General features: G+C 60.5%; 61 protein-coding genes (1 of these 61 cut by a window edge). 28 read left to right on the plus strand and 33 right to left on the minus strand.

Annotation, left to right across the window (positions count from 1 at the left end; all coding sequences use genetic code 11):
• Nucleotides 1-752 precede the first annotated feature (752 nt).
• Nucleotides 753-1,364 (plus strand): hypothetical protein, encoded by a 612-nt coding sequence (locus EWE75_RS15625; RefSeq protein WP_130159044.1) that lies wholly within the window; start codon nt 753-755, stop codon nt 1,362-1,364.
• 16 nt (nt 1,365-1,380) lie between these two features.
• Here EWE75_RS15625 and EWE75_RS15630 read toward each other — a convergent pair whose 3' ends face one another.
• From EWE75_RS15630 to EWE75_RS15645, 4 genes are all read right to left on the minus strand, one after another.
• Nucleotides 1,381-1,878 carry a hypothetical protein gene (locus tag EWE75_RS15630; protein WP_130159045.1) on the minus strand — a complete coding sequence of 166 codons (498 nt, stop codon included), beginning with the start codon at nt 1,876-1,878 and terminating at the stop codon, nt 1,381-1,383.
• 5 nt (nt 1,879-1,883) lie between these two features.
• Nucleotides 1,884-2,243: a hypothetical protein gene (locus EWE75_RS15635; RefSeq protein ID WP_130159046.1), complete on the minus strand. Its 360-nt coding sequence runs from the start codon at nt 2,241-2,243 to the stop codon at nt 1,884-1,886.
• Between the two features lie 216 nt (nt 2,244-2,459).
• The gene (locus tag EWE75_RS15640) at nt 2,460-2,744 is read right to left on the minus strand and encodes a hypothetical protein (RefSeq protein ID WP_130159047.1); all 285 of its coding nucleotides are present in this window, start codon (nt 2,742-2,744) and stop codon (nt 2,460-2,462) included.
• Nucleotides 2,744-3,433: a ParA family protein gene (locus EWE75_RS15645; protein ID WP_130159048.1), complete on the minus strand. Its 690-nt coding sequence runs from the start codon at nt 3,431-3,433 to the stop codon at nt 2,744-2,746. Before EWE75_RS15645 ends, EWE75_RS15640 begins: the two co-directional genes overlap by 1 nt.
• Before the next feature lie 323 nt (nt 3,434-3,756).
• Between EWE75_RS15645 and EWE75_RS15650 the strand changes: the two genes are divergently transcribed.
• On the plus strand, nt 3,757-4,002 hold the full coding sequence (locus tag EWE75_RS15650; RefSeq protein ID WP_231708377.1) for a hypothetical protein: 246 nt from the start codon (nt 3,757-3,759) through the stop codon (nt 4,000-4,002).
• Between the two features lie 359 nt (nt 4,003-4,361).
• Here EWE75_RS15650 and EWE75_RS15655 read toward each other — a convergent pair whose 3' ends face one another.
• Nucleotides 4,362-4,652, minus strand: coding sequence for a HigA family addiction module antitoxin (locus tag EWE75_RS15655; protein ID WP_206364783.1), 291 nt, complete (start codon nt 4,650-4,652; stop codon nt 4,362-4,364).
• A gap of 4 nt (nt 4,653-4,656) precedes the next feature.
• Nucleotides 4,657-5,064, minus strand: a complete 408-nt coding sequence (locus tag EWE75_RS15660; RefSeq protein WP_345789390.1) for a type II toxin-antitoxin system RelE/ParE family toxin — start codon at nt 5,062-5,064, stop codon at nt 4,657-4,659.
• On the opposite strand from EWE75_RS15660, the gene EWE75_RS25095 reads away from it, so the two are divergent.
• Entirely contained in the window at nt 5,024-5,161 is a 138-nt protein-coding gene (locus EWE75_RS25095; RefSeq protein ID WP_165388410.1) for a hypothetical protein, read from the plus strand. The genes EWE75_RS15660 and EWE75_RS25095 overlap by 41 nt on opposite strands.
• Before the next feature lie 11 nt (nt 5,162-5,172).
• Nucleotides 5,173-5,805, plus strand: coding sequence for an SOS response-associated peptidase family protein (locus tag EWE75_RS15665; RefSeq protein ID WP_130159051.1), 633 nt, complete (start codon nt 5,173-5,175; stop codon nt 5,803-5,805).
• Between the two features lie 869 nt (nt 5,806-6,674).
• Here EWE75_RS15665 and EWE75_RS15675 read toward each other — a convergent pair.
• The 3 genes from EWE75_RS15675 to EWE75_RS15685 form a co-directional block, all read right to left on the minus strand.
• Nucleotides 6,675-7,121, minus strand: coding sequence for a hypothetical protein (locus tag EWE75_RS15675; protein WP_130159053.1), 447 nt, complete (start codon nt 7,119-7,121; stop codon nt 6,675-6,677).
• Nucleotides 7,122-7,260: 139 nt separating this feature from the next.
• Nucleotides 7,261-7,494 carry a hypothetical protein gene (locus tag EWE75_RS15680; protein ID WP_130159054.1) on the minus strand — a complete coding sequence of 78 codons (234 nt, stop codon included), beginning with the start codon at nt 7,492-7,494 and terminating at the stop codon, nt 7,261-7,263.
• Nucleotides 7,495-8,180: 686 nt separating this feature from the next.
• Nucleotides 8,181-8,675, minus strand: a complete 495-nt coding sequence (locus tag EWE75_RS15685) for a hypothetical protein (RefSeq protein ID WP_130159055.1) — start codon at nt 8,673-8,675, stop codon at nt 8,181-8,183.
• A gap of 303 nt (nt 8,676-8,978) precedes the next feature.
• On the opposite strand from EWE75_RS15685, the gene EWE75_RS25595 reads away from it, so the two are divergent.
• Complete coding sequence (locus EWE75_RS25595; RefSeq protein ID WP_231708378.1) at nt 8,979-9,833, plus strand: lytic transglycosylase domain-containing protein; 855 nt, start codon at nt 8,979-8,981, stop codon at nt 9,831-9,833.
• Nucleotides 9,834-9,882: 49 nt separating this feature from the next.
• Nucleotides 9,883-10,314, plus strand: a complete 432-nt coding sequence (locus EWE75_RS15695) for a hypothetical protein (RefSeq protein ID WP_130159056.1) — start codon at nt 9,883-9,885, stop codon at nt 10,312-10,314.
• Between the two features lie 84 nt (nt 10,315-10,398).
• Here the strand turns inward: EWE75_RS15695 and EWE75_RS15700 are convergent, their stop codons facing one another.
• From EWE75_RS15700 to EWE75_RS15710, 3 genes are all read right to left on the minus strand, one after another.
• Nucleotides 10,399-11,478, minus strand: coding sequence for an IS1595 family transposase (locus EWE75_RS15700; RefSeq protein ID WP_130159057.1), 1,080 nt, complete (start codon nt 11,476-11,478; stop codon nt 10,399-10,401).
• A 545-nt stretch (nt 11,479-12,023) separates the two neighbouring features.
• Nucleotides 12,024-12,359, minus strand: a complete 336-nt coding sequence (locus EWE75_RS15705) for a hypothetical protein (protein ID WP_206364784.1) — start codon at nt 12,357-12,359, stop codon at nt 12,024-12,026.
• 100 nt (nt 12,360-12,459) lie between these two features.
• On the minus strand, nt 12,460-12,723 hold the full coding sequence (locus tag EWE75_RS15710; RefSeq protein WP_130159058.1) for a type II toxin-antitoxin system Phd/YefM family antitoxin: 264 nt from the start codon (nt 12,721-12,723) through the stop codon (nt 12,460-12,462).
• 944 nt (nt 12,724-13,667) lie between these two features.
• Here EWE75_RS15710 and EWE75_RS15715 point away from each other — a divergent pair.
• The 3 genes from EWE75_RS15715 (at nt 13,668) to EWE75_RS15725 (ending at nt 17,247) form a co-directional block, all read left to right on the plus strand.
• The gene (locus EWE75_RS15715) at nt 13,668-14,747 is read left to right on the plus strand and encodes a replication initiation protein (RefSeq protein WP_130159099.1); all 1,080 of its coding nucleotides are present in this window, start codon (nt 13,668-13,670) and stop codon (nt 14,745-14,747) included.
• 168 nt (nt 14,748-14,915) lie between these two features.
• Nucleotides 14,916-16,118: an AAA family ATPase gene (locus tag EWE75_RS15720; protein ID WP_130159059.1), complete on the plus strand. Its 1,203-nt coding sequence runs from the start codon at nt 14,916-14,918 to the stop codon at nt 16,116-16,118.
• Nucleotides 16,119-16,233: 115 nt separating this feature from the next.
• Nucleotides 16,234-17,247 (plus strand): ParB/RepB/Spo0J family partition protein, encoded by a 1,014-nt coding sequence (locus EWE75_RS15725; protein WP_130159060.1) that lies wholly within the window; start codon nt 16,234-16,236, stop codon nt 17,245-17,247.
• Nucleotides 17,248-17,432: 185 nt separating this feature from the next.
• Here EWE75_RS15725 and EWE75_RS15730 read toward each other — a convergent pair whose 3' ends face one another.
• On the minus strand, nt 17,433-18,476 hold the full coding sequence (locus EWE75_RS15730; RefSeq protein WP_231708379.1) for a hypothetical protein: 1,044 nt from the start codon (nt 18,474-18,476) through the stop codon (nt 17,433-17,435).
• A gap of 363 nt (nt 18,477-18,839) precedes the next feature.
• Between EWE75_RS15730 and EWE75_RS15735 the strand changes: the two genes are divergently transcribed.
• Nucleotides 18,840-19,730 (plus strand): recombinase family protein, encoded by an 891-nt coding sequence (locus tag EWE75_RS15735; RefSeq protein WP_130159061.1) that lies wholly within the window; start codon nt 18,840-18,842, stop codon nt 19,728-19,730.
• A gap of 84 nt (nt 19,731-19,814) precedes the next feature.
• On the opposite strand, the gene EWE75_RS15740 is transcribed toward EWE75_RS15735, so the two are convergent.
• The 3 genes from EWE75_RS15740 to EWE75_RS15750 form a co-directional block, all read right to left on the minus strand.
• On the minus strand, nt 19,815-20,618 hold the full coding sequence (locus EWE75_RS15740; RefSeq protein ID WP_165388411.1) for a TniQ family protein: 804 nt from the start codon (nt 20,616-20,618) through the stop codon (nt 19,815-19,817).
• 308 nt (nt 20,619-20,926) lie between these two features.
• Nucleotides 20,927-21,613 (minus strand): TniB family NTP-binding protein, encoded by a 687-nt coding sequence (locus EWE75_RS15745; protein WP_282432710.1) that lies wholly within the window; start codon nt 21,611-21,613, stop codon nt 20,927-20,929.
• Between the two features lie 31 nt (nt 21,614-21,644).
• Nucleotides 21,645-24,596 carry a Tn3 family transposase gene (locus tag EWE75_RS15750; RefSeq protein WP_231708381.1) on the minus strand — a complete coding sequence of 984 codons (2,952 nt, stop codon included), beginning with the start codon at nt 24,594-24,596 and terminating at the stop codon, nt 21,645-21,647.
• Between the two features lie 128 nt (nt 24,597-24,724).
• Here EWE75_RS15750 and EWE75_RS15755 point away from each other — a divergent pair, with 128 nt between their 5' ends.
• Nucleotides 24,725-25,321 (plus strand): recombinase family protein, encoded by a 597-nt coding sequence (locus tag EWE75_RS15755; protein WP_130159063.1) that lies wholly within the window; start codon nt 24,725-24,727, stop codon nt 25,319-25,321.
• Nucleotides 25,322-26,448: 1,127 nt separating this feature from the next.
• Complete coding sequence (locus tag EWE75_RS25600; protein WP_231708382.1) at nt 26,449-27,123, plus strand: magnesium transporter CorA family protein; 675 nt, start codon at nt 26,449-26,451, stop codon at nt 27,121-27,123.
• A gap of 122 nt (nt 27,124-27,245) precedes the next feature.
• Here EWE75_RS25600 and EWE75_RS15765 read toward each other — a convergent pair whose 3' ends face one another.
• The 4 genes from EWE75_RS15765 to EWE75_RS15780 form a co-directional block, all read right to left on the minus strand.
• The gene (locus tag EWE75_RS15765) at nt 27,246-27,638 is read right to left on the minus strand and encodes a hypothetical protein (protein ID WP_130159064.1); all 393 of its coding nucleotides are present in this window, start codon (nt 27,636-27,638) and stop codon (nt 27,246-27,248) included.
• 67 nt (nt 27,639-27,705) lie between these two features.
• On the minus strand, nt 27,706-27,894 hold the full coding sequence (locus EWE75_RS15770; protein WP_130159065.1) for a hypothetical protein: 189 nt from the start codon (nt 27,892-27,894) through the stop codon (nt 27,706-27,708).
• Nucleotides 27,895-27,986: 92 nt separating this feature from the next.
• Nucleotides 27,987-28,262: a TniB family NTP-binding protein gene (locus EWE75_RS15775; protein ID WP_231708383.1), complete on the minus strand. Its 276-nt coding sequence runs from the start codon at nt 28,260-28,262 to the stop codon at nt 27,987-27,989.
• Complete coding sequence (locus tag EWE75_RS15780; RefSeq protein ID WP_130159066.1) at nt 28,259-29,914, minus strand: Mu transposase C-terminal domain-containing protein; 1,656 nt, start codon at nt 29,912-29,914, stop codon at nt 28,259-28,261. Before EWE75_RS15780 ends, EWE75_RS15775 begins: the two co-directional genes overlap by 4 nt.
• Before the next feature lie 107 nt (nt 29,915-30,021).
• Between EWE75_RS15780 and EWE75_RS15785 the strand changes: the two genes are divergently transcribed.
• The 4 genes from EWE75_RS15785 to EWE75_RS15800 all read left to right on the plus strand — a co-directional run bounded on the left by EWE75_RS15785 (nt 30,022) and on the right by EWE75_RS15800 (nt 32,891).
• The gene (locus EWE75_RS15785; RefSeq protein WP_165388412.1) at nt 30,022-30,660 is read left to right on the plus strand and encodes a hypothetical protein; all 639 of its coding nucleotides are present in this window, start codon (nt 30,022-30,024) and stop codon (nt 30,658-30,660) included.
• A complete protein-coding gene (locus EWE75_RS15790) occupies nt 30,660-31,865 on the plus strand; it encodes an integrase (RefSeq protein ID WP_231708384.1) in 1,206 nt (401 codons plus the stop codon). The genes EWE75_RS15785 and EWE75_RS15790 overlap by 1 nt, the downstream gene beginning before the upstream one ends.
• Before the next feature lie 122 nt (nt 31,866-31,987).
• Nucleotides 31,988-32,620: a TrbI/VirB10 family protein gene (locus EWE75_RS25605; RefSeq protein WP_231708385.1), complete on the plus strand. Its 633-nt coding sequence runs from the start codon at nt 31,988-31,990 to the stop codon at nt 32,618-32,620.
• A 4-nt stretch (nt 32,621-32,624) separates the two neighbouring features.
• On the plus strand, nt 32,625-32,891 hold the full coding sequence (locus EWE75_RS15800; RefSeq protein WP_231708386.1) for a hypothetical protein: 267 nt from the start codon (nt 32,625-32,627) through the stop codon (nt 32,889-32,891).
• A 15-nt stretch (nt 32,892-32,906) separates the two neighbouring features.
• Here EWE75_RS15800 and EWE75_RS26270 read toward each other — a convergent pair whose 3' ends face one another.
• Entirely contained in the window at nt 32,907-33,053 is a 147-nt protein-coding gene (locus EWE75_RS26270) for a phosphoenolpyruvate carboxykinase domain-containing protein (protein WP_427915790.1), read from the minus strand.
• A 96-nt stretch (nt 33,054-33,149) separates the two neighbouring features.
• Nucleotides 33,150-34,058 (minus strand): LysR substrate-binding domain-containing protein, encoded by a 909-nt coding sequence (locus EWE75_RS15810; RefSeq protein ID WP_130159068.1) that lies wholly within the window; start codon nt 34,056-34,058, stop codon nt 33,150-33,152.
• 85 nt (nt 34,059-34,143) lie between these two features.
• Here EWE75_RS15810 and EWE75_RS15815 point away from each other — a divergent pair, with 85 nt between their 5' ends.
• The 10 genes from EWE75_RS15815 (at nt 34,144) to EWE75_RS15860 (ending at nt 42,912) form a co-directional block, all read left to right on the plus strand.
• On the plus strand, nt 34,144-35,649 hold the full coding sequence (locus tag EWE75_RS15815; RefSeq protein ID WP_130159069.1) for a 2-hydroxymuconic semialdehyde dehydrogenase: 1,506 nt from the start codon (nt 34,144-34,146) through the stop codon (nt 35,647-35,649).
• A gap of 49 nt (nt 35,650-35,698) precedes the next feature.
• Nucleotides 35,699-36,244 (plus strand): 3-hydroxyanthranilate 3,4-dioxygenase, encoded by a 546-nt coding sequence (locus EWE75_RS15820; RefSeq protein ID WP_231708387.1) that lies wholly within the window; start codon nt 35,699-35,701, stop codon nt 36,242-36,244.
• Nucleotides 36,241-37,272 (plus strand): amidohydrolase family protein, encoded by a 1,032-nt coding sequence (locus tag EWE75_RS15825; RefSeq protein ID WP_130159071.1) that lies wholly within the window; start codon nt 36,241-36,243, stop codon nt 37,270-37,272. Before EWE75_RS15820 ends, EWE75_RS15825 begins: the two co-directional genes overlap by 4 nt.
• 52 nt (nt 37,273-37,324) lie before the next feature.
• Nucleotides 37,325-38,116, plus strand: coding sequence for a 2-keto-4-pentenoate hydratase (locus EWE75_RS15830; protein WP_130159072.1), 792 nt, complete (start codon nt 37,325-37,327; stop codon nt 38,114-38,116).
• Nucleotides 38,113-39,063, plus strand: coding sequence for an acetaldehyde dehydrogenase (acetylating) (locus tag EWE75_RS15835; RefSeq protein ID WP_130159073.1), 951 nt, complete (start codon nt 38,113-38,115; stop codon nt 39,061-39,063). Before EWE75_RS15830 ends, EWE75_RS15835 begins: the two co-directional genes overlap by 4 nt.
• Nucleotides 39,060-40,094, plus strand: a complete 1,035-nt coding sequence (gene dmpG, locus EWE75_RS15840) for a 4-hydroxy-2-oxovalerate aldolase (RefSeq protein WP_130159074.1) — start codon at nt 39,060-39,062, stop codon at nt 40,092-40,094. Before EWE75_RS15835 ends, dmpG begins: the two co-directional genes overlap by 4 nt.
• Nucleotides 40,091-40,867, plus strand: a complete 777-nt coding sequence (locus tag EWE75_RS15845) for a 2-keto-4-pentenoate hydratase (protein WP_130159075.1) — start codon at nt 40,091-40,093, stop codon at nt 40,865-40,867. The genes dmpG and EWE75_RS15845 overlap by 4 nt, the downstream gene beginning before the upstream one ends.
• Nucleotides 40,864-41,286, plus strand: coding sequence for a RidA family protein (locus tag EWE75_RS15850; RefSeq protein WP_130159076.1), 423 nt, complete (start codon nt 40,864-40,866; stop codon nt 41,284-41,286). Before EWE75_RS15845 ends, EWE75_RS15850 begins: the two co-directional genes overlap by 4 nt.
• A gap of 7 nt (nt 41,287-41,293) precedes the next feature.
• Nucleotides 41,294-41,650, plus strand: a complete 357-nt coding sequence (locus EWE75_RS15855) for a nuclear transport factor 2 family protein (RefSeq protein WP_130159077.1) — start codon at nt 41,294-41,296, stop codon at nt 41,648-41,650.
• Nucleotides 41,651-41,782: 132 nt separating this feature from the next.
• A protein-coding gene (locus tag EWE75_RS15860; protein WP_130159078.1) for an IS3 family transposase occupies nt 41,783-42,912 on the plus strand; the annotation gives its coding sequence in 2 pieces (ribosomal slippage) (nt 41,783-42,044 and nt 42,044-42,912; 1,131 coding nt in all).
• Between the two features lie 295 nt (nt 42,913-43,207).
• On the opposite strand, the gene EWE75_RS15865 is transcribed toward EWE75_RS15860, so the two are convergent.
• The 4 genes from EWE75_RS15865 to EWE75_RS15880 all read right to left on the minus strand — a co-directional run bounded on the left by EWE75_RS15865 (nt 43,208) and on the right by EWE75_RS15880 (nt 46,404).
• Complete coding sequence (locus EWE75_RS15865) at nt 43,208-44,110, minus strand: AraC family transcriptional regulator (protein ID WP_130159079.1); 903 nt, start codon at nt 44,108-44,110, stop codon at nt 43,208-43,210.
• Between the two features lie 269 nt (nt 44,111-44,379).
• Nucleotides 44,380-45,549 carry an LLM class flavin-dependent oxidoreductase gene (locus tag EWE75_RS15870; RefSeq protein WP_231708388.1) on the minus strand — a complete coding sequence of 390 codons (1,170 nt, stop codon included), beginning with the start codon at nt 45,547-45,549 and terminating at the stop codon, nt 44,380-44,382.
• Between the two features lie 136 nt (nt 45,550-45,685).
• Nucleotides 45,686-46,018, minus strand: a complete 333-nt coding sequence (locus EWE75_RS15875) for a DoxX family protein (protein ID WP_130159080.1) — start codon at nt 46,016-46,018, stop codon at nt 45,686-45,688.
• 38 nt (nt 46,019-46,056) lie between these two features.
• Nucleotides 46,057-46,404 carry a putative quinol monooxygenase gene (locus EWE75_RS15880; RefSeq protein ID WP_130159081.1) on the minus strand — a complete coding sequence of 116 codons (348 nt, stop codon included), beginning with the start codon at nt 46,402-46,404 and terminating at the stop codon, nt 46,057-46,059.
• A gap of 603 nt (nt 46,405-47,007) precedes the next feature.
• Between EWE75_RS15880 and EWE75_RS15885 the strand changes: the two genes are divergently transcribed.
• Together EWE75_RS15885 and EWE75_RS15890 are read left to right on the plus strand one after the other, a co-directional pair.
• Nucleotides 47,008-48,120 (plus strand): aromatic ring-hydroxylating dioxygenase subunit alpha, encoded by a 1,113-nt coding sequence (locus EWE75_RS15885; protein WP_165388413.1) that lies wholly within the window; start codon nt 47,008-47,010, stop codon nt 48,118-48,120.
• A gap of 164 nt (nt 48,121-48,284) precedes the next feature.
• Nucleotides 48,285-48,851 (plus strand): GNAT family N-acetyltransferase, encoded by a 567-nt coding sequence (locus tag EWE75_RS15890; RefSeq protein ID WP_206364786.1) that lies wholly within the window; start codon nt 48,285-48,287, stop codon nt 48,849-48,851.
• A gap of 16 nt (nt 48,852-48,867) precedes the next feature.
• Here EWE75_RS15890 and EWE75_RS15895 read toward each other — a convergent pair whose 3' ends face one another.
• The 7 genes from EWE75_RS15895 to EWE75_RS15925 form a co-directional block, all read right to left on the minus strand.
• The gene (locus EWE75_RS15895; protein WP_231708389.1) at nt 48,868-50,346 is read right to left on the minus strand and encodes an amidohydrolase family protein; all 1,479 of its coding nucleotides are present in this window, start codon (nt 50,344-50,346) and stop codon (nt 48,868-48,870) included.
• On the minus strand, nt 50,300-50,776 hold the full coding sequence (locus tag EWE75_RS15900) for a flavin reductase family protein (protein ID WP_130159083.1): 477 nt from the start codon (nt 50,774-50,776) through the stop codon (nt 50,300-50,302). Before EWE75_RS15900 ends, EWE75_RS15895 begins: the two co-directional genes overlap by 47 nt.
• Nucleotide 50,777: 1 nt before the next feature.
• On the minus strand, nt 50,778-51,950 hold the full coding sequence (gene ribB, locus EWE75_RS15905; protein ID WP_206364789.1) for a 3,4-dihydroxy-2-butanone-4-phosphate synthase: 1,173 nt from the start codon (nt 51,948-51,950) through the stop codon (nt 50,778-50,780).
• Nucleotides 51,947-52,558, minus strand: coding sequence for a malonic semialdehyde reductase (locus EWE75_RS15910; protein WP_130159084.1), 612 nt, complete (start codon nt 52,556-52,558; stop codon nt 51,947-51,949). The genes ribB and EWE75_RS15910 overlap by 4 nt, the downstream gene beginning before the upstream one ends.
• A gap of 254 nt (nt 52,559-52,812) precedes the next feature.
• A complete protein-coding gene (locus tag EWE75_RS15915) occupies nt 52,813-53,454 on the minus strand; it encodes a flavin reductase family protein (RefSeq protein ID WP_130159085.1) in 642 nt (213 codons plus the stop codon).
• A gap of 32 nt (nt 53,455-53,486) precedes the next feature.
• Nucleotides 53,487-54,242: a maleate cis-trans isomerase family protein gene (locus tag EWE75_RS15920; protein ID WP_130159086.1), complete on the minus strand. Its 756-nt coding sequence runs from the start codon at nt 54,240-54,242 to the stop codon at nt 53,487-53,489.
• Between the two features lie 49 nt (nt 54,243-54,291).
• Nucleotides 54,292-55,111, minus strand: partial view of a carbon-nitrogen hydrolase family protein gene (locus EWE75_RS15925; protein WP_130159087.1) — the 3' portion only. The gene runs 212 nt beyond the window's last position; the window shows 820 of its 1,032 coding nt (coding positions 213-1,032); its start codon lies off the right edge, out of view; the stop codon is at nt 54,292-54,294.

Below are 55,111 nucleotides of genomic sequence, written 5' to 3' on the forward strand. Positions count from 1 at the left end.
AGCAAGGACGGGCCGGCCGCAGCCGGAGGACGACTGTGGCAAGGCCATAAACGTTACTCGCCATGTTAGTTTCCAGCCGCTTTGCCAGTTTGCTTTGGCATCCCGGCCGCTTCTCAAAATTCAATCCCTCGCGAGAAAGCCGGATCGGACACGAACGCCCATACCCGGACGTTCAGGCGGGCGATCCGTCCAAGCGGATAATCCCAATTATGCAGGCGGCGCAAATCGAGAAAGCCTCAACGAGGCCCGATCGCGAATACGCCGATAGCGTCCGCTTTCCTTCCCAACCCGGACATTCCTGGAACTCGATCCTCAGTGAGAATGGCGGCGCTGGCGCGACGACAATTAGCGCGATGGGAAGGCCGCCACATACCGTGCGCGTTTACAGACGGATTTCTGCGGGTTTTTTGGGGGTCGGTTGACAGTGAAGAATACGGTCGGTTTGTTGTCAGGCAAGAATGTGGAATTTAGCAGTTCGCCTTAAATGGGTCGCCGGAATACGAACTGAGCAATCTGAATAACCAGCGGTGCAAGTTTCGTCCCCGCTCCCCCGTCTGTCTCGGTTGCCGCCATTTAGCCCTTCCGCTTATAGGCGATGAAGTGGGAGTGCCCGGGCGCACTCAGCATAGGGCATTTGGGGGGATATGATCCGATATTTAATCGCGGCGCTACAGGTCGCAACAGTTCATCCGGCTCCGGAAGCCGCACAAAGTCTACAACAGCCAGTAATCTGGCGTGACTTTCGAGCGGGCATGACCCCCGAGCAATTCGCAGAAGGCTTGCGGAAGGTTGATGGCGTCAAAGCCGTCGATGTGACTCGGAAAGGAAAGAAGCCTGCAAAGGTCAGGATCACCTATTCCCTTGGAGTGGGTATGCCGATCGGAGACTTAAACGTCGCGGTTACACCATCGTTCGTCAACGATGGACTTGACTCGGTAACGTTATCGGAAAAAGGCTGCCTTTCCACGATAGCCGCCAAGATTGAGAAGCTAAGGACAGCGTTAGCTGACAAGTATCCCCACCAGCAGGGGGTAAAAGTCGTTAATCCCGATGGCGTCTCAATCGACACGCAACGAGCGTTTTATAATCAGGAAACACGAGTGACCGTTTCCGTCTCAACGGAAGAGAACCCCTACCCTCAGCACCTCTATGGCGGGAGCGGATTCGTCGCCGCAGCGAACAAGCTCGCAAACAGTATGGCCGACAGCAACTACAACTCTGCGAATGAAGCATGTCCGCTCGATCGAGGGCAAAAGGCGACGCTTCAGCTAGAATATGTTTCGCAAGAGAAGTTCTCGCAGGAGCACAATAAGGAAAGCGCCGACCGTGCGGCGAAAGCCAAGGCGACCGCAGACGGTTTGTGAATCAGGCCCAGCTTATTTAAGCTAATATCATCAGGTCGATGAAGTCGCCATAGAGTTTGATTATGTCGTCCACATATGCCTTCAATGAATCACCGAAGGAGTGAAGAGCCTCAGCGTACACCCCGACGCTCAGCGTCACCGTGTAGCCAAGGCCGACTTCATCGACCGTAGCCTTCGAGGCGAATTGCTTCGAACTCGCCTCGAAACATGCCCAGCGGGCTTTGACAATGTCACCCTCAGCGTTGTTGAATATCATCATGAGCTTGATGCGGCGTGGGTCCAGCCGATCGACCTGAACGACCATCATGTGTTCCCCGGTATGGAAGTTTACCGCGAGGCCCTTGGGATCGGGCTGGATCGCACAACCCGATGCACGCAGAAGTTTGCCGAGTTCTTCAAATCGATGTTGAGCGAGGATCGCGCGATCATGCTCGTTTAGAGACATGATGCGCGGCCGTTGGTCCGCTACGCTTCCCGCCGTAGCGGGGCTTTCTTCGTTCTTACGGCCAAACATTGTTCTCAGAGCCCTTTCATATCGGGCGCGGCCTTGGCGCTTTCGCTGACTGATTTGAGCGCTGTTTTGTGTTCGTCGTAGAACTTCATTTCGTCCCGCATCGCCGACATGCGGCCGAGTACGCCGCCAAAGTTGATATCGTTCAGCGATCGGCCCTGCCTCACGGCGGTTTCAGCATAGGCAGCATAGAACCGCGTCGCCGCATCAAACGGCGTCCCACCATCTGCCATTGTCGCGTTGACGGCCCCGCGCAACAGTCGCGCCTCGAACGCCGGCAGCGGGTTTTTGAGCGGTTGACGGTAATAGGTTTGCAGAACGCCAAGTGATCGAGCCTGAAACCACGGCCGCGTCAGCCACCTAATCATCCGTATCCCCTCATATTCCATCGATCGACGGAGCATTGTCGAGTTCGCAACGTCTGTCACTATGCGGAAGCAGCCGATCGGGCTTCCCACGAACGACTCGTTCCGTGGAGGATCATTTGAGCAACGGTCGGATCGGAACGCTTTTTGGGATAGACCACGAGCATCCGCTGCCCTGCCCTTCGTCCGGGTCGCGGCTACATCCTCAGGCGTGGGCCATCATCCTCCGTTCCGCTGCTCGTAAACGTCCATCATAATTTCGAGGAATGCACCGAGTTTGTAGCGCTCTTTTTTCGCCATTTCGCGGAAGCGGTTCAAAACTTGCTCCTGCGCGCGGATATTGATCTGGCCTTCGTCGCTTCTCTCCCGGCTGGGGAAACCTGCCATCTGATCGACGGCCTTCCGCTCGGCCACTTTGGTTTCTGGGGTTTGAGGTGTCGCCTTCGGACGGGTGTCGAAGTCGTCGAGACCGCCAAAGTCGATGGGCTTCCGTTCGGTGTTCATTAAGCGACATCCTTTCGTTCGGCTTTCGTACTCCGCAAAATATCGATCACCTCGGCCGCGAAGTTGTTGACGTTCGCCAGAGCGGCTTCGAGGTTGTTCACCTCCTTCGGGTTGAGCGTCCCGACCGCGCCACCTACCGCGAATATGGCCGCGAAGGCATCGCGTTCATTGATCTCAGTGTTCAGCGTCAAGAACTTCTGATTGTCGCGGAATTGCTTTGAGACGAAACGTGCCGTGCGCGATTTTACCGCGGCCTTCGTCTGTGTGAATAGTATCGCGAATGGAATTTCGCGCCTCACCGCTTTCATGTCGCGATGGATTTCCTTAACCACCTCAATCGCCGCTAGGGCGTCCTGCTGCTGCTCCTTCATCGGGATCAGGACCAGATCTGACTGGCTGATCGCATAGCTCGTCAAGCGCGAGGCGGTGCCTTCGAGATCGACGATGACGAAAGGATCGCGTGCCGCTGCTGCCTCGATTTCGTCGAGAATCGTCTTCTCAGATTCGTTGGTGATGACGGTCAGGTTCTTCGGTTTGTTTGGCAACGTGGCCCACGTCGTCAGTGGATGGCGAGGATCAGCGTCAATGATCGTCACGCGCTTGGCGTTCGCCAGTTCGCACGCCAGGAGAAGGGCAGAGGTCGTCTTCCCCGACCCCCCCTTCGAGTTCGCGAACGTGATGATCGGCATGGGCGTTCCCCCGTTTGATGTCGCTACAATATCGTAGCGTAGCGTATTCTAGCATTTCATACGATATGCAATCCTATAATACGTAATCCTACGATTGCATAGCGTATCATATGATATCGTAGGGGATGTTACGCTATGCTAGTTTCGGATATCACACGCTATCGTACGCTATCACATGCTATCAAAGATTTCTTGTGTGGCGAGGCGCTCAGCTTCACGCCGCGATCGGTGGTCGGCCATCGCTTCACAGGGTTCCGGCTGATCCCTATCTGTTCACCGTGAATGATAGCTTCGACCTCTTAGAAAATCTTCGGATTCCGTCGATGAACCTCAGCGTCGAGTGCGGGAGTTGCGGCCACCAGGGCGTCGTTGACGGGCCGAAGCTGTGGCGCTGGTTTGCCGTGCATCGCTGGAATGGATCGATCGAGAGAGTGGGGCAGCATTTGCGGTGCAGCGTGTGCAAGCGCCGGCCGAGCAAACTGGAAGCGACGCAGGCGCAGCCCTCGGTCGAGTTCGGGCCTAGAAGTGAACGCGAGTGGCAAGCCGTGGTGAAGCGGCTGCGGGGGTGACATAGCGAGGTGGATGTAAAGTGACCGGAGAGGCGAGGCGTGGCTTGCCGATCGCGCTCCGGGGGCCGCGGCAGATCGCAGCTCCAGATGTGCTCCACCTCGTCGGGCGACATGCCTAGGCGCAGGCCCAAGGCGGACGACCGTTCGGAAAGCGCACGCAATCGAGCATTAATTGTGTCTGCGCGTTGCTCACGCGCGTCGAGTTCCTCCGAGAGTTTCTGCACAGACGCTCTAATCGCGCGGACGTCCTCCGTGAGCGCGCGGATTTTCTCGGGATTTGCGGCGCAAAATTCAGCAAGGGTCATCTTAGATTGTCCCGACTTGTTCATAGGAAACGCTCCCAGAAGGTCCGCGACGCCTCAGGCGACATCCTGCAAGCGCCGGACAGGCGGTTGCTCATGCTGCCTAGCGCACCATAGATCGTAGTTAGCCTGCATTGCGAGCCAGGCGCGGGCGGTGCTGGCGCCGGCCTGTTCGAGACGAACCGCGAGGTCGGGGCTGATCGCGGCCTTGCCGTTCAACACTCGAGACAGCGCGACGCGCGACATGGCGAGACGATTTGCTGCCTCGGTGACGGACAGCGACAGCGCCGACACGACCTCATCGCGGAGGAGTTCGCCGGGATGGGGAGGGTTGTGCATCATCGTCATAGCCTCAGTGGTAATCCTGATAATCGACCAGTTCGGCGTCAGCGCCGACGAACCGGAATGTGATACGCCAGTTGCCGTTGACCCAGACAGACCAATGGCCTTTCAGGTCGCCCTTGAGCGGGTGCAGCTTGAACGACGGGAGATTCATATCATCCGGTCCAGCCGCCACATCGAGCAACCCGAGAATATTTCGGAGCTTCTTCACATGCGACGCTTGAACACCGCGCGTCGTGCCGCTGCGATAAAAGGCTTCCAGCCCTTTGTGCCGAAATCCGATTATCATGGGGCGAAATGTATCGCGAAGCGTTACACGATGCAAGCCGGTGCGACGTTTGGTTGCCGATCGGCGTGCAGTGAGGCAGTCTGACGCTATGGACACCAAACCTGACGGTTTCGAGGAGTCGGCTCGCATCGCGGAAGCCTTCGCAGAAGGCGAGACTGAGCCGCGCGTCCTCGAAATGCTGGTCGAGCTGGCGAAGGCCATCCGCGATCGCGCCGTGAACGACTGAGGGCAGCGGGGGTGTGCAACCGCGCGCGGATGTCGCACGAGCCGGAAACCCTATGGGGATCTGCCGCGAAGCTCTTTAGCGAGCGGCCACGCGACAATCGCTTCGATCCAAGGGAGTTGAACCCGAAAAGCCGCAACTACGTCGTGCGGGAGGAAGCCGGGGAGCGCGCATGGGACGTAATGACGTGGGACGTCCTGGGCGGGAAGGCCCCGTGGCCGATGACCAACGTCCGCAACCTGGCGCTTCCCCAATGGCGACGGCTTGCCGAGAAACCGGAAAATCGCTGTATCGTCCCGCTGACTGAGTTCTGCGAGTTCACGCCCGAAAAGCACGATCTACACGACGGAAAACCCCCGCTGAAAGGCCAGATGTGGTTCGCTGTGCCCGAACAGCCGGTATTCGCCGTGGCCGGCTTCTGGCAACGGACGGAGGCCGGCAACGGCTTTACGATGGTCACATGCGATCCGAACGCGCTCGTGGCGCCGATCCACCCCAAAGCCATGATTACGATCTTAGATCCTGCGGACGTGGATACGTGGCTTCGCGGTTCGTATGACGAGGTGGTCACGCTTCAGAAACCCTTTGACCCAGATCGTATGACGGTTCGCGGTCCCGTTTTCCCCACGCGCAGCAAGGCACGCTAAGTCGGTCTTACGCGCGGACTGGTCATTTCTCGCGCTCTCGGTACTGTTGGCGAATGGGTCTGTCGTTCAATGCGATTTTAGAAGATTACGGCATCAAGCCGAGTGATGTCAGGTTGCTACGCCACCAAACGAAACATGGGGGGCGGACACCTTACTTGCTTTGGCGTGACTACCATGACGGCTTCCTGCTGTACCAATCCATCCAGACCGTTCAAAACCGGGCGCGGCTAAAATCACCCTACTGGGCCAGCTTCGTCGTTACTCCTTCACAGGGAACGCTCTTCGTCGGCGTGTACGGGGTCGAACTGGTGGGGCCTTGCGACCCGGACATCATAGACCCTTTGCGCGGCTTAGGGCGTTTCGGCGGGCGGTCCAGATGTCGTTGAACATATTCGAGGCTCCTGTGAAGCCGGCGGGGTTCATCCCCGCTCGACAGGCGCCCGACAGGACGGGGAGGGGCCGCGATCACTTTTCCGGTACGGAAAAGCCGTAGCGAGCTGCCCGCAGATTCTGGCGCCTGCCTCGCCGCGCTCGCTGCGCTCACCGTCTCGCTGCCGACCCACACCGTCCGCAGCGAAGAACAGATCGCGCTCCAGCAATTCTCGACCCCTGCCCCGATCGCGTATTTCAGCGTCCAAGGGAAGGTTCGCCATCGCGATCGTCCTGTGGGTTTGAAGTATCTCGGTCATCGGTGCCTCCGGTACGATATTGAACCGAAGACCAATCAGCATCCTCCCCTCAACTGTCGGCGCGAGCCGACTGTCCCTGCGTCATAGTCGTGAAGCGTCCCTTTGAAGTGTTGTCGAGGCGGGCTGGTTTGTCACGCCCGTTCGGCGTTTTTCGCCGGTGAATTGTTGCAAGGTATGCGGTCAGTCTGAATAGCGGCCATTGAAGAGATCGCCGACGGCACGACGCCGGAAGGCGTTCCACCAGCGTCGCCGGCGATGTTCGTCGGCGTCGTGCTTCATGTGGCAGCGCGGGCAGAAGGCGGCGAGGTTGCGCCAGCGGCGTCCGCTGTCGGAGGGATCGTGGTTGAGATGCGCGGTTGCGAGATAGACCGGCCGGCGCGTCATGCGGATGTTTTCGAGCGCGACGAAGGCGGGTTGAGAGCGCAGCGGCCGACCGCGACCGTCACACCAGGCACGCGCATCGCGATCCCACCAGACGCCATCGGCGTCGGCGAGTTGGGCGGCGTAGTGTCCGTGTGGGCGGCGACATTGTTCGCAGCGCCCCTTGGCGCGCACGAAGCGGACGAAGTTGGTGATCTCGGGCCAGTCGATTGGGTAGAGCCAGCGATGTTCGGGACGTATCGGCATGGGGCGATTCTGAATCATGCCGGGCCGGAACGAAAGGGGAAAATCGCTGTTGCCGCGCCTTTAGGCGGGATTGCGACAGTTCAGAGTCGGGTGTGGAGGGATATAAAAAAGGGAGAGGCTTAAAGCCCCTCCCTCGATGTCAGTGGATCAGCTTCGCGATGATCGGTGACAGTGCGGAAACCAGCACGCCGATCGCGATCACGGAGCCGAGCGAACCGATCAACCAGTTCGTGGCCTTCTGCTGTGCTACCAGTTCGGCCGTCGCTTCCTTGATCTTCACCGCTACATACTCCTCAAATGCTTCTACAACCTCGGTGGCCTTGTCGTCCGACACACTAACGGATTTCAGGGCTGTAAACAATGCGATGTGCATTTGGTTCTCCTTCTCGATGATTGGAGTGGCAAGTTCGGCATGGGCTCCGGCGCTGGCTGTCACAGGACCGCGAAGCGGCCGCGCCAGCGGGGGGTGGGGGAGCCGATTTACGCAGTAAATTGGGGGGACCGCCCATCCTTGATAGTCAGCGCGCACCCATGCCAGACTGCCACATTCAATAGAGAGATATACCCCACGTTGCCGCTGGATCTTCTGTCGAGCGAGGATCGTAGCCCGGCAGGGCCGAAACCGCTTGCGGGTTCGGTCGGAGCGGAGCGGAGATAGAGCCGTGCCGAAGGCCGCTCCCCGATCCTCCGCGCCGTCCGCGAATGGCGGATGCGACCCCGTGTGGGTCGCCGGCCGCACCGATCGTCGCATCAGACCATACCCCATTGAGGCATCGTGGTAGAAGTTCTCATAGGGGATGTGCGTGACCTTGCCCTGCTGGGTGTTTGGATCGTCAGTCTGGGGTTTTAGGAGTCCACCAAGGGTATCGTTATTCGTCATCTCATATTTAGGGAAGGGGGACGTCACTACGAAATTACTGGTGCCTGAAAGCACACTTCTTATATATTAGTCGTTGATTTCCAATTGTCGCTCATTCGCAGCCTATGGCGCGTGTTCAGGTGTGATTTAACTAGAAAGTAAGCGGAAAATATCGCGATCCGCTTGAATGAATTTAGGAATTATTTTCCCCTAGACATGGCAATGCACAAAGAAATCCTGATAGATTTCATGGCTTCGACGCCATCATCATTTAGCTTTCGAGTATCAGCCCTTACTTCTTTAGACTGATCATTGTAGCACTTGACCGCACGATCGGCCTCGACTGAATTTACATCAATCCTGTCTTTCTTTGCATATGCAAGCAGTGCTCCCTTATCTATTGAAACATCTTGAAGTGCTGTTGCCATTCCCGCGAAGAAAAAACCTAGCGAGAGCGTGAGAGTTGCTAAAATCCAAGCAAAGCGTTTGCGGCGATGGCCCAGCAAGCCAAGCTTTCGGACAGAAATCGGGTTCATTACAGCTAGCCCACCAATGCAGGAGACTGCGGCCAAAATCATAAAGAAGCCAGATATATTGATGGCAGACAAGTTAAACTGCAAACTTGACACCAAAATGCATACAATAAAGAATAATATATACAGCAGGCTTGCAAACCAATAAATTATGGATTTCATCCTACCCTCCCTAAAGGCAAGTATACTCTATTATTCGAGGATAAATAATATTGAAACTTGATAGATTCTTTGCAAGGATTTAGCCGAAAAGCGGTTACTACAATGCACATGTCCATGAATTTGACAAGAGTGTGATAAAAAAATGGTGTGAGCGCCCCCCGATGAACTGGGCAACTTTAACCCCTTCCATCAGTGCCCTCTTGCCTGATCCGATGGCGGGTTGCTCGCCGTCACGCCCTTTGATATTCGGCTTCCTGCGAAATCCAGACCGGCTCCCAATCGCGACGCGATCGGAGACGGAAAATGAAGTTGATGACGGCCGCGGCCTTTACGCTGTCCTGTGTGGCGAGCGTCGCACATGCGCGTGAGACGCAAGTTCTGTCTTTTTCCGCGCCGACCAACGTTTCCCCGGCAGAGGCGGAAGCACCGCCAGGTGACGCCTCGCTGGCGTCGATTGGACCAGAAGCAACACCGAGCACAGCGTCAGCGACGATCGATGTGCCGGGCGCCAGCCCGATAAACGGTGTCACGAGCTATCCGACGGATCGCCTTTCGGTGCCGGCCTGGATGCGGCGCGGGGGATCGTCGAAGGTTTTCGCAGCCATTCCGGCAGTGTCGCCGATATCCACGACATGCGGGCCGGTCGCCTATCGGCCGCTGCCGGGGTTGAGCAGCGCGGTTGAGGCGCGCCGATCCGCTTATTTCTCGTCGATGGCGGCCGCTGCGTGCGAGGCGGGTGTGCCGCTCGAGTTGTATGATGCGCTGATCGTTCAGGAGAGCCAATATCGGCCGTTTGTGGTGAGTCCGAAGGGCGCCGCAGGCATGTCACAATTGATGCCGCAGACGGCGCGCGCTCTTAATGTGTCGAACGTGTGGGACGCGGCCGAGAATTTGCGGGCGGGCGCGCGGTATCTCCGGGCGCAGATCGATGCGTTTGCGCGCTACGATCTGGCACTTGGCGCGTACAATGCCGGGCCGCAGCGCATCCGCGAATATCGCGGGCTACCGCCTTTTCGAGAGACGCAGGCGTATGTGGCGCGGATCTTGAGCAGGACGCGACTTCACCTCGCGCTACGCAATGGCGGCGGGTTCGGCACGGTTGGCGCGATCGCGGTCGCATCGGTCCCACGGCTGATGTCGGCGGTCACGAGCTTTTGAAGCTGGCTGAAAGTAGCTCTGACATAATATTAGCTTTGGAGGTTCGGTAATGGGACTTTTCGCAGCATTAAGGGAGGCGTTTCAGCCTGTACCAGAAGATCATAGCTACCAGCCGCCGTGGCGATGGCGAACGATCGATACAGCGCCGGAGGACGAATACCTGCTCTTGGGGTGGAAAACAGAACCGGATAACCCCGAGGGCTACTCGCATATTATCGCTGCGGGCTATGTTCGTGATGGAACATGGCTTGACGGTCCCGCCCCTCCGCCTGATTTCTATATGGAAGAACTGCCATACCACAGCAGACGTCCGATGTCTGAAGCCCCGAACGGCATGGTCATCATTGTTGGTTGGGATATCCGAGAGGGCAATACCTTGACCTATGATTTTGAGGTTACCACGCTTGAAGAAGGGCATTCTATCGATGGTTTCGCCCAACCAGACTGGTGGATGGATGGGCCACGTTTGCCACGGGCATAGCGTTTTGCGTGTGGTGAGCCTTTCAGGGGTCACTACACGAAAGTGAGTTTTACGTACGCGGCGTTTATCAACGAAAGACAGCTCTCAGGGATTGATAACGATCCCACCTGATGACGAGCGCCTGATTTGTTGCCCCTGAGCACCGCGCAGGAGGTGCTGCATCTGGATGGCCGGGGCGACCCGGGACCAGAGGCGTCGCGATTTCATCCGACCATCGCGGGTTCGTCGCTCGACCTTCTTACCAGCGATGCGCTGGGACCAGCGGAAGCCGATTTCGTGGAAGTACAGATCGGCATGTTCCGGGCTGATATGGTGAAATACGCCAGCAACGGTGCGCCGCACTCTCGAGTTGAAGCCCTCAGCCGAGTTGGCGTGTACATCGCCGCGAACATATTCCTGCTTCGAGTGCCGTACCGTCTCGTGCGCCATGAAATTATGTCCCAGCGCCACGAACGATTTCCACTCGTCGCTGATCAGGTGGGCGGCGCGCTGGACATCCTTTTCCAGAACGCGAGCGGTTTCGTTCGCCGACAGATTTTTCACTATGGACGCCCGCGCGGCCCCGGCGGGAGAGCCGGGGAGGTCGTCGGCTGGCCGCTGCACGATGGCGAGGACGGGCGTTTTCAACGTCTTGCGAAGCCCTTTGCGGCCCCGGCCAGGATCAGGACCGTCCGCACCCTTCTTCGGTTCGCCTCCAACGTAGAAGCCATCGATCTCGACAGTGCCGCCCAGCCGGTCGACTGGTGCCATCATCAGCCTCAGGGCGTGACCCAACCGCCATGCCGTCGGCTGACTGATGCCCAGCGTCTCCGCCAGCCGTACCGAAGACAAGCCCTTGTCGGATTGCAGGATGAGCCACATTGCTTTTAGCCAGATGGCTAACGGCAGCTTGGTGGAATGCAGCGGCGTTCGGGTGGTAACCGTAAACTGGAACCGGCAATCAACACCCGAGCATTGGTAGAGACCGGGCCGTGCGCGGTGCTTGCCTGTATCGCGGCCCGCAAGCGCGATCGAACGGGTGGATCCGCAGGCCGGGCAAGCTCGGCCGTCGGGCCAGATCATCGTCTCGAGCAGGCGTCGGCAGCGCTCCTCATCTGCGAACGCCGTGACCATATCGTCCACCGTTCGGATCGATGAAAGGATCAGATGCACCGCTTCCGACACTGGCGTCTCCCCAGATTTTCCAACCTGCGAAGAATCACATTAATACCGCGATAACACAAGGTTCCGCTGTCTTTCGTTGATAAACGCCGCGTACGGAAAAGTCACTTTCGTGCAGTGACCCCAGACACGCCGTTTTTCGCGTCTTCCGCGATAGTGCGCAGGGCTTCGGTCCAACGCTCATCGGAAAATTTGGGCCGGCCGGCCGGGACACCGACGCGGCGCGCGGCATCGATTCCGGTACGCGTCCGGTCGATGATGATGTCGTGCTCAAATTCTGCGAGCGACCCGGATCAGGTGAAATAGCAAGCGCCCAGCTGGCGACTCCGATTCGATCCGTTCATGAAGCGAACAGAAGTTGGCCCCCCTGCCCTTCAGATCTTCAAGCACAGCGATCAACGTCGAGCGCGAGCGCGCCGCAGGTTTCATGGAAACGGCGAAGCAAGGTTAGCGGATTCGGTGGGTCGCTCCCGCCAGGTTTCATCAAGCGCAGGCGCATGCGAGATCGCCCCTCTGTAGCGAGCACCGCGCCGGTTGCTAGCGAGAAGCTATTCGCTGCGCTCGACCTGGCTGATCTTGCTGGCATCGTACGCGGCCAGCCACTTGGTCCTGCCTTCATTAAATAAGGCAGCTGGCAGCAGTCCGTAAGCATTGCGACCGAGTGGATCACCAGGGATCGGACGCAGATCGGGACCGGGCCACTCGAACCGGTTGATCTCGGTGACCACGATCCATGAACGGGTATCGTCGAGACCAAGACGGGCCTTGGTCGCGGCTGGGATTTCGACGGCAAGGCGCGGGTCCGGTGGCGGCGTGTGCGTCACAGGTAGCACCATGACGACCTGCTTGCCTGCTTTGTTGTGGTCGAGAGAAGCACGGCACAAGGGCGATCCTTGCTCCCGTCTTCGGTGTCCCGCCTGGCCTCATGGCTCCAGAGAAATGAGTATCGGATAACGAGCGCTGGAACCGGCTGGGTAAACCGCATCAGCTGGTGCGCGTCTCATGATCGAACTCGGCTGCTTCGGCCGGCGCACGCGACGCTGCGACGGCCGCGCGGTCCTCGTCGGTGAAGTCAGACGTCGTCAGCACTTCGCGATCCCGGCTCTTGAGTCGCTGATATTCGGCGTGCGGCATGAGCACCAGGCTGTCATGGCCGTGATGCGTGATAGTGAGCGGACTCTCCAATGCCTGACGGCTAATGCGGCCAAAGGACTTCGAGGCCTCGACGGAACTGATCGATTGAGGCATGAGCGATTCTCCTATACGGAAAGTACGGATTTTTCCGGATAAATTGCAATAGTGTTGGTTGCGGCCCCAGGCTGAAAGAGAACAGAGCCTACTTCGGAAAGACGAGCGGTCGGGGAGCCGTCTGCCAATCAGTCGGCCATTTAAAGCGTGCAGGCACCGCAGGCGCCGTTGGGCGAGGACTCGACCAAGCCATCGCTGCCCAGCGGGGATGCGCCTTCATGGGAACCAGGCAGCGGCGGCTTGCGCGCGACCGTACGATATTGTCCGACCGTCGTCGTGGCGAAACGCCGAGATGTAGAGCTGCTTGTCGAGGTTTGCCCCCTCCCCTCGTTCGATGGTGCCGGTCCTAAGCTCATCACGATGTGCTCTGATTTGGAGGCGCGAATCGGCTGATGACCGTCCAGAATCGATCTTGGAAAACGCCGCTGCTCGCAGCGGAACGATTCATGATTCAAAGGATTCAAATTCCCGGACTAAAACGAGAGCTATTACAATGAGATAATCGGTTTTGGCTGACCGTTTGGGGGAGTTTAGCTGACTGTTTGGGGGCTCAATCCTGTCCTGGTGGGGGTGGCTTCCTGACCATGTGGGGTAGTCCTGACCTCTTGGGGGCGGTGGTCGTTGTGGTCAGTAGAAGCTTGCGATACGATCGAATTGAATCGGATCTTGGTTGATTGACTGCGTTTCCGCGCGGTTCCTGCACTCCGATCGCGACTCGGCATTTCACCTTGCGTTTTCGCGCGCCGCATCCGATTTTATCCTGACCGCGTGGGGGACCGTTAAAACCGTTCTGTCCTGACCTGACTTGACGAGTGGGGTCAGGTCAGGCAGCTAATGCACTCCCGAAGGCTCTATCCTGATCGTGTTATGGCATGGAAACGGACGCTGTCCACACTGCCGATGTAGTTGAAGCTGCGTCAACGGAAGCAATGCCTGGCCGCGCGATGAAGGTTGCTGCCGCTTTGAAGGCCAAAGGCGGCGACGAGTTCGCCAAACCCGGAAGCATCATCGAGGTCAAATTCGTCAAAGGAGAGTCGCTAAGCCTCACCGCCTCCCGCCTATTGGCGCTCATGATCCTGACGGCGGGTGGTGATGCTTGGGAGGATCGGCCGCACCGCATGCGGAAGGCTGACATACGGCGGGGCCACAAAGGCAATGAGCGGATTACCGATATGCTTGAGGAGCTGCACCGCACGCTCTTCGCGGTTGATGACAAGTCCTGGCGGGGCAAAAAGGCAACACTTCGATTCTCGCTGATCTCCCGATCGCGCGAGGAAACCGAAGAGGACGGTGGAGAGGCTGGCTGGATTGAATGGGAATTCACGCCGGACGCGCGCAAGCTGATCCAAGCGTCTGAAACCTATGCCGTGCTCAATCGGCAGGCTGTCCTCGGCTTCCGGTCGAACTATGCGCTGAAGCTTTACGAACTCGGCGCGCTTCGTTTGCATCGGCGACAGAATAGCTGGCGAGGCGACATGGCGGCTTTACGCGCCGCCTTGGGGATCCCGCCCGAGGTATACACGGATTTCGCGCAGCTTCGGCGCAAGGTACTGGAAAAGGCGAAGGCAGAGATCGACCAGCTCGCGCACTTCCGCGTCGAGTGGCGTGAAATCCGTCAGGGCAGGACCGTCGCCGAGCTCGAGTTCAGGTTCGAACCGAAGACCCCGCCGGAGGTCATCGAAACGGTCGATGAACTGGATCGGCACTCCGCCGGGCGAACGCCGCGACGCGACGGAACCGTCGAGGCAGTTACGGTCCGCGAGGCGGCATTTGCGGCCTTGCCCAAGCCGGCGGAACCGGCGAGTCCGAAGGATGCGACCTTCCCCTCGGGCTCGCTCCGGTTCGGGTACGGAGATCTGCTCACGATTGGCCGGCTACATGGCGGGGGATGGGATGTCGATCTCATCGCCAACGCCTTTCGAGAGCATATGGGAGCGCGAATTGAGAAGGTTCGCGGAGTGAAGATGCTCTCCGCTTGGAAGGGCTTTTGTGAAGGGTGGGTGACCCGTCGAGGGTCTGTTTGATACCAAAATTGCACGCGTGCAATTTTCTCGATCCCCCACCGAGTCAGGATAGGCTGAAAAGCGCCGCCGGAATCGCTTGAACGGCACACCCACTTTCGCATTTGGCGATTTTATTGACGCAAAACCGCAAGTGCGTGTACCGTGCCCCAAATTTCGAAAGGTGGGCATGTGGCAAACGGACTTGATTTGGAGGAAGCCGATCGCCTTGTCTCGGTCGCTACGCTTGCGAACCGGACATCGTCGGTCCTCGAAAAGCTAAGAGACTCGGCGAGGAGTGCTCGCTCGGATGACCGGCGAGAGCCGACATTCACGATCACAAAGGCGGCTGAGTTGGTTGGTCGCACAGCATCAGCGATTCGCGATGCGGAGAAGGATGGGCGCCTTCCTGAGCCTGCGCGCAGCGACAACAATCGTCGAGAGCGCTATACCCTAGCGCAGCTCAACGACATGCGGGGCGTGTTCGGAACTCGCCCCTATCGTGCGCCCAGTGACCCGTGCTGCGTCGTTGCGGTCCAGAACTTCAAGGGTGGCGTAGGCAAGTCGACCATAGCCGTCCATCTGGCGCAATATCTGGCGATCAAGGGCTACCGTGTCGCGCTCGTCGATTGCGATAGCCAAGCATCGGCGACAACGCTTTTCGGCTACGTGCCGGATCTCGATCTGGAAGAGGACGATACGCTTTATCCGTTTCTCCGGGAGGACGAGCGAACAACGTTGGATTACGCGCTTCGCAAGACGCATTTCGATGGGCTTGAAATCATCCCTGCGAACCTACGTCTGTTTCAGTCGGAATATGAACTGGCAGCCAGGATGGCCCGGGGCACCTTCAACATGATCGATCGTTTGAAGACCGGGATCGACAGCATTTCAGACCGGTTCGATGTCATCGTAATGGACCCGCCACCTGCACTCGGCGCGATCTCCCTGTCGGTGCTCCGGGCGGCAAATGCGCTTGTCGTTCCGGTCCCTCCAACCGTAATGGATTTCTCCTCAACGGCGGCTTTCCTGTCGATGCTTGACGAGACGATCGAGCAGCTTGCGAGCCGCGGCCTTGCGCCAGAGCTTCAATTCCTCCGCTTCGTCGCCTCGAAGGTCGATGAGAACAAGTCGATGCAGAAGGAACTGCTGCAGCTCATGCGGTCGCTGTTCGGACATGCGATGGTGCGGACACCCCTAAAGGACTCTGCTGAGATCGACAACGCTACGGCACGCTTGATGACCGTTTACGAGCTTGACGGCCCGGCTACGAGCTCTCAGGTTCGCAATCGCTGCCTCGCATATTTGGACGGCGTGAACGGTGAGATTGAGGTCGATATCCGGTCGATGTGGCCAAGCCATCAAGCCGACCTGCGCCAGGAAGCGCTGGCGTGATGTGCCGAAATTGCACTTGCGCAATTTGGCCCAAAACCGAAAAATTGCACGCGTGCAATTTCGCGGGAAAACCAGAAAATTGCACGCGTGCAATGACGAGTGAAGGGAGGCTCGCATGAGCAGAAAGAACAGCGGTTTTGCAGCCGATCTCGCCGCTGGGATCGACCTCACAGACGACGCGCCAGCGCCGCGTCGACCGAGCATCGCAGCCAATGTTTTGACGGGCCGCACAAACCGGCTGGCTGATCTTGCGGCAGGCGCTGTCGTCACGCGAACGCACGAGCTTGTTGACCCTGCTCGGTGTCGGATGTGGGCCGGTCATAACCGTGAATATGCGCTGCTCAACGAGGCCCGCTGCGAGGACCTGATCGAAAGCATCAAGGCGCAGGGCAGGCAGGAGATGCCGGCGATCGTCCGACGGATCGTCGGCGATCCCGATTTCGATTTCGAGGTTATCTGTGGCGCTCGGCGGCACTGGACGATCTCGTGGCTTCGCAGCCACAATTATCCGGACTACAAGTTCCTCATCGACGTTCGCGAAATGGGCGACGAAGAGGCTTTCCGGATCGCCGATATCGAAAACCGGGCGCGCGATGATCTGACGGATCTGGAGCGGGCACGGGACTATCTGCGGGCACTGGATGCCTATTACGGCGGTCGCCAGAGAACGATGGCTGAACGCCTCAAGGTCTCAGAGAGTTGGCTTACAAGGTATCTCGATCTGGCGCGTCTGCCCGAGGAGTTCATGGTGGCTTTCCCTGAGCCGCAGGCGCTTGGCGTAAGGAATGCCATCGAGCTGAAGGCTCTGCTGAAGCCTGACGACCGCAGGGCTCGAGCATTTCGTGAAGCGAAGCGGCTGGCAGAGCTGCAGCGCGAGAACGGGCAGGTGATTCCGATAATCGAAGTGATCAAAGTGCTGAAACTGGCCGCGGACCCCCCCAAGAGGTCAGGTACCCCCAAGAGGTCAGGAAAGCCCGAAATGGTAATGGGCGCCGGAGGCAAGGCGATCCTCCGGATTGAAGGCGTCGATCAGAAGGGCATTCGGCTGACGCTATTGAAAAGGGGAGGGGCTTCCAGGGAGGAGGCCGAGACCGCAATCCGACAAGTGTTGGATCAGCATTGGGCGTGAGGCTTCACGGGTAAGACTACCGATCAGAACGCAGATGGGTCTAAGTCAGCGGTGCGGACTCTTGGGTGCGATTCCCCAGCGAGCCGTGCGCCCGACGCATCCGGGTCATGATCGCGGTGCCGATCGTGGCTTCGACGGCCTTGTGCAGCTCTGGCCGAATTTCGTCGACGAATTCCCGGTAAGCATCATCGGCTCGAAGCCGCCCCGGCACGAGCGCTATGACGCGGCTGACCAGTCGGTGGGGATGTCGCAAGAAGCTTACGGGCGCCCTGTGGCGTCACTCCAAGGAGGCGGCTCACCGCAGCGGGCTTGAGCCCAGGGTAGGCGAGTTTTAACCTCGCCAGGATTGGGGCCTTGCTCCGCTTGGTTGCGACGGATGCGATCTCGATAGCCGCCGCAGACCGCTCGATGGTGTCGAGATCCCGGAGAGCATCATCGACCGCCTTCCGGAGCATGACCACCATATCATCGACAAGCTCCGCGGGCATCGACGGCAGGAATTTGGGCAAAAGAATCAGCGATGGGATCACCCTTGTCGTCAGGCCGGCCCGGTGCAGCATGCGCGGTAGCACGGCCGCAACGACCCAATTGCGATCGCGGGCGCGGGGCGGGAGGTTGAGGCTCCGTCCGTCGACGGTTACCACCTTGATTCCATCGTCCGCTTCCGCCTCAGTCAGCGCAGCGAGCTCGAACACCCGTTCGGCAATCGCCTCAAGGCCCGCTGAGGGGTATCGCTGATCGGCCGCCTCGCGGACTCGGCGCCAGCAAAGTCCGAAGTGCGCCAGGTCGTCTTGAGCGTACGCCTCGGCCTCGGCTCGATCGTCGAGCACGGTACGCAGGACATTCAGCGTCGCGCGCATCAGCGGGTCGCGGCTATCTTCGTCGATTGAAATGGCGAAGTGGAAGACGGCCGCGACCGAGATCGGGTCGTTGAGACCCTCCGACGCGCGGGGAGGGGGGCTACGGCCTGAAATCCAGTCCTGGAGGTCCTGCACCTTGATCGGGACGCCTGCGAGCCCAGAGAGGGCTACTGCGCCTGCCAAGCGGGCGCGGGCAAGAAAGATGTCGGCAGCTGGCGAGTGCTGAAGCCTCCCGTCGAGCCGGCCGAGCAGCAGCAGTGTCTCGGAGAGGTGGGCTGACGTGGCAGAATCCATCGCAGCAACTTGCCACAGGAGGAAACCAAAGTCAGCAGTTAGTTTCCCTGCCCATTCTCGTTGAATTATGGACATACGATAATTGCAGTTATCACATGTCCATATTTGACGACCTTCTATAAGGTGAGATACGCTGATGTCGGTTTCCCCAAACCGCAGGACTCCAGGCCTTCCGCCGATTTCACCCGTCACGTTGGTACCAAACCACAGGACTCTGGCGCCCGGGAGCGGCCAGAAAGCCCGCTAGAGCGACGTTTCGTGACTGAGCCACTCCCGGACACGGGCGAGCCAGTTTTGCTGTCTCTCGGCCTTTTGTGGCGGCCTACGACGATCGTGTGACCGGCCCGGTCTACGTGGGCACGGGTGGCGTCGTCTCGCAGGAAGAGGTATCGAACGGGGGCAACCGGTCGTTTGACCCCGTTCTATGAGATGTGACAGATGGCCCTGATTGGCTACGCCCGTGTGTCCACGGACGAACAGGACACCGCCGGGCAAGCCGCAGCTCTCCGCGCGGCCGGGTGCACCGTGATTATCGAGGACAAGGCGAGCGGGGGAAGCCGCGAACGACCTAACCTCGCGCGTGCCCTTCAGAGAGTGGGACAGAGCGACACCCTCGTTGTTGTCCGCATTGACCGGCTTGCTCGATCGCTGTCGCATCTGCTGGAGATCGTGGAGGCGCTACGAGCCAAGGGGGCCTACTTCCGGTCGATACACGATCCGATCGACACATCGAGCGCGCAAGGCATGCTGATGACGCAGATGCTGGGCGCCTTTGCTGAATTCGAACGCTCGCTGATACGGGAGCGGACCCGAGCGGGGCTCAAAGCTGCTGTCGCGCGCGGCGCCAAGCCCGGGAACCCTAAGATGCGGGCGCGTGACCCCGAGGCGATCGCCGATATCCGTTACACCCTGAAGGAGCGCTATCTCAACGAACTGATCGATGACCGCCAGCGCTGGCTACCTACGGTGGTGCGGCTTCGGCCCCATCTTCCCTGGTCGATTGTCCTGCGCCAAATCAAAGCGATCACGCCGCCCGTGCGGTCTTTCACCGAGCGCACGCTCACGAAGGCGTGCCGGCACCTCGTCAAGGCTGGCTACGCGGACCCATCGATCCTCAACTCCGCGCCGCGTTTGCCGCAGGATACGCGGGTCGCCCGGATCGTCGCGGATCGGCTACGGACGAACCCGGGCACCTCCCTACGTGATGTCGCGTCCTGGCTATCTCGAGACGTGCGGGAGCCTACGCCACGAGGCGGATTGGTGTGGTCTCCGGAAGGTGTTCGCCGAGTCGTTGACCATGCAAAGAAGCTACAACTGCTCGAGGACTAGGATTCTGCCCGATCACCGAATGGCCGTCGTTCGCGCCGCTCGTGCCGCCGCGATGGCAATCGCCGCGTGATGACGTGCTTGGACCTAGGCAAAGGCGCGATCGATGGCAGAAATGCATCCCTTGAGCCGGGCGATGCTAGCGGAGCGCCGCGTGGCCCGCCTGGTTTCAGCTATCCGCTGGATCAAGGAGGGCGACCAACGACCGGGCGCAGCGATAAAGCTATCGATCGCTGCGCCCTCGACCCTGGACAGGAACGTCTCGATGGCGGGGGCAACCCCTGGGTCCAACAACGCAACATCACTCCCCGCGTCCATGACGATCGCGCAGGTCGCCGCGAGAAGAGATCGCCGCAGGGGAATGCGCGCCGACGCCAGCGGATGCGGCGCGTCCGTAGAGTGGAATTCGGGCAAGCGGTGCCCAGGCATCATCGCAGCGCACGGAAACGCATTGACCGGAGCCCAGTCGCTCCGATCGCTGGAGATCAGAAGACCGGATATGTCGCGAACCTCCCGCAGGACCTGCTCGGCGGACGTGAAGTTCAGGCAGAATTGATCCGGCGTCTTCCCCCGCAAGGCCGTCATGATCTGGTGCTCGAAGGCGATGACGGCCTCCCAGCAATGTCGAATGGCATTGCTCGCTTCGAGGGCTGGCGGAAAGCTGCGTTCGAGGGGCCGCCAACACGCAGTACAAACCATACGCAACGCACCACGAGCCGGTGTTCGGAATGCCCAAACAGACGACCCGCAAGCATTACATCGGTCTTCGAGCGGCCATCTATGATGGTGACAGAACCCGATCGCTGCGATCACCCAGTCCTGACGGATATGGGCGGGACGGCCCGCGGCAAAATCGTCGGCGAGGCAGCGGCTGCACCAGCAGATCTTCAACTTGGGCAGTCGGCTCCATGGGGAGTTTCCGATATCGGCCGGGCTACATGACCAAGCCACGAGTTCTGGCGTCAACGCAGCGTATCGTCTGGTGACGGTGTGACTAGCCAATTGCACTTCCGGGACGTCGAAGTGCTGCGATGCGAACCTCAGCCATCCTCGTGCCGGTAGGATATCGGGATGGCGCCAGCGCCCGGCGCGATCTCGAACAGCCTTCGGCTCTGGTAGCTTCCTTCCGGCGGGATCGCGGATCCGCCGCGCGAACCAGGAGGTAAGGAGTTCCTCGGGCAAAGGCTCGCGGTGCGTCCTCATGCTGCCCGTCGACGCAAGGCTCGTTTCGTGTTCGCGATCACCTGCATCGACACCAGTGGCAGCAGCAGTTGCTCGTCGTCGAAGCTGCCGGCGTCGATCATCTCCCGACGATTCCGGATCGCGGCGATCGCCACGGCCTCCATCAAACGGAAGATGCGACCCGTCACGCCTTCGGTCAGAGCGAGGACGCGTTGTCGGACTTCCTTGTCATCGAGGTTCGACGGACGACGAAGCGGCAGCAGACCTGCGAAGCTCGCCATTAGCTGACGAAAAGCCTGGTCGTTGCGCCACGGCGCGAGTTCGAACGCTGCAAAGCGGTCGGCTAGATTGGGATCGGTCAATACCGCGATGCGCGCATCCTCGGTTCCCGCACACACGATGGGAATCCGCAGGTCGTTGGTCAGAAAACGGATGGTGTTGAGAAAGACCCGTTGTTGCCGGGGAGAGCCCGCCAGCATCTTGTCGATTTCGTCGAGGACAAGGACCTTCGTGCCGAACTCCGACAGTGTCCGGCGCGAGAGCGACCGCAGGGACCGGAGCGACATATGCTCGAACTCGGTATAGTTCATCGCGAGCATGAGCTCGGTGTAGAATTCGTCCTCGGTTGGTTGGGGCGGCATCTGCACCACGACGACCGCCATCGTCGTGAGGCCGGCGCGTTGATCGTAGGCGGGCGAGTGCAGCTCGGCCCCTGTGCATTATTCGGACACAGATTCACGGTAGCGGTTTGACGAGCAGCGGCATGAAGCCGTTGGCGTCGAGATCGAGGCGATCAGACCAGACGTAATCGCCGGTGAGATTGATGCGGTCCCAGCCCAGCGGCGAGAGCCGGGACAGCATAGCCGGATCGATAGGCGTCCCGCGACGGTGCATTTCGTCAACGGCGCGACCGAGATACCGGCAGTTGAACAGAATGATTGCAGCGGTGACGAGGTTGAGCGCAGCCGCACGGGTTTGCTGGTTCTCCAGGCCACGATCGCGGAATCGACCGAGCCGATGAAAGGCGACTGCCCGGGCCAGGCTGTTGCGGGCCTCGCCCTTGTTCAATTCGGCGGTAACGGTGCGGCGCAGCGCCGGATCCTCGAACCAGCGCAGCGTGAACAGCGTCCGCTCGATCCGCCCGACCTCGCGCAATGCCGCGGCGAGGCTGTTCTGCTGGCGGTAGGCAGACAGCTTCTTCAAAATCAGTGAGGGCGTAACGGTGCGGTCGCGCATCGCGCCGATGATACGTTCGATATCGGGCCAGTGGCTGACAATCAGGTCCCGGTTGAGCTTGTGGCCGAATAGCGGCGCGAGCCTGCCATAGCGCTTCGGGGGTTCGAAGGCGTAGAGGCGTCGATCCGACAGGCGGGGGATGCGCGGCTCGAAATCGAGCCCGAGCAGGTGCATCGTCGCGAACACGATGTCGGAAACGCCGCCTCCATCGACGTGCAGCGCGGTCAGATCAGCGTTGCTATCATGGCCGAGAATGCCGTCGAGCGCATGGATAGCCTCTCCTGCCGTACCAGCGATCACAGTCTGGTGAAGTGGCGCGTACCGATCGGTGATGGTGGTGTAGATCTTGACCACCGGGTCGCGACCATAATGCGCATTGACCGCTCCGCCGGCTTCACCCGGGCCGCCCAGGTAAAAGGCCTGACCATCTGCCGACGCCCGGTGCCCCTGCCCGAACCATGCGGCGATTGGTTCGGCGTGGATGGCATCGGTCAGACAGGCGAGCGCTGCTCGAAAGGTTTCCTCGCGCATGTGCCATGTCTGCATGCGCAGCAGCGCGCGGCGTGACCCTGCGCCGCATACCTCGGCCATACGCGACAACCCGAGATTGGTCGCCTCGGCAATCATGGTGGCGAGGAAGGCGCGCTCGTCAGCAGGCGGCAATCCGGTTGAAACATGACCGAAATGCCGGGTGAAGCCGGTCCAGCGTTCGACCTGCGACAGCACGTCTGTAATACGGGTAGCAGGCAGCATGCCGTAACAGGCGAGCGTCAGGTGCCGCCCTTCATCCTGCCCGGCGTCATCATCCTTCTGCTCTTTGGGGAAGCGTAATCTCTCCCCGGCGAACAGGGCGGCATCACGCCCGTCCAGATTGCGGGCGACGCCGCGCAAGGCGCTGTCGAGTTGCTCAGCGCGCTGATCGAGCCATGCATGTGGATCGCCGAGTGAGAACGGCGGTTGGAGCGATGCGCCTGGCGATGGCGCAAGCAACACGTCCAGCGACCGGTGCATCCGCGACGTCGGCACCCAGATATCACCCGATGCCAGCGCATTGGCGAGCGCGCCGTAAGTCGCCATCTCCCAATGCGTCCGGTCGATCTTTCCTGCGACCACGACATGGCGTTGCCAGCGCCGCTCGACATGACCGAGCGGAACGTCGGCGGGAAGCGGTTTGCGCCAGTCGCCATCGAGATCCGCCAAGACCGTCATCGCATTGCGCAATGTCGCGGTGCCGGCCCGGCCGTGGAAATCGAGCGCCTGCAGGAACTGTGGTCCTACCCGCTTGAAGGTCCGGTACTCGGCTGTAATCTCACTCAGCACATCATCCCTGTGAGGTGCAGCGGTACGACGGATGATCGCCGCATCGGCATCGAGCATTTCGAGAGGCATGATATCCCTGAGGGCCGCGCCGATATCTTCGCCAGCGCGTGCTGCCCGGCTGACCGTTTCCAGCACAGTGGCGATGCGCATCAGCCGGTCGCGTCCCTCGCGTCCCGAGACCGCGACCCGCTGTTCAAGGCGTTTGCGAGCACGAAGGTGAGCCCGTCCCATCAAGGCGCCGAACATGGCGATCGCCGCGTCGGTAAGCGTGGCCTCCAGCTCGCGCAGCGTGGCAAGCAGGATAACCCGCCTGCGGGCAGGGCGCATCTGTTGGAAAGCCTGGGCGGTATAGCGCACACCTTCGCGAGCGAATTGCGTCAGGCGTGGTTCGTGCCGGGGATCGATCGGAACACGGGAAATGCCGGTCCAGCGGATCAGCGCGATCTTCTCGAGGATTTCGGCGAGCGAGGCAGACGCGACGCGACGCTCCGGTTCGCGCAGCCAGGAAAAGCGGCTTTGTCGGTCATGCACCTTGTCATCTACCAGCGTGTCGAGACGTTGTCGCATCTCTGTATCGAGTGCGTCGTCGATCGCGGCGATCAGATCGGTTTCCGCCCGAAGCATCGCCTCGGCCGCCATCCGCTCCACAACGCTGATACCGGGGATGACTATGCGCCGGGTGCGTAGTTCGCCCAGCAGTCGGTCGAGCAGAATGCGCCCGTCAACGACGGGCATGGCTTCGGTCGCAAGCCACGCGGTCAGCGAAGTGCGAACCGGCTGGCTCAGATCGGTAAAACCAAACCGGGCTTTGATGGCGGCAAGCTGATCGTAGCGGGTCGGTGTACGCCGCGCGAAGTCGGCGATGACGCCCGCATCAACCCCAACCTGGTCGGCGATATGGTCGAGCATGATCGCAGGCAACAGCTCGCCGGCGCGCAGATGTCGTCCAGGATAGCGCAGACAGCAGAGTTGCAGGGCATAGCTCAGCCGGGTCGCTGGAGTGCGTGCGATACCAATCGCCGACATGTCTTCGGCGTCGAGGCCATGATGTCGCACAACCATCGTTTCGGTATCGGGCAGCGCCAGCAGTGCGGCGCGCTGCCGCTCGGTCATTGGAATGCGTGCGGGCATGTTTCATCCTCCAAAAACCTCTTGCCTTTTGCCTGCTTAATGAAAGAGGATTGTGAAAGGCCGAAGGTGGCGGAAACCCGTCACTGCTGTTTCTGCCTCCGGATACGGCCGTTTGTGAAAGAGACCGGATGACCCGCGAACCCTATCTGATCGGCTATGCCCGTGTGTCGAAGGGTGACGACCAATCGAACGCCGCCCAGCGCCGCGCGCTCGATGCGGCTGGCTGTAAGCGGGTATTCGAGGAGACCGCCAGCGGCGGACGGTGGGACCGGCCAAAACTCCTCGAGATGATCGGGCAGCTGCGCGACGGCGACGTGGTCGTCGTCTGGAAGCTAGACCGGCTTTCGCGCAGCCTGAAGGACATGCTGCACATCATGGAGCGGATCGAGCTGGCGGGGGCGGGCTTCCGCTCGTTGACCGAAGCAATCGACACCACCACGGCCGCAGGCCGGATGATGATGCAGATGGTCGGCAGCTTTGCCGAGTTCGAGCGCGCGATGATCCGCGAGCGCACCAGCGCCGGCCTTGCCCAAGCCCGTGCAGAGGGAAGGATTGGGGGACGCCGACGCAAGCTTGCTGAAAAGCAACGCCGCGAGATCGCTGAGTCCGTTGTCTCTGGACGTAAGTCAGGCGCCGAAATGGCCCGTCTTTACGGCGTCAGCGAACCTACCGTTTCGCGCATCGTCGCCGCCCACCGGCAGGATATGCAAGCCAAGTTGGCGTAAGCGCTTGTGAAAGGCGATAATTGGTGGTGAGCGGCATGCCAGCTTTCGGGCACGGAACGCGGATTGCGGACATTGCCAACGATGGGCACAACGCTTCCGTGGAAGACATCTCGATCCTGTCCCGCGAGCCATATCGGCGGCGCACATGGTTGCGGCAGCGCTCGCCCTTTTGGCTGATTGATCGCGGCTTCGCTGCCAAGGGTGGCGACTGCGAAGCCGTCGGCGGCCGTCATGAGTGGTACAACAGTGGTAACGGGTCAGCTTGCTACCATTGTCAGGTTACGATCAGAGGAAACGCTTGGCAGATCGGCGGGGCAGATGTTTTTCTCCGACCACCCGAACGGCGATAGTTGGGTGGGAAGCGGTCATTGTCGGGACGCTTAGAATGGGGCGGAAGCTGGCAGCCCGCTTATTCATGCTGAACAGGCCGGCCTGCTTCCGGTGAGATTTAAGCTTGTCGAGCTATATGCAACGAGCGGCGCATGCCCCGAATACAGACTGAAAGTGTAGCTATAATGCACCAGCCACACCCAATGGCAGTTAGCGTGTCGCCCGCAAGAGGTGGAATAGGCGCGGTAATAGTCACGCCAAAAGCGTGGGCACCCAAGACAATCATAGCGACATAACTAAAAGCCCGCAAAACCTCGACCGTAGCCTTCTCGGAGAAGACGAGCGTCATTGAAACGGCAGCCAAGCTCGTAGCAACAGCAAGTGTAATATCTGTCACGTGGCGCTCCTTCTCAAACCGAACGATCACCGGCAGGATGACACAATGAGGCAAGGTCCGCTACTGGGCGAAAGCTGCTATCTCAAGATAACAATGAGCGAGCACACGATAATGCCAATACCAGCAATTACAGACCCGATACGCCGCCCTCGCTCGACTCGATCCCACCACCGATTTCCATAGCCGAATGGTTCATTTGACATGCCAAGAGTCTGCCCGCTTCGCGGCTCATCGGCAAGGGCTCGGAACGGCAGGAGGTGGAGCGGGAGCCGTCACCGATCGCGAAGAGGTCGAGAACGGTGAAAAGTGGTGGCAAGCGGACGGTCGTCTTTTGCTGTCGCTTTGGTAAATAGCCAATGTTCAGTGAGGGGAGAGACATGCCAGAATTCTGTAATAAACAATGATTCGCTTACAAGAGGCGACCCTCTTCGTCCTCCAAGGCTTTGATAGCGTCACAGAAAATGTCTGTGTAGAATGGCGCATCAATATTTGCGATATGGGTCGCCTGCGATCAGTACTGGCGCCCGATAGTCATGACGATCCTAACTTGGAACGCACTTACTACGGACTATCGGAGCAAGAAATTCGGCAGATTGGCCAGCTTTGCCACCCGCCCATCGTGCCCCCCACGATCTACACCGGCCTCAGCCGACCGGATCTGGAATCCGATGCAGTCCCGTACCTGATTCATACGAATTTTGAACTCCCGCTTATGCTGGAAGGGCGGAAGCCTTTGGCTGTTTTTAGCGATGGCTATCCGTCTGATTGGTTCGACGAATATCTTGCGCCATTTGAACGGTTCGTTTTGTCAGGTCAGATCATTCGCCGGATAATCGAAACTCCGCTGCCCGACCTAAAACGGCATCGTTCTGATCTGGAAGGAATTAGGGATGTGCTCTTCGCCTTACCGGGAGAGGAGCGGCGCATCGATGCCTACATCCGAGATATCAAAAATCGGGTGCGCGACTGGGATGACGAACTCGAGCGGCTCCAAGGCTCGTTGCTAGGCTATGAGGATTGGCAAAATGATTGGTGGATCGAGCAGCGCGTAAAACGCAGAGAGACTAACAATTGATACGACGTTTGCCCGATACCTACAGCGGTCCAATGCCCGCTTCAGAGAAGCCAGTACACGGTAGCGTACGGCAACAAGTGGGCGCGAGCCACCACCAGTGCCGGAACGCCGAAAGTTGGTGGTTATCTGCCGTTTGTTTTCACCCGTTTAAAGGTAAAAATCGCGGTATCGCTGGGAAGCTCAATGGTCTCAGAGCGGCTTGTGTCGGCGAGCCGCAAAAAAGACGGGCTAATTGATCTTTCGATTTGGACGGCCTTGCCGCCTGATATTCCCACATAGGCGCTCGGCAGAACATATGGGCTGACCTTGTCGTATTCGACAACGTAGCTAATCGTCTGGCTATGGCCGAAAGTCATCTGCCCATTGTGAAGTTTGATCGGCTCGCAACATGGATTGGCGTAAGTGCCATCGGCAGCCCCGATCGGTAGGCGTGGTGGAAACGCCCACCAATACAGGGGCAACCCGACGAAGACAGCGATAATGCCGATCAGAAAATACGGTGGAGTCCGATGCATTGACCTATCATGCGTTCGCCTTCCGCAGCGTCAATGGCTAGTTTTGGGGCGAGAGCGGACCTTCCCGCTACGCGACGACGGGATCGTCATCACCTCGTCCGGAGCGACCGTGGCGCAGGCTGTGATTGATCGCCAGCCCGATCTGTAGACGAAGCCAATCAGCACGGTGATCGTCCGGCAACGCAAGCCCCAACGTTACGATCTTCTCGACGGTGTTCATCGCCCACTCGTCGTAGGTCCAATGCTGGTCGGTCATAGCGCCATCATGCCCAGTTTGGAGCGCGTCGCGCAATCGATCGCGCAAATATCTATTAATGGGCACTTCCTGCCGAAATCGCTGCCCAAGCGCTACCGTGAATCTGTGTCCGAATAATGCACAGGGGCCAGCTCGGCGAAGCGGTTCAGTATCTCGCTTTTCCCCATGCCGGTCGATCCGAACAGGAGTAGGCAGGGCATGCGGCCGCGCTGCGGGTAGGTCAGCAGATCCTCGAGCCTCCCAAGAGCAGCCTCGGCTTGTGGCAGAGAAACCCATCGGTCACGCCTCAACCAGTCTATTCGCGCCTCGTCGGGCAAATCCGCTTGCTCGCGATATGCAGCAAACAGGTGGTCGTAGACGTCGGTCATGGTCGCTCCTCGATCTGAAGAGGAATGATGGGTTCGGTATCGTCGCGCTCCGGAGGGGCCGGGAGCATTGGGCGAACCGGCGCCATGGCAGCCGGAGTTCCGGCGCTCAGGGCGTAGGCGACACGCTGCGCGGACTTGCGAGCGGCCTTGGTCCTGTCGACGGCGTCCAGGACGATGCGTCGCTGTTCGCCAACCATGTCGAACAGAGATTGCTCGTCCACTGCTCGACGACCGCGCTCACGCAGCGTCTTCAATGCCAGGTCGTGCTCAAATCTCGTGATGGAGGGCCGTCGCCGATCACGAAGCGGCACGGTCAGATGGCCGCCATCGGGCAGTTCCAGATAGATCGATGAGAGATTGAGGGGGTTATATTTGACGGGCAGCTTTCCGCCATAGCCCGTGGCCAAGGCTGCGAGTGCGCCGTGCCAGTAGAAGGCATGGAACAGCTCTATGCCCTCCCGGCGGACCTTCCGCATCTCGAAGGGTAGAAAATCGAGGAGAAACGTGGCGGGATCAGCGGGCAGTCTGGGAGGCGCAACGCGATTATCACATGTGTCTGTCCAGGCGGTGATAGGCGGGACGCCGAGCTCCCGGTGGACTGTACCGTGATAGATGCCGACCTGCAGCGCGAACCATCGTTCGAACTCGACGAGGGTCATGCATGCTTGCCCCTCCGCGTCGTAGTCGCCCTTGGCTTTGATGTTCGCGAACGTGGTGCCTGGCAGGAGGTGGACGGCGCCGACCGTCGTGCCGATCAGGCGCTCGATATGGCCGCCATAATGGGGCGTGCGAAGCGGACGATAGATGAGTTCGATCCCGTGCTGCTGGCAGCCGCGCTCGAGGGCGCGGGAATGGAATTCCCGCGCATTGTCGAGATGCAGTGCGCCGGGAATGCCGCAGACAGGGTAATCGAGGTCTACCCCCCGTTCTTCCAGCCAGCTGGCTTTGGGCAGGACGGCGTGCCGAATGGCCATACCGACCGACGTGGCCGAGGGACTTTCGAGAGAAATGTAGAAGCCGGGGATCACCCGGGTCGCGACGTCGATCTGCAGCGTAAGGGTAGGCCGACCGAGCGGCCGGCGGAAATGTTCGTCGACGATGATGATGTCGGCGAGCGTGTGGTCCATCTGGACGATCTCGAGCGGGTTCTCCGCCGTGTAGGATCGCGTCACGGGCCGGTATCGGTCAGCCGCCGCCTTGGCGCCGTCCCGACCCTTGATCAGGCGATCTCGCTCGATGGTTGCGACCCGCGCGGCAATTGCCCGACGTGTGGGGCGGCTCAGACCCTTCTCGTGACAGGCATGCCAGATCCGTCTGACCAACTGAGCGAGTGTCGGCTTGGGCCTGGTCAGGAAGAATTGTTCGATCTCCGTGCTGATAACCACGTCGACCGCCTGGCCGAGCCGGCTGCGCCCCTTGGGGAAGCCCTCCGGTCGGTCGAGCAGCGCGCTTGTCACCGGCGTCGTTCGATACTGAGCGACCAACGCGAAGATCCGCGACCTGCTCAAGCCAAGCGCGACGCTCGCCTTCGAGATTGCATCGCCGGTGATTTCCGGGAGATCCGCGAGCGCACGAATAACCGGCTCGCGGTTGCAAGCTAAGCTCCATGCATTAGAATCGGCCCTCGTCAGGGCCGTGCCCGTCTCGGCCATGGTCAATCCCCGATTGTGCGGGAGACTCGAATTGCCCGGTCCTGGGGTATTGTACCAAAAGCGCGATGCGTGCGCGACAGTCCGGAGGTATTAGGTCATGACGGTCATTGAAATCGCTGCAGTTTTCAGTCCTCTGGTTTTCGCAAACTGACATAAGCTCTAGGAGGCTGATGGGAGTGTGGGCGCGGGTGGAAAAGACAGTATTCTGGTCGTGGCAGAGCGATCTTGACCCGCGTGTTACCAAGGATCTGGTTCGATACGCGCTCGACGAGGCGGTCAAGCAGTTGGCGGCCGATCTTGAGGAAGCCGATCGGCCGAGCGTTACCTCCGATACGCAGGGCGTTGCCGGCACGCCTGACATCGTCGCGACCATCCTGCGCAAGATCGACGAAGCGGCCGTGTTCGTGGGAGACGTTACCCCGATCGCGCTTTCGCAAAGCGGTAAGGCCTGCGCCAATCCGAATGTGCTGCTTGAGATGGGCTATGCCAACAAATCCCTGAGAGAGATCCACGTTCGCCTCGGCGCCAACGGCCTTTCCGGGAGCTTCTGGCCAGGTGGCCCGCTCCAGTTCGACGATGAAGGCTATGAAGCTGTAGAGGACACGTACGAATATGACACGACGCTGATCGCGACGACGCCGGAGGCGCTGAAAGCGGTCGTGGTTGAAGCGTTCAATGGTCTGGCGGCAGTGTACGGCGTTGAGGCTCATAGCTTCGAGCAGATTTCGGAACGGTCGCGATACTGATGATGGGCGATGCTGCTCTCGCCCTTCGCTCACCGGAGCGTACCGGCAAGGACTTGGCGTGGGAGGTGACCAAACTCCGGTGCGAGACGCTGGTGACCATCAACATCGAGCTGATCGCCGCTTATCAGGCAGCCTCGTCGGTGCATTCGGTGCGGGCGTTGGCCAGTGACATCGAAGCGTTCGACCGTTGGTGCCGGCGCAACGGGCGCGTCACCCTTCCGGCAACGCCGCAAATGGTCGCAGACTATCTGGACGCAAGGACTGGCCTGGGAAGCCGACCCGCCTCGCTCGGGCGGTACAAGGCCTCCATCGCCAAGATCCATCAGCTGTTAGATCTCAAGGATCCGACGCAGGGAGCGTTGGTGAAGCTCCGCCTGGCCGCCGTTCGGCGCGAGAAGGGCACGGCACAAAAGCAGGCCCGACCGCTCCGGTTCAAGGGAGCGGTCCGCGATGTCGAGCGCGACGCTCCCAGAGGCCTCAATCTGCGCGCGCTGCTTGAGAGCTGTCCGGTCGATCTCCCGGGGCTGAGAGACCGGGCGCTTCTCTCCACAGCGTATGACACGGGTTTGCGCGCGTCGGAGCTCGTGGCGATCGCGGTCGAGCACATCATTGAAGCCATCGACCCCGATGCGCGGCTGCTGCAAATCCTGCGTCACAAGGGCGATCAGGAAGGGGAGGGGGCCACGGCGTATCTAAGCCCGCGTTCCGTTACCGCGATCGCGGCGTGGCAGCTGGCGGCGGGGATCACCGCAGGGCCGCTATTCCGGCGAGTTCAGGTGCGGCGATACAAAGCGCGCGCGGCGGTGAGAGGACGACCGATCGACAGCATTTCGGGGCGGGAGACCTGGGATCTGCGCAAGACGTTGTCGAAGCCGGCCGTTCCCGCCCGGGTAGAGTACGACATTGGTTTGGCACCTCTCCACCCTGGATCGATCGGTCCCATCTACCGATCGATGATCCAGCGGGCGTTCGATCTCGGGGCGCTTCCTGATCTGGTCGCAGAGGACGTGGCGCGGCTGCTTAAGGGAATTAGCGCGCACTCGACGCGGATCGGGCTAAACCAGGATCTTTTCACGAGTGGGGAAGACCTCGCCGGGATCATGGATGCGCTTCGCTGGAAAAGCCCACGGATGCCGCTCGCATACAATCGAAACCTTGCTGCAGAGGCCGGGGCCGTCGGCCGCTTGATTGGTAGGATCGGATGAGAGAGGGTAGCCGCTCCGGCCCCGTCGATCCGTCGCCCGTGCACCTTGAACCGGCGGTACTCCAATCGGCTTTTAACGCGCTGCCGGATGTTGCGCCTCGAGCGCCAAAGCAGTTCTACGCCTTGGACGATCTTCAGATTGCTTTTCGAGCGCTTCAGGGGCCGCGCGCTCAGACGAAGCAACGCGACGGTCTGATCAACGTATGGGCCCTTGCTAGCCTGCGTCGAGACGAGGTTTGCAATGCCGCAGCGCTGACCGGCCTCTGGATGCCCGAGTTCGGCGGTGAGACGTCTTTGCGTTTCGCCGCATCCTACTTGGCCACCGCGATCCCGGCGGTTGATTGGTCCCAGGAACTGCGTGGCGGCGGAGGGCTGGGTTTCCATATACCGCTAAGGTGGCCGATCTATTCAAATCGCTTAACCCCGCGCGGGGTCGCAATCGATCTGGGCTCGCCCGCAGCGGACAGTCTCGGTCGAGCTGGTTTGCCGGGGGGCGTCGATACGCAGTTCTGGGCGCGGTTCGGCGTCGGGCTGGTCATCTCGGTGCTGGAGGATGCCTCTCAGATCGCGAGCCGCTCGCTCGCCGGTGAGGGCAGCAACACGACACAGGTTCCCAGCACCACCGGATCGACAGTCTTGCAGTCGACGATGCGAATCAAGCCGATCCTGAAGAAGAATCAGGGCGACATGGCTGCGATCTTCGTCGCCAAGGACTTCGATTTCCGATCGGTCTATGACGTGGGGCTGAGGCGCTAAGCCGATGGCTTCCAGTCCAACGTCGCTCATCTACGAGCATAATGCTGAGCCGATCCGACGGCATTTGCTGCGCGACGATGTGACCGAGCTTGTCATCAACGAGCCCGGGTTGATCGGTCTTGAAACACGCAATGGCTGGGAGTGGCATGACGAGCCGGCGTTGGACAACGCCGCTCTCATGACGCTGGCGAAGCTGATCGCGGGGCTGGCTGGCACCGAAGCCGAAAGGTCCGATCGATACGAGCGGTGGGCACTAGATCGAGGACATTAACCTGCCGCCCCCTCTCTATTTTCCGCGCGCATTGTCGCCGAACCCCGGCCACATGAACTTACCGTTGGAATCCTTACGGAACCATTTGACCAGGAAGATTTTTTTGGCAGGGCCCTCGCGTCGAAGGTCGCGGCGGCGGCGACCTTTATCCAGTGGTTGCAGAGTCTATGATATCGTAGCCGCAGAACGGGAGCATAACGCACGGGTCGCGCCGCAATTCGCCGATTGCATTCTCCGCAGGTGTCGCCGTCTGCTTCGCTAGCCGTCTTCGCACGATGCGGTGCGTAGCGCCTCGATCATCGCTTCTGCAGCAGGACTCAGTAACGCGTTGCGTCGCGTGTAAACGCCTACCTGGCCGGTTTCGAGCGTGGGCTCGGTGGCCAATGGTGCCAAACCCGAGCTATCCGAGTCAATGACCGACCGGGGCCAGACGCTGAGCATGTCGGTGTTCAGCTGAAGCCAGCGGTTGGTGAGGAAGGAAACCGATTCGATCTTGGGCACCGGAGGCTGCAATCCGCGTTGGCGAAACAGCAGCTCGAAATCATAGCGCAGGTTGGTCTCATAGGGGGGCAGGATCCAGTCTTCCGACACGAGCCTGTCAAGCTGCACGGGCTGGCCGGAGAAAAGCGGGTGCTCCTGGCGCGCGACGATACAAGCCGTATCGGAGAAGAGCAGTTCCTCTGCCATGTCGGCGAGATCGGTCGAGCGGGACAAGCGCCCAACGACGAGATCGAGATCGCCTGACCGAAGCAGCGCGCTCAGATGGTCGAACGTTCCCTCAACGACCTTGAGAATGACATTGCGTCGTTCGCGTCGGACCTGCGCAAGCGCTTTGGGAAGGACCGACGCCGAGGCCGTCAGCAGCGTTCCGATCGCGACACGGCCCCCGGTGCCAGTCGCGAGATCATTGAGCGCCTGCGCTGCATAGTCGAGTTGCGACAGAACGACCTTTCCGTGGCGGATGAGTTCGCGACCGGCCTCTGTCGCAATCATGCCCCGGTTCGACCGCAGGAACAGCGGTTGACGAACCTCCGCCTCCATGTCGCGCAGAAGCTTGCTCGCCGTCGGCTGCGCGACGTTGATCGCCTCAGCGGCCTTGAGGACGCTTCCGCGCTCCGCAATTGCCACCGCGAGCTGGAGTTGGCGGAGCGAGAGGTGTGGAGTCATTCTACCCTGATATCGGCTTACGGAATACCTACATAGCAAAAACGCGGCTTCTGCTATATAAACTGCGCGGCTACCTTCCTTTACTATGGATAAGACCTCTTCGAGTGCCCGCCCGACCGATGACAATTCTGGATCCGACACGCCGCTGCGTCGATGCTGGGTGGGCGGTCAGTGGCGCGAGAGTGGTGCGACGTTCGTCAAGACCAGCCCGGTGGATGGACACTGCGTCGCGCATGTTGTCGAGGCGGACAAGGCGCTCATCGACGACGCAGTAGCGGCTGCCCGACGCGCCGCGGCGGGCGAGTGGGGCAGATTCTCTGCCTCGCAACGCAAAGCGCTACTTCACCGCATCGCGGACGGTATCGAGAACAGGTTCGAAGAATTCGTCGCGGCTGAGGTGGGCGACACAGGCCGCCCCGTGGAGCAGGCGCGGATTCTCGATATTCGGAGGGGCGTCGCAAACTTCAGGCTTTTCGCCGATCTGGTCGCCGACGCCAGTGGCGAAGTCTATGAAACCGAGACGCCGGACGGTGAAGGCGCGCTCAGTTATACGATCTCGCGACCGCACGGCGTCGTCGCGATCATCTCGCCCTGGAACCTGCCGTTTCTTCTGCTCACCTGGAAGATTGCGCCGGCGCTTGCGTTGGGCAATGCCGTTGTCGTGAAACCTTCGGAAGAGACGCCGTCGAGCGCGACCTTGCTGTGCGAGGTCATCGCCGAGGCAGGCATGCCGGCGGGCGGGTTCAACCTGATCCACGGCCATGGCGCGGGCGCGGCCGGCGAGTTTTTGACACGCCACCCCGGCATCGATGCGATCACTTTCACCGGCGAAACGGGCACGGGGCAGGCGATCATGCGCGCGGCGGCGGAAGGCGTGCGGCCGGTGTCGTTCGAACTTGGCGGCAAGAACGCAGCGCTCGTTTTCGCCGACGCCGACCTTGAGAAGGCCTTGGACGGGGTTGCCCGATCCACGTTCCTCAACTGCGGTCAGGTTTGCCTCTGCACCGAGCGCGTCTATGTCGAGCGGCCCATTTTCGAGCAGTTCGTCGCCGGCATGAAAGCGCGCGCGGAGCGCATGGTCTATGGGGGCAGCGACGCCGTAACCGGGCTCGGGCCGTTGATCTCGCACGAGCATCGCGAAAAGGTGCTTGGCTATTACCGGCTGGCGCTTGAAGAGGGGGCGACGGTCGTTGTTGGCGGGGGAACGCCGCAGTTCGGCGACGATCGCGACGGCGGCTCGTGGGTCGAGCCGACCGTGATTACGGGCCTGCCGCAGACGGCACGCTGCCTGCAAGAGGAGGTCTTCGGACCTATCACGCACATCGCGCCCTTCGACACGGAAGAGGAAGCAATCGGGCTCGCGAATGATACCGTCTATGGCTTGGCCGCCGCGGTCTGGACGCGCGATGTGTCACGTGCACACCGCGTGTCGCGCCGGATGAGAGTCGGCATCACTTGGGTCAATACGTGGTTTCAGCGCGATCTTCGGACGCCGTTCGGCGGTGTCCGGCTGTCGGGCCTTGGCCGCGAAGGCGGCCGGCATTCTCTCGATTTTTACTGCCAGCCGATGACGATCTGCGTGAAAATCTAAACCGCGCGACGGAACGCAATCATCAAAATGGACAAGAAGGATTATGGACATGGATTCGCCAGCGCCGTTCAATCTCGCCGAATGGCTTGAAACGAACCGCCCGTTCATGAAGCCTCCGGTGACGAACCGGAAGCTGTTTGAAAATGAAGATGGCATGATCCTTCAGATGCTCGGCGGAGGCAATGAGCGCGTCGACTTCCATGACGATCCGGCTGAAGAGTTCTTCTATCAAATGAAGGGCGACATGCTTCTGAAAGTCCATGCCGACGGCCAGATCAAGGACATTCCAATTCGGGAGGGCGAGGTGTTCCTGCTTCCCCCGCACGTGCCGCATTCACCCCAGCGGCCTGATCCGAATTCCTGGGGCCTGGTTATCGAGGGGCGTCGGCTGCCCGGCATGGTCGACGGATTTGAGTGGTTCTGCTTCGATTGCGGCCACAAGGTCGATCGCGTGGAAATCCAGCTCAATGACATCGTGAAGGACCTGCCGCCTTTGTTCGAGGCGTTCTACAGCGATGCCGAACGACGGACCTGCAAGAATTGCGGCTCGGTTCACCCGGGTAAGGAACCGCCGGCGGGGTGGGCGTCGCTGTGATTATCGACATCCACAGCCACTTCTTCCCCAAGCAGTGGCCCGACCTCGCCGAGAAATTCGGCACACCGAACTGGCCTTGGATGAAGCACATCGATGGCGAGCGCGCGACGGTGATGCTCGGCGACAAGGTGTTCCGGCCAATTACGTCTGCCTGCTGGGATCCAGACAAGCGGATCGAGGATCTCGATCGGGATGGCGTCGATTTGCAGGTCATTTGCGCCACGCCGGTGCTGTTCGGTTACGACCGACCTGCCGATCAGGCGCTGTACTGCGCGGATATCTTCAACGACGCCGCGCTCGATCTGGTTGCCCGTTCGCACGGCCGGCTCAAGGCATTGGCGCAAGTGCCATTGCAAGAGACTGACCTGGCATGCGCGGCGGTCTCCCGAGCGATGCGCAACGGGCATCTGGGCGTTCAGATCGGCAACCATCTCGGCGAACGCGAGCTTGATGATCCTGCCTTCCTGACGTTCCTCCACCACTGCGCTGATGAAGGTGCTGCGGTGTTCGTCCACCCCTGGGACATGATGGCGCCGGAGCGCATGCCCCGCTACATGCTCGGATGGCTGGTCGCGATGGCTGCCGAAACCCAATTGTCGATCCTGTCACTGATCCTCTCCGGTGCCTTTGAGAGGCTGCCCAAGTCGCTTCGCATCTGCTTTGCGCATGGTGGCGGCAGCTTCGCCTATCTCCTCGGACGAGCGGATAACGCCTGGCATCATCGCGATATCGTCCGGAAGGACTCGCCGCATCCGCCATCGCATTACGTGGACCGCTTCTATTGCGATTCCGCAGTGTTCGACGACAAGGCGCTCCGCTTGCTCGTCGACGTGATGGGCAAGGAAAGGGTCGTACTCGGTACCGATTACCCGTTCCCGCTTGGTGAACAACGCCTGGGGCATCTCGTCGGCACGACCAGCGTGCTTTCGGATGAAGAGCGCGCTGCGATTCAGGGCAGCAATGCGCTCGCCTTTCTCGGGATCGAAGAAGCCGAGATCACGGGCGCTCGCGCGTACGCAGCGGAATGACGACGAAGCGCCTAGCCCCATGCGGGCTCGCCTCCACGGGGAGCAGACACAGATGAACCAGTCCTCATTCGACAGCATCGCAGCCAAGCTGCGCGACTGCTACACCAGTGGCCGCCCCATGACGCCGATCCGGGAGGCATTGCCCGAGGCGTCGATCGAGGACGCATATGCCATTCAGGCGGCCAACACGGCGCATTGGGAGAAAGAAGGCCGCACCCTCGTCGGCGCCAAAATAGGGCTCACTGCGAAAACCGTGCAGTCCCAGTTAGGCGTCGATCAGCCCGATTTCGGTCATATCTTCGCTGACATGGCCGTGGCGGATGGCGAGACGGTTGCCCCTGGCCGTCTGCTTCAGCCGAAGGTCGAAGCAGAGGTGGCGTTCGTGATGGCCCGCACGCCAGACGTGGCTCGCCTGACCAGCGCAGAGTTGATCGACTGTGTCGCCTACGCGCTGCCCGCGATCGAGATCGTGGATAGTCGTATAGCCGAGTGGAACATCCGCATCGTCGATACCGTCGCGGACAATGCGTCGTCGGCGTTGTTCGTGCTGGGGACCAAACCCGTGTCGCTTGCCGACCTGGATCTGCGTCTCTGCGGCATGGTCCTCGAGAAGAACGGGGAACCCACTTCGTTCGGTGCCGGCGCGGCCTGTCTCGGCAATCCGCTTCATGCCCTCGGCTGGCTGGCGGCGAAAATGGCCGAGGTTGGCCGTCCGTTGCAAAAGGGGGACGTGATCCTTTCGGGCGCGCTCGGGCCGATGATGGCGGTGTCACCCGGCGACAGCGTCGAGGCGAGGATCAGCGGTCTGGGCAGCGTCCGCGTAAGTTTCGGGAAGGCGTCATGAAGACCAAGGTAGCAATCATAGGCTCGGGCAACATCGGCACCGACCTGATGATCAAGGTGATGCGCCTTTCCGAGGTGCTGGAAATGGGCGTGTTCGTGGGGATCGATCCAAACTCGGACGGCCTCCAGCGTGCGCGCCGTCTTGGCGTGCCGATAACCGCGGGCGGGATCGAGGGGCTGATGGCGATGCCTGAGTTTGAGGACATCGAGATTGTCTTCGACGCCACGTCAGCGGGTGCACATAAGCGACACTCGGAGCTGCTGTTGGCTGCGGGCAAGCGGGTGATCGATCTCACGCCGGCTGCAATCGGTCCTTACACGATCCCGCCGGTCAACGGTGATGCGCACCTCGATGCGCGCAATGTCAACATGGTGACTTGCGGCGGACAGGCGACCATTCCGATGGTGGCTGCAGTCGGCCGTGTGGCGAAGGTTCGCTACGCCGAGATCGTCGCCTCCATTGCATCGAAGAGCGCAGGACCAGGCACCCGCGCCAATATCGACGAGTTCACCGAGACGACAAGCCAGGCGATCGTCGAGGTCGGCGGGGCAGAACGCGGCAAGGCGATCATCGTCCTCAATCCGGCAGAGCCGCCGCTTATCATGCGCGATACCGTCTATTGCCTCTGTGAGGATGCCGATCAGGCGCAAATCACCGCGTCGGTCGAGGCGATGGTCGCCGAGGTCAAGACCTATGTCCCGGGCTATCGCCTCAAGCAGGCGGTGCAGTTCGAGCATATCGGCTCGAACCGCCCTCTGCGCATTCCCGAAATGGCCGACACCGGGCAAACCGAGTTCATCGGCCTCAAGGTCACCATCTTCCTCGAGGTGGAGGGCGCGGCGCACTATCTTCCCGCGTATGCCGGCAACCTCGACATCATGACCTCGGCAGCGCTGCGCACCGCAGAGAAGATCGTGCTGCGCAACCGCGAAGGGATCGCCGCATGACTTTCGATCCCAAAAGCCAGAAGCTCTACATCCAGGACGTGACGCTGCGCGACGGCATGCACGCGATCCGGCACCAATATGGGCTGGATCATGTAAAAGCGATCGCGAAGGCACTCGACACCGCGAAGGTCGATGCGATCGAGGTCTCGCATGGCGATGGCCTGTCGGGATCCTCGTTCAATTATGGCTTCGGCGCACATACCGATTGGGACTGGATCGGCGCAGTCGCCGAGGTTCTCGAGCATAGCGTTCTGACGACGCTGTTGCTTCCGGGGATCGGCACTATTCACGACTTGAAGCGCGCTTGTGACCTCGGTGTACGCTCGGTTCGTATTGCGACCCACTGTACCGAAGCCGACGTCTCCAAACAACATATCGAATATGCCCGCGGCCTCGGCATGGACGTCTCAGGCTTTCTTATGATGAGCCACATGTCGGAACCTGAGCCGCTCGCGAACCAGGCGCAGCTGATGGAAAGCTATGGTGCGCACTGCGTCTATGTCACCGACAGCGGCGGCGCCTTGACCATGGACGGATATGCGGCACGGCTGCAGGCTTATGACCGGGTGCTCAAGCCTGAGACCCAGCGCGGCGTTCACGCCCATCATAACCTCGCGCTCGGGATCGCCAACAGCCTCATCGCGGTCCAGAATGGAGCAATCCGGGTCGATGCCAGCCTTGCTGGTATGGGAGCTGGCGCCGGTAACGCGCCGCTCGAAGTCTTCATCGCGGCGGCTGACGTATATGGCTGGAACCACGGCTGCGACTTGTTCGCGCTGATGGACGCGGCCGAGGATCTTGTCCGGCCGCTGCAGGACAGGCCGGTGCGGGTGGATCGTGAGACGCTCAGCCTCGGCTATGCTGGCGTCTATTCAAGCTTCCTGCGCCACGCGGAAAAAGCAGCGGCCGACCATGGTCTCGATACGCGCGCGATCCTGATCGAACTTGGCCGTCGCAAGATGGTCGGCGGACAGGAAGATATGATCGTCGACGTGGCGCTCGACATGGTGAAGCAGAAGGAAAAAGCATGAACCAAGTCGATCTCCTGGCCGAGCGGCTGGACACTGCTCAGCTGAATGCGACTGCGGTCCCGCAACTCAGTGAACCCTTCGAGCTGGCACGCGCTTATGAAATCCAGAAGGCTTCGATCGCCCGGCGGTATGAGCGGGGTGAGCGCCGCATCGGCATCAAGATGGGCTTCACGAGTCGCGCCAAGATGGTGCAGATGGGCATCAACGAGATGATCTGGGGTCGCCTGACCGACGAGATGCTCGTCGATGACGGCGGGACGATCGATTTCAGTCGGTTCGTGCATCCGCGTGTCGAGCCTGAAATCGCTTTTCTTCTCAAGGCGCCGTTGCCCGGCAAGGTCACGGCAGTCGCAGCCCTCGCTGCGGTCGACGGAATTGCGCCAGCACTTGAGATTATCGACAGTCGGTACGAGAATTTCAAATTCTCGCTCACCGACGTTGTGGCTGACAACAGTTCGTCCTCCGCGTTCGTCGTCGGATCGTGGTCAAGTCCCTCGATCGACTTCTCCAATCTCGGCATGATCCTCGATATCAACGGTGTCGCGAAGCAGATTGGATCGACCGCCGCAATCATGGGCCACCCGATCCGTTCGCTCGTTGCGGCAGCCCGTCTGGCGGAGGCCGCTGGCGAGCCGCTGCAAGCCGGCGATATCGTCATGGCCGGTGGCGCGACGGCGGCCGAAGCGCTCGCGCCCGGACAGCATGTTCGTTTGGAGGCGCAGGCGATCGGCCGGGTGGAATTCGCCGTGGCAAATTCGGGTGGCAACCGGTGACCGGCGGCCCGACTGGTGTCGTCGCCGGCAAGGCCAAGCCGCGCGGCCGCTTTCCGCATATCCGACGTGGCGGTGACATGCTCTTCGTGTCCGGCACGAGCTCACGGCTTCCCGATAACAGCTTCGCTGGTGCCAGCGTCGATGCTCTCGGGGTAACATCGCTGGACATTCGGGCGCAGACCCGTGCCGTGATCGAAAATATTCGCGACATTCTCGAGAGCCAGGGCGCCACGCTGTCCGATTTGGTGGAGGCGAGCACCTTTCTGGTGAATATGAATGACTTCAAAGGATATAACGAAGTCTGGGCCGAATATTTTGACGAGACCGGTCCCGCACGGACGACGGTCGCCGTGCACCAGCTGCCGCACCCGCTGCTTCTGATCGAGATAAAGGCCGTCGCCTACGCTCCGCAACGATGAGGGCCATGTGACATCCTATAGCGTCGTGCGCCGCTACTTGATGGCAATGGAGGCGGGTGATTTGACGCGCGTTCTCGCCTGCTTCGCGGCCGATGGCGTCGTTGTATCGCCGGTCTATGGCACGGTCGCTGTGAAAAACTTTTACGAGCGGCTGTTCGCTGACACGATCCGCACCGAGATCCGGATCCGCGATCTCTATCGAGCGGAAGGGGACCCAGGCAAAGTCGTCGCACACTTCGACTATATCTGGGAACGCCGCGGGGCGCCGAGGATGGATACCCGGCTGATCGATTTTTTTGAATTCGACGCCAGCGGCGAGAAGATCGTTCGCTTCAGGATCGTGATGGACCAACTCGCAACGTGATACTGGGCGACGTGCCGCCTGCGATTCGGCTGTGAAGATCGGAGGGTAGAGGTGGCTCGGGGAAATTGAACAGCGGGGATAAGTGGATTGCCGATCTGACAGCGGCCATGCTGGCCGCAAGGAGAAGGCAAGATGAGCAAGCGACCCTGGCGTAACCACAGCCCTGCGTTCAAGGCGAAAGTGGCACTTGCTGCCGTGAAGGGCGAGAAGACGCTGGCCGAGCTGGCACAGCAATATGACGTGCACCCGAACCTCATCAACCAGTGGCGGGCACGGCTGCTGGAGGGAGCGGCTGACGTGTTCGGGTCGGAGCCGGCCGCGGTAGAGCCGGCAGTCGACGTGACGGTGCTGCACGCCAAGATCGGCGAACTGGCGCTGGCGAATGATTTTTTGGCCGGTGCGCTCGGGAAGGCAGGTCTGTTGCCGAGCGCAAAGCGATGATCGACCGCGGTCATGCGCTGCCGCTGACCGGCCAGGCGCGGCAGCTCGGCATCAGCCGCGGCAGCATCTACTATCTGCCGCGGGCCGTATCTTCGGCCGATCTGAAGATCATGCGGCGGATCGACGAGCTGCACCTGCTCTACCCGTTCGCCGGCAACCGAATGCTGCGCGACCTGCTCCGGCAGGAGGGCATGGCGGTGGGCCGGCTGCATGTCGCGACGCTGATGAAGCGGATATGGCTGGAGGCACTGTACCGCCGGCCGAACACGTCGAAGCCGGCACCAGGCCACAAGGTTTATCCGTATCTGCTGCGCAAGCTGGCGGTGACCCGGCCGAACCAGGTCTGGGCGACGGATATCACCTACGTGCCGATGGCGCGGGGCTTCGTCTATCTCGTCGCTGTCGTCGACTGGTTCACTCGGCGCGTGCTGGCATGGCGCGTGTCGATCTCGCTCGATGCTGCGTTCTGCATCGAGGCGCTGGAGGAAGCGCTGGCCCGCTATGGCAAGCCCGCCATCTTCAACAGCGACCAGGGCTCGCAGTTCACGAGCACGGCGTTCACCGCCGTCCTCCACCGCGAAAAGATCGCCATCAGCATGGACGGCAAAGGCTGCTGGCGCGACAATGTGTTCGTGGAGCGCCTCTGGCGCTCGGTGAAATACGAGGAGGTGTACCTCAACGCCTACGGTACGGTGCCTGAGGCCCGTGCAGGCATCGGCCGCTATCTGGCGTTCTACAATGCCGTCCGACCGCATTCCGCGCTTGGCGGCCGAACGCCTGACCAGATATACTTCCAACAGCCGCTTCTCGCACCGGCATGATCAACCAGCGGCAATCCACTTATCCGAGCCGCGAGCCTGTGCAGACAAACCGAGCCACCTCTGGTTCCCGCATATCGCTGCAATGCCCGAATTCCTGACTGATGTGGTGAGCGGCACCATCGAAGCGCCCGAGCAAGTGGTCGGCGCGTCCGCTTTCGCGTCAGCTTGTCGACGGCGAATGAAGCGACCGCCGGCGCATCCTCGGCGCTCCAATCGATCGAAATACGCTTATTCCTTCCCGACCTACTGGGCCGGGCAGCCGGATCTGTCGGTGGCGGGCGGGCTCACCCGCGCCCTATGCTGCCGCAAAGTAAGTTCGAGACATGCGCCTGAACTGGAGTGGCGTGATGCCGACCCGCCGCGAGAAGGTTTCGGTCATGTGTGCCTGGCTCGCAAAGCCCGCCACGTAGGCGATCTTTGCGATTTCCTCTGAAGTCTCCGAAAGCAGTATCCTGGCCTGATGGAGTTTCCGCCCCACGACGCATTGATACGGCGCACGACCGATTGCGGTCCGAAATACGTGCGCGAAGTGAAACGCACTTATGCCGCCCGCGGCCGACGCGATATCCTCGACCGAGACGTTGGCGGCATAATTCTCGTCGATGTAATCGAGCGCGCGTTTGATGCGCATAGAGGAAATCACGATCGGTGATTGCGTCGGAGGGGCTTTCCCAATGCTTTCCCGCAGAGTGGAGAGGAATGCATCCACCAAATTGCGAACGGCGTCGGGAGCGAGCTGTCCCATAAGCAGGGAGCGCCGAAAATCGAATGCAAGGCGCGAGATCGCATCGGCTTCGAGGTTCTCGATCATCGGTAGCAATGAGAGACCCGGGATAATGCGCTCGCAGATCTGAGGATCCAGCGTGATCAGCAGATTTTCGCACATATGTTCCTTGCGGACTTCAACCTTCGTTCCCGCTGGGACAAAGTAGAAGGAGCGGGATTTCGTGATCCGGTCGATTGTCGGCCCGGTATCGAGTTGAACCCGGACGATGCCCGGTTCGAACTCAAAACCGATCAGATGGTGGTTGAGCTTGATATGCGCTTGAGCGAACCGGTTCGGATAATAGGAAATATAGCCTAAGGCGTGTGCCGCACTCCATGGCGCGTCCGCCAGTCCGCGAACCGGATCGGCTCGCTTCGAGGCAAAGGTCATCGGCAGCTCGGCGAAAGCCTCGGTCTGAAAAAAATCAAGCATCGGTCTGGCTCCTCGTCCGCCCGGTCTGGCGGCGATAGCATCCGAAAGCTCCGGCGTACGTGCTGTTGCACGCGACCAAGAGATTCGAGGCTTCAACCGAGCAGAACCCGCTCACCGGTCGTCCCAATCTCCGCCGAGATTCAACCTATAATGGTTTATCTCTAAAGTATCCTTTTGGCTTGGTCAAGATTGACGAAAGGGGGCACGGATCCCGACGGATCGGTGCCCCCTCTTCAAGTACCGCATCGGTGGGGCGACAGCCCATCCAGTTACGCTGTTGCGGCGATCGGCTCGCGCAGGCCCATCTGCTCGAGACGGGGAAGCACGTCCTTCCCGAACGCTCGCAGTCCCCCTTCGTAGTCGGTCCAGGTGAGAAGGATCGTATCGATGCCCGCGTCGGAGAGAGCTTTGATGGAATTCGCGATGTCTTCGGCGGTTCCGACGAGCGGGAAACCGCCGTAGCCCGCCTTGAGAGCGAAGCTCATCTGCTGGATGACGCCATCCGGCATCGTCTTGGCATTGGCCACGTTGATCTCGATGAACTCCGCGACAGCGGCGTCATCGCCTTGCGTCACGACATAATCGTGTACGTAAGCCTCTGCTGCCTGGCGCGTATCGCGCTGGACCACATACGTGGAGATCCCGATCTGGATCTCCTTACCGTATTTTTCGCGGGCAAGATGACGATATTGGTCGACTTGCGCCTTGATCTTCAAGGGATCGGTGCTCTGCGCAAGGATGAACGCAATATCTGCGTTCTTGGCGGCGAACTCCGTTCCGCGCGGCGATCCACCAGCATTCATAAACAGCGGACGGTTTTGCACCGGGCGGGGTTGGTTGATCGCACCGCGAAGTTTATAATACTCGCCGTTATAATCGAAGCTCTTCGTCTCCGCGTAGAGGCGGTCGAAGATCTCGACCCATTCGTCGGCGAGCGCATATCGGTCGGCGTGCGGCTTGATCTCCTCATCGAACATCGCAACTTCGGCGGGATACCATCCGCACACGAGATTCATACCGGCTCGGCCATTGGACACAATATCGACGGTGGTCGCCATCTTGGCGGCGATGACCGGATGAATAATGGTCATGTGGACCGTGCTCATCACGGCGATGCGCTGGGTCGATGCTGCAATGGCGGCAGCCCACGTATAGGTCTCCATAAGGTCGCCGGAATAATGTTGATCGCCGCCGAACGGCTTCCAGCGCGACGCGGAGATGAAACCCTCGATGCCAAGCTCGTCGGCGTGCTTGGCGATCCGAACCTGAGTTTCCCAATCGCCGTCGAACCGATCCGGGTGATGGGTGAACGCCGCGCCGCCGTTCGTCGCGAACACCCCGAGCTTGATACGGTTCGCACTGTCGCGAAGGAGGTTGGGTTTGGGGGGGCGAATCTCGCTCATAATACTCATTGCTCCATCATCGGCCTGGTCGGCCATTGCTGTGATCCGCACGTATGTTCGGCGGCATTGTGGGATGCTGGTAGTAATCGGGCCTGGCGAAGCGGCGATGATCTGACTTTTCAGCGCGTTCTTTCGCTTCGGTGCGGCATTTACAGGGGTTCGGTGAGTGGTCTCACCAGATCAGAAGGACATTGACGACAAGCACAACGCCCGCAGGGATGGCGTGAGCAAACTGCCGGGCTCGAAACAACGTTCCGATTGCCGCCAGCATGATCAGCGCGCCAAGGGCGAGGCCAACGACGCGTGTCGCAGGGATGAGGATCAATACCAAAGCCGCAGCTTCAAGCGCAGCGGTGACGAACCGGAACGACTCCGGATAGCCCCAATGCGCATATTCGCGTCGGATTCCGGCAGGGCCGATCAGATTGACGAGGGTCCCGGCCAGAAAGACGGCCGCGATCGCGTAAGTAGCCCAGATCTGCAGCGGCTCGGATGTGTGGATCATCGATATTTGCTCCTGCCAGCGCTATCGCTGCGACGTCATCATTCGAGCCAGGTTGGGACGACGATACACCCATTCTGCTCCATCATCGTCTTCAGATGGCCGGGTAGATCACCCAGGATCAGCGTTCGCACCGGTCTCGCGCAAGCCCACGCCTTCTGGAGTGCCGGCATGGCCACCTGGAAGTGGCGTGCGAGCGAATCCGCGTCCTCATGCTTCTCGATCGCATAAATTTTGGTCGGCGCGCTTGGATCGCGATAGAAGTCGTAACTGAGGCGAACCTGATTCTTCTCCGCGAGATCGACGACTTCGCGAAACGCCGCTTCGAACTCCGCTTCCTTCTCCTCGATAAGATCGAGTTCAATAAACAACTGGACGGCGCTCGACATTGCTCTCTCCCTTGGCCCCGGTGGACGTTGCAGATGATGCGGCGCCGATCGCAACCCGGCTTTCGGAATTCTGCGGCAATCTACAATGACCGGAGAACCAAGGGGTGGGAGAGCCGGTACGCCATGACCTTCGGGTAGCAGGAATATGAAAGACTTTGCCGCGTCTGAACCCGCAGCTTCGTGTCGACTACTCGCCATGGTTTGGGCGTTTCGATCTGTTGAGGGTGATCCAGCAATTCGGGCTCGGCAAGGGATCGCGCGAAGGCCGTTAATGAGACGGACAGGCCCGAAGGGGAGGGGTGGCGTTTATTATGTTCTCGCGCGGATTTCCGGTTTTACGCTCAGTGCATCGCGCGCAGGATGCCAGTGACGGACCAAACGGCGACACCGGCTTTCGTCCGCTGTGGCGCCGTCCGTGTCAGCTGCAAGTTCTAATCCGAAGGATGGCGCCGGTCGACGGCCGGGTTCCGGGACTTTGAAGGGTTTTGGCAAAGGCGATCGGGTCGATCGGCCGGTTACAGCAGCGTCGCGATGGGACGCCCGGGACGGCGCAGTAAGTTTTTTGAGACCCGGAGTTGCGCGGCAAATGCAAGGAGCATTAGGATGAACGCGTCTATTTTTATCATGGACAGTTGGTATGTCGCGGCAATCGAAGCAGAACTAGCCACGGATACCATTTTTGCACGTACGATCTGTGGGGAGCCAATTGCGTTTTTCCGCGGCTCGGCAGGACAGGTGATCGCGCTGGAAGATCGCTGCTGCCACAAAAGCCTGCCGCTGCATATGGGCATGATCGAGGGCTGCAGCTTGCGCTGCGGCTATCACGGCATGGTGTTCGACGACACGGGTCGCTGCACGGAGATACCCGGACAGGAGCACATTCCCGCAAACGCCGTTGTGCGTGCCTATCCGGTCCGTTCGCGCCATGGCTGCATCTGGATCTGGATGGGGGATCCGGCTCTCGCCGACGACAATGAGATCCCCGATTATCATTGGCTCGATGCGCCGGGCTGGGGCGCGCGCACCAACTATGTTCACGTAAAGGCGAATTACCGCCTGATCGTCGAGAACCTGCTTGATCTCACACACCTGACCTTCGTTCACGGACGAACCATAGGCAACGCCGCTGTCGTAAAGCAGGCAGGCGTCACTTTCGAGCGAGGCGATCGCGAGGTGAAGGTCACGCACATCATGCGGGACGTCCAGCCGCCTCCGAGCTACCGCGCTTCGGTCGCTTTCGATGGCCCTGTCGATCGCTGGATGATCGTGCACTATGCACCGCCGTCCTTTTGCCGTCTCTACACGGGCGCGGTGCAGCGGCAGGGCGATCAGATCCTCCGCCGCCTGGACTGGCGCAACCTCAACGCAGTCACGCCCGAGACCGCCACGACGACGCATTACTTCTGGGGGCACGCCCAGGCACATGACCCGGGCGACGAGGCTGTTACCGACTTTGTCGTCAGTCAGATCAAGGCGACCTTCGAAGAGGATGTCGTGATCTTCGAGGCGCAGCAGGCGGCCATTTCGGCTGATCCCGGCCGACCGACATCGCGCTTTTCGACAAAGGCCGATGCCGGGGCCCAGCACGCCATGCGGGTGCTCGACCGGTTGCTCAAGGAGCAGGCCAGTGGCCAACCGGTCCACATCAAATTCACCGAACTGCAGTTGGCACCACAGCTTCCCGCGTCGGACGTGGACATCGCGATAGACATATAAGCCGCGGCTCCTCCCGATTCCCGCGCGGGCCGTGACGATCAGGCGGGATCGTCTCCCTGCAAATCGCTCGCAATGGCGTCGATGTCACTGTGGCGGATCCGGTGGGACGGCTGCCGCACCGGGGAATTTTCTGGGGCCGGGCGTGCAGTAAGGATGTTCGACAGATGACCGGTGACAACGCTACGAACGGCACGAATACCCCCTCCGGTATTTGCATTCGTCCGATCGATCGCGGTGATGCGGATCAGGTCGCGGCCCTTCTGCAATCCAACGCGGCGTCCCGGGGGGGCGCCTTGTTCGGAGAATATCCGCAAGAAAAGGTGGAGGCGATGAGCTTTGGCGAAGGCGCCCAGGCTGTCGTCGCGGTTCGCGGCGGGAAGGTCGTCGGCGTCCTCTTCGGCCTATCGCTTACCAGCCCGCATCCCCCGATCATCACCGCCATGCTGGCGGCATACCCGGGAGGGCGCGACCGTTATGTTTACGGACCTGTCTGCATTGACGCGTCCGAGCGAGGTCGGGGGCTGCTGCGATTGCTGTACGACGCGCTGCGCCTACGCTTCAGCGGTCTTGAGGCCGTGCTGTTCATTCGCGAAGACAATACGGCATCTCGCAACGCGCATGAGTCGCTTGGAATGAAGCCTGTGTCGCGCTTTTTCTTCGATTCGGCTGACTACACGGTCTTCAGCGATGGGCCGCACCCGTTGGCACCGGCGCGGCCCGTCCTCCTTTAAAACACGGACGCCAACCTCATTTCGGCCACCCCCCGGCCAGTTCGAACCCGTGACGTTCGAAGCTGCTTTTCTTGGCCTGCAGGACCAACTTTCCGATCGCATCGAGATCGACGTCGATGAGGATTCCATCGTCCATCAGGATGCGCCCATCGACGATCACCGTCTGCGCGTCGCGAGCTGAACCGCCATAGACGAAATCGGCAACCGGGTTCGCGAAGGGCTCGGGCCACCAATGCGGCCCGCTGGTATCGAAGATCGCCAAATCGGCCGCCTTTCCGACCTCCAGTGAGCCGATCCGATCGTCCCAACCGACAGCCTCAGCGCCCTTGATGGTCGCCATCTCGAAAACGTGGTGCGGGTTCATGATCGTGGGATCGCGACGAACGTCCTTATGGGTGCAGGCCGCAAACTGCATCATTCGCGCCATATCTTGGGTACGCGCGATCGCGATGGCGTCTGTGCCGAGAACCACTTTCGCGCCGGCAGCGACGAGGTCTGGAATCACGCCGTGTGCGACCCAGCCGTTGCCGCCGACGAGGCTCGAACCCGGACAATGGGCAATGTTCGTGCCGGTCTCCGCGAGCAACTCCACGTCGGCCTGAGGAATCCAACCAATGTGTGCGAGCATCATGTGCGGGCCGAGCAGGCCCAGGCGCTTCAGCCGTTGGATATCGGGATTGGTTGTCATTTCGGGCTCGCCGGCGGGTGGCTGCCGTCCAATGAAGTGCGAAACTATGCCGACCCCTCGCGCCTTGGCGTGGTCGAGCACCATCGTCGCAAGCTCGTCGCTGACCGCCGGGAGGATGTCGATGTCGTAGCATGCGCGCAGGCGCCCGTCAGCGGCGCCGTGCCAGCGATCGACGACTTCGTCGGCGCGCTCGATCGCCGTCTGGGTATCGTCGACGTGCCCGCCAAACGGCCCTGCGACATCCATCACCCGGTAGGTGACGATGCCGCGAATTCCGAACTCCTCGGCCGCGCGAGCCACGGCGTTGGGCTGCGGGCTCGCACCGTCCACGAAGCAGGTCGTTCCCAGCCGAAGCATCTCGACATAGGTTGCGCAGGCGGACGCATATGCTTCCTCGTCCGTGATCCCATCCTCGTAGGGGATGACGCGATCGCGCAGGCGAATGAGTTGCGGCGTGTCGTCGACGAGCCCTTTGATGAGATAATCGACGGGGTGGTTGTGGCTGTCGATCAATCCGGGAGTGACGAGACCGGCCGGCGCGTCGATATGCCTCTTGCCGGAAAACTTGGCGGTGATCTCCGCGCGTGGACCGACGGCGACGATGTCGGAGCCATCGATCGCGATCGCGCCGTCACGGATGATGCGGCGCTCGGCGTCGACGGTAACGATGCACCCGGCGGTTATGAGGATGTCGACGGATCGCTTGTCGCTGTCTTGGGTCATGATCACCTCTGCTTGAATGGAGACTATCGGCTTGAAATTAGCCGGCGCGCGCGAAGCGGCCGTCAACGTAGAGAAGGGGGTCAATATCGTCCCTCAGACGGATTTCGCGGACAGCGCCAATACAGATCGTGTGCGTGGCGAATGTGATCAGCTGGCGACGCTCACACAGCAGCACGGCTTGGGCATCGAGCAGGTAAGGCGGAGCATCCTCGCGGTGTTCCCATTGGCCGGTCGCGAAGCGGGCATCGCGCATTTTCGTGTCGGAAAACACGGTTGCGACGTCGTGCTGGTCCTGATGAAGGATGTTGATGCAGAAGGCTTCGGCCTCGATGAGAAGATTGTGCATCGACGCTGTCTGATTGACACAGACTAGCAGGCTTGGCGGATCAGCCGCGAGCGACGATACCGCAGTCGCGGCCATCCCCATCGGCCGGTCGCCGTCCCGAATGGTGATGATGTTGACCGTCGCTGCAAGGCGGCGCATCGCCAGTTTGAAATCCTGATCGAGTGCCATCCTAGGGGTGCCTTCCCGTGACGAGGTGCGGCACGAAGCCTTTCAGTGGGCGCTCTTCGACGATCGTCAAGCCATAGCCTGCGAGAGCTACCGGGCTGTGCGGTGTGGTCGAAAGAAGAATTATGTCGTGAATGCCAAGCTCGGTCAGAACCTGCGCGCCGGTGCCATAGTCGCGTAATTCGCCTGGATCGGAGGTCTCGCCGCGGATCTGGCGTTGACGCTCTGCGATTGCGCCACCGAGGTCGCCAAAACTGCGGTTGATAACGACGACGACGCCGTTGCCCTCTCGTTCAATCGTCTGCATCGCGGATTGTAGAAGGCCGGTTCGGTCGCCGATCTCACCCAGAGTATCGCTGAACAGGTCGAGCTGATGCATGCGCACGAGTGTCGGGCGGTCGGGTTTGATATCACCTTTGACCAGCGCGATCGTCTGGCTGCCGACGGCGTCGTTGCGGAAGCTCATCATCCTCCACTGGCCGCCGAAGTGGCTGAGGAATTCGGTCTCTGCGGCCTTGACGACGGTACGGTCGTGCCGGCGCCGGTAGGCGATCAGATCGCGGATCGTACCAAGCTTCAGAGCGTGGCGTTGCGAGAAGGCGATCAGGTCGTCGAGGCGCGCCATGGTGCCGTCTTCGTTCATGATCTCGCAAATGACGCCGGACGCGTTCAGGCCGGCCAGCCGGGCGACGTCGACCGCCGCTTCGGTATGGCCGGCACGTACGAGGACGCCTCCCGGACGCGCCACGAGGGGAAAGATGTGCCCGGGTGAGACAACGTCTTCGGGCCCATGCGCGGCGTCGATCGCGACGGCGATTGTCCGTGCGCGGTCACCTGCCGAGATGCCGGTCGAGACTCCTTGCCGCGCCTCGATCGAGACGGTAAATGCCGTCTCGTGGCGCGTTCCATTGCTCGTCGCCATGGGATCCAGGTTTAGCTGGTCGGCGCGCGCCTTCGTAAGAGCGAGGCAGATTAGGCCACGGCCGCAGGTGGCCATGAAATTGATCGCATCGGGCGTTGCCATCTGTGCTGGGACAATGAGATCGCCCTCATTTTCGCGATCCTCGTCATCGACGAGAATGAACATGCGGCCGTTACGGGCCTCATTGATGATCTCTTCGGCCGAGGAGAGGGCCGGGGAGGGCATCGCGAAGGGTGTATGTCGAGCGTGCGTCATGCTGACCATGTCGCCTCATCAAATGAAAGCCGGGGAAGCCGGGGAAAGATGCTCGACGGATCGCCATAGCCAAGCGTGATGATGAAGTTAGACCGAATGTTCGTGCCCGCAAAAAACGCCTGATCGACAGCATCATTGTCGAACCCGGACATCGGCCCGGTGTCGAGCCCAAGCGCTCGGGCAGCCATGATCAGATAGGCCCCCTGCAAGGTCGAATTGCGCATCGCATTGGTCGCGACGATCTCGGGAGTGCCCGTGAACCATGAGCGCGCATCGACGTGAGGAAAGAGATACAGCAGCTTATCGGCGAAATCATAATCCATGCCGATGATCGCGGTAACTGGTGCCTGCCGGATCTTTTTGCCGTTGGTGCTCGACGCAAGCCCGGCGAGTTTCTCCCGAGCTTCTTCGCTGCGGACCCAAACAATGCGGGCTGGCGACATGTTGGCGGATGTCGGTCCGAGACTGGCTAGTTCCCATACCTGCTCTAGCAACCCATCTGCAATCGGATGATCGAGGTAGCCGTTGTAGCTCCTGGCCGACTTGAAGAGCAGGTCCAAACTGGCTTCGCTTGCTCCGCGCTCAACGTCTTGTTCTTGCTTGCTCATCACTGCTCCCGCTTGCCGCTCAACCTTGGAGGGCGGCGTCCGAGGACGCCGAGGCTCCGTAATATCGGATCATGGTGCCCTCCTAACCGCAGAGCGGCTTTCATGTTTCTGCGGTCGCGCGACGGGTGACCGTCCTAATCAGGAGCCCAAGGCGAACCGGGCGCCTCTCGCCAACTCTTCGCCGCCGCGTCCGGACGAGCGCCGTCGATCGCGATCCCAAAGCTAGCGAATAGGTCGCGTGAGAATGCCCGGCGCTATTTGGTGTCCGCTTCGGGTTCTACATCGCTCCATTTGGGGCGGAGGAGCTCGAACGTATCCGTCTGCCGACTGTACCAGCCTGCCCCATGAAGACGCGCGATAAGGTTCATCGCGGGTACGTCGATGCGGATCGGCCGCTCTCCGGCTATGTACTCGTCTCGGACATGGGCGAAGACGACCTCGGCCAATATAGCGATTTGGTGCGCGCCGGTTTCGATGAAGTGCAGAACACGGCATTCGAACGCGGCCGGGGCCGTCACTATACGAGGAGGGCTGACCCGATCGCTTTCGCCGAGTTCCAGCTGCGCCAAATGCGCCTCGTTGAACGAGGGCGGAGCGTCGGCCGATGTCAGGTTCATTGCGGCTGCATGACCCTCATCGACCAAGTGGATCACGAACTCACCGGTAGCGCGGATATTCGCAGGGGTGTCCTTCAGGCGATCTTCGGAATGCGCCACCATCCCTACGGCGACGACTGGAGGATCGTCGCCGAGGAGATTAAAGAAACTGAAGGGCGCGACGTTGAGATGCCCGTCCGTCGACATCGACGTGATCCAAGCAATCGGCCGGGGCGTGATGCAGGACCCCAGGATCCGATAGCGACTGGCACGATCCAGCACACCCATGTCGAATTTCATCGGTGCTCTCCCGGCGCTTGGAATACCGGCGTCTAGAAGCGGCCGCTTAGCAGCATGCCTGCTCCGGGCGCACGACGTTCCAGGCCGAGCCGATCCAGCATCTGATGGGTCGTGCAAACCGCCGCCGACACGACCGGAACACCGATGTGCTGCTCAAGTGCATCGATGACGGGAAGCGAAGGCATCTGCACGCAGGCCGAAGCCACGAAGGCATCGATGCCGGTGCGATCGACACGCTGGTAGATGTCGAGCAAACGGGCGGGATCGTGGAGGCCGACCTCCAGATTGTCCGGAATCTCCAGTGCAACGAAGTCGCGAACCTGGATGCCCTCGCTCTCGATATAGTCAACGACGAGTTGGGTTAGCGGCTTCATGTACGGACAGATCACGGATATGGTTTTTGCACCGAGAATCTTGAGACCATCAACAAGCGCGCCCGCGCTCGTGACCACAGGCGCGGGGGCGCCGTTCTCGACGGTTCGACCGTGCAGCCGCTTTTCCGAGACACGGTGATAGCCGTGACCCATGCTCATGATCGCGACCAGACACGCATAACCGAGTACATCGACGCGGGCATCGGAAAGCTCGAGTGCGCATCGATCGCTATCGCGATCCATCGCCTCAAGCTCTTCCTTGACGACCTTTTTCATACGCATTCGGCTAGAGTGGAACGTGAAGCGTTCGGAGAGTTCCGCCTCGCGCGCGCGCAGCATCGCCGGGATCTCCGTTTCCATCGTGGTGTTCGAAGAGGGCACGATTTGCCCGATGCGAAAGGATCTGGTGGTCATGATCTTCTCTCAAGAATGTTGAATGCGTTCGCTAGACGTGGAAGCCGGCTCAGGGCTGGGTAAGGCGTTCACCACCCGGCTCGTCGGGCGTCGAATGTGCATCTGCCTCGAAAGGTTTGTCGCCCGTGAAGGAGACTGGCCCAAGCGGTTTCCGATTAACGCGCAGGTCGAAGACATCGAACCGATTATAGTGCCCGACAATGTCGTGCATCTGCTTGGGCTGGATGCATTTGCCAAGGTCGATATCGGCGTAAACGATGCCTTCGTCGTCGATCAACGGTTCGCCCACAACGCGGCCGTCGGGACCGATAATTCCGGAAAAAGCGCTGTTTCGGCGCTGCAGCCGTGGGCGCACATCCGGAACCAGGGTCTCCATAGCGCTTATGATCTCCTCCGAGACGGTCGAGCATGAGACCACGGTAAAGAGCTTGCCCTCGAAAGAGTGCGCCATTGCCCGGACTTTGATGGCTTCCGCCATGTCGTAGTCGGCTGGTGCGACAGGGAGGGATATGTAGCTTGCGACGTGAACGAGCTCGCCCTGGGCCATAAGGGCGAAACGAGCGAGCGTATTGGTGTTCTCGCCACAGGCAAGGCCGCCGAGCGGGCCGATTGCCGTGTCATAGATGCGAAGGCTGGAGCCATCGCCCGGAGCCCAGGTGAGCTTCTCGGCCCACGTCGGTACGAGCTTGCGGTGCTTGCCAAGCACGGTGCCGTCGGGCCCGATGAAGACCATGGTATTGAAGATCGTGCCCAGCGAGACCGGGCTACGTTCGTTGACGCCAATCACGACATGAACGCCAGCCGCGCGAGCGGCGCTACAAAGCGCATCAATTTCGGGGCCTGGTACGAGGATCGAGGCCCTGAGGAGA

It is taken from the genome of Sphingomonas populi, from assembly GCF_004208535.1.
GTDB lineage: Bacteria > Pseudomonadota > Alphaproteobacteria > Sphingomonadales > Sphingomonadaceae > Sphingomonas > Sphingomonas populi.

Bases quoted from the DNA above. Each gene is read 5' to 3' on its own strand.
- EWE75_RS15625 (WP_130159044.1), top strand. From the start codon at position 753: ATGACCCCCGAGCAATTCGCAGAAGGCTTGCGGAAGGTTGATGGCGTC.
- EWE75_RS15630 (WP_130159045.1), bottom strand. From the start codon at position 1,878: ATGTTTGGCCGTAAGAACGAAGAAAGCCCCGCTACGGCGGGAAGCGTA.
- EWE75_RS15635 (WP_130159046.1), bottom strand. From the start codon at position 2,243: ATGATTAGGTGGCTGACGCGGCCGTGGTTTCAGGCTCGATCACTTGGC.
- EWE75_RS15640 (WP_130159047.1), bottom strand. From the start codon at position 2,744: ATGAACACCGAACGGAAGCCCATCGACTTTGGCGGTCTCGACGACTTC.
- EWE75_RS15645 (WP_130159048.1), bottom strand. From the start codon at position 3,433: ATGCCGATCATCACGTTCGCGAACTCGAAGGGGGGGTCGGGGAAGACG.
- EWE75_RS15650 (WP_231708377.1), top strand. From the start codon at position 3,757: ATGAACCTCAGCGTCGAGTGCGGGAGTTGCGGCCACCAGGGCGTCGTT.
- EWE75_RS15655 (WP_206364783.1), bottom strand. From the start codon at position 4,652: ATGACGATGATGCACAACCCTCCCCATCCCGGCGAACTCCTCCGCGAT.
- EWE75_RS25095 (WP_165388410.1), top strand. From the start codon at position 5,024: ATGGACACCAAACCTGACGGTTTCGAGGAGTCGGCTCGCATCGCGGAA.
- EWE75_RS15660 (WP_345789390.1), bottom strand. From the start codon at position 5,064: ATGCGAGCCGACTCCTCGAAACCGTCAGGTTTGGTGTCCATAGCGTCA.
- EWE75_RS15675 (WP_130159053.1), bottom strand. From the start codon at position 7,121: ATGCCGATACGTCCCGAACATCGCTGGCTCTACCCAATCGACTGGCCC.
- EWE75_RS15680 (WP_130159054.1), bottom strand. From the start codon at position 7,494: ATGCACATCGCATTGTTTACAGCCCTGAAATCCGTTAGTGTGTCGGAC.
- EWE75_RS15685 (WP_130159055.1), bottom strand. From the start codon at position 8,675: ATGAAATCCATAATTTATTGGTTTGCAAGCCTGCTGTATATATTATTC.
- EWE75_RS25595 (WP_231708378.1), top strand. From the start codon at position 8,979: ATGAAGTTGATGACGGCCGCGGCCTTTACGCTGTCCTGTGTGGCGAGC.
- EWE75_RS15695 (WP_130159056.1), top strand. From the start codon at position 9,883: ATGGGACTTTTCGCAGCATTAAGGGAGGCGTTTCAGCCTGTACCAGAA.
- EWE75_RS15710 (WP_130159058.1), bottom strand. From the start codon at position 12,723: ATGCCTCAATCGATCAGTTCCGTCGAGGCCTCGAAGTCCTTTGGCCGC.
- EWE75_RS15715 (WP_130159099.1), top strand. From the start codon at position 13,668: ATGAAGGTTGCTGCCGCTTTGAAGGCCAAAGGCGGCGACGAGTTCGCC.
- EWE75_RS15725 (WP_130159060.1), top strand. From the start codon at position 16,234: ATGAGCAGAAAGAACAGCGGTTTTGCAGCCGATCTCGCCGCTGGGATC.
- EWE75_RS15730 (WP_231708379.1), bottom strand. From the start codon at position 18,476: ATGTCCATAATTCAACGAGAATGGGCAGGGAAACTAACTGCTGACTTT.
- EWE75_RS15735 (WP_130159061.1), top strand. From the start codon at position 18,840: ATGGCCCTGATTGGCTACGCCCGTGTGTCCACGGACGAACAGGACACC.
- EWE75_RS15750 (WP_231708381.1), bottom strand. From the start codon at position 24,596: ATGCCCGCACGCATTCCAATGACCGAGCGGCAGCGCGCCGCACTGCTG.
- EWE75_RS15755 (WP_130159063.1), top strand. From the start codon at position 24,725: ATGACCCGCGAACCCTATCTGATCGGCTATGCCCGTGTGTCGAAGGGT.
- EWE75_RS25600 (WP_231708382.1), top strand. From the start codon at position 26,449: ATGATTCGCTTACAAGAGGCGACCCTCTTCGTCCTCCAAGGCTTTGAT.
- EWE75_RS15765 (WP_130159064.1), bottom strand. From the start codon at position 27,638: ATGCATCGGACTCCACCGTATTTTCTGATCGGCATTATCGCTGTCTTC.
- EWE75_RS15770 (WP_130159065.1), bottom strand. From the start codon at position 27,894: ATGACCGACCAGCATTGGACCTACGACGAGTGGGCGATGAACACCGTC.
- EWE75_RS15775 (WP_231708383.1), bottom strand. From the start codon at position 28,262: ATGACCGACGTCTACGACCACCTGTTTGCTGCATATCGCGAGCAAGCG.
- EWE75_RS15780 (WP_130159066.1), bottom strand. From the start codon at position 29,914: ATGGCCGAGACGGGCACGGCCCTGACGAGGGCCGATTCTAATGCATGG.
- EWE75_RS15790 (WP_231708384.1), top strand. From the start codon at position 30,660: ATGATGGGCGATGCTGCTCTCGCCCTTCGCTCACCGGAGCGTACCGGC.
- EWE75_RS15800 (WP_231708386.1), top strand. From the start codon at position 32,625: ATGGCTTCCAGTCCAACGTCGCTCATCTACGAGCATAATGCTGAGCCG.
- EWE75_RS15810 (WP_130159068.1), bottom strand. From the start codon at position 34,058: ATGACTCCACACCTCTCGCTCCGCCAACTCCAGCTCGCGGTGGCAATT.
- EWE75_RS15815 (WP_130159069.1), top strand. From the start codon at position 34,144: ATGGATAAGACCTCTTCGAGTGCCCGCCCGACCGATGACAATTCTGGA.
- EWE75_RS15820 (WP_231708387.1), top strand. From the start codon at position 35,699: ATGGATTCGCCAGCGCCGTTCAATCTCGCCGAATGGCTTGAAACGAAC.
- EWE75_RS15830 (WP_130159072.1), top strand. From the start codon at position 37,325: ATGAACCAGTCCTCATTCGACAGCATCGCAGCCAAGCTGCGCGACTGC.
- EWE75_RS15835 (WP_130159073.1), top strand. From the start codon at position 38,113: ATGAAGACCAAGGTAGCAATCATAGGCTCGGGCAACATCGGCACCGAC.
- dmpG (WP_130159074.1), top strand. From the start codon at position 39,060: ATGACTTTCGATCCCAAAAGCCAGAAGCTCTACATCCAGGACGTGACG.
- EWE75_RS15845 (WP_130159075.1), top strand. From the start codon at position 40,091: ATGAACCAAGTCGATCTCCTGGCCGAGCGGCTGGACACTGCTCAGCTG.
- EWE75_RS15865 (WP_130159079.1), bottom strand. From the start codon at position 44,110: ATGCTTGATTTTTTTCAGACCGAGGCTTTCGCCGAGCTGCCGATGACC.
- EWE75_RS15870 (WP_231708388.1), bottom strand. From the start codon at position 45,549: ATGGCCGACCAGGCCGATGATGGAGCAATGAGTATTATGAGCGAGATT.
- EWE75_RS15875 (WP_130159080.1), bottom strand. From the start codon at position 46,018: ATGATCCACACATCCGAGCCGCTGCAGATCTGGGCTACTTACGCGATC.
- EWE75_RS15880 (WP_130159081.1), bottom strand. From the start codon at position 46,404: ATGTCGAGCGCCGTCCAGTTGTTTATTGAACTCGATCTTATCGAGGAG.
- EWE75_RS15885 (WP_165388413.1), top strand. From the start codon at position 47,008: ATGAACGCGTCTATTTTTATCATGGACAGTTGGTATGTCGCGGCAATC.
- EWE75_RS15890 (WP_206364786.1), top strand. From the start codon at position 48,285: ATGACCGGTGACAACGCTACGAACGGCACGAATACCCCCTCCGGTATT.
- EWE75_RS15900 (WP_130159083.1), bottom strand. From the start codon at position 50,776: ATGGCACTCGATCAGGATTTCAAACTGGCGATGCGCCGCCTTGCAGCG.
- ribB (WP_206364789.1), bottom strand. From the start codon at position 51,950: ATGACGCACGCTCGACATACACCCTTCGCGATGCCCTCCCCGGCCCTC.
- EWE75_RS15910 (WP_130159084.1), bottom strand. From the start codon at position 52,558: ATGAGCAAGCAAGAACAAGACGTTGAGCGCGGAGCAAGCGAAGCCAGT.
- EWE75_RS15915 (WP_130159085.1), bottom strand. From the start codon at position 53,454: ATGAAATTCGACATGGGTGTGCTGGATCGTGCCAGTCGCTATCGGATC.
- EWE75_RS15920 (WP_130159086.1), bottom strand. From the start codon at position 54,242: ATGACCACCAGATCCTTTCGCATCGGGCAAATCGTGCCCTCTTCGAAC.